This window comes from Psychromarinibacter sp. S121, assembly GCF_049801035.1.
Lineage (GTDB): Bacteria > Pseudomonadota > Alphaproteobacteria > Rhodobacterales > Rhodobacteraceae > Psychromarinibacter.
Genome location: NZ_JBNAGE010000003.1, coordinates 54,617 through 109,894 on the forward strand (window position 1 = coordinate 54,617; position 55,278 = coordinate 109,894).

57 protein-coding genes (2 of these 57 only partly in view) are annotated in these 55,278 nt (G+C 65.6%); 27 read left to right on the forward strand and 30 right to left on the reverse strand.

What is annotated here, in order from left to right; all coding sequences use genetic code 11:
- A protein-coding gene (locus ACP156_RS13980; RefSeq protein ID WP_425051970.1) for a DUF2126 domain-containing protein crosses the window boundary here: on the reverse strand, positions 1–205 show its start. 3,209 nt of this gene lie to the left of the window's left edge; the window shows 205 of its 3,414 coding nt (coding positions 1–205); the start codon lies at positions 203–205; the stop codon falls past the left edge of the window.
- Here ACP156_RS13980 and ACP156_RS13985 point away from each other — a divergent pair.
- The 4 genes from ACP156_RS13985 to ACP156_RS14000 all read left to right on the forward strand — a co-directional run bounded on the left by ACP156_RS13985 (position 186) and on the right by ACP156_RS14000 (position 3,314).
- The gene (locus ACP156_RS13985; RefSeq protein ID WP_425051971.1) at positions 186–407 is read left to right on the forward strand and encodes a hypothetical protein; all 222 of its coding nucleotides are present in this window, start codon (positions 186–188) and stop codon (positions 405–407) included. The two genes, ACP156_RS13980 and ACP156_RS13985, sit on opposite strands and share 20 nt — an antisense overlap.
- A gap of 154 nt (positions 408–561) precedes the next feature.
- Entirely contained in the window at positions 562–1,569 is a 1,008-nt protein-coding gene (locus tag ACP156_RS13990) for an ABC transporter substrate-binding protein (RefSeq protein WP_425051972.1), read from the forward strand.
- Between the two features lie 186 nt (positions 1,570–1,755).
- Positions 1,756–2,553, forward strand: coding sequence for an ABC transporter ATP-binding protein (locus ACP156_RS13995; protein ID WP_425051973.1), 798 nt, complete (start codon positions 1,756–1,758; stop codon positions 2,551–2,553).
- A complete protein-coding gene (locus ACP156_RS14000) occupies positions 2,550–3,314 on the forward strand; it encodes an ABC transporter permease (protein WP_425051974.1) in 765 nt (254 codons plus the stop codon). Before ACP156_RS13995 ends, ACP156_RS14000 begins: the two co-directional genes overlap by 4 nt.
- A gap of 69 nt (positions 3,315–3,383) precedes the next feature.
- Here ACP156_RS14000 and ACP156_RS14005 read toward each other — a convergent pair whose 3' ends face one another.
- Positions 3,384–4,688 carry an FGGY family carbohydrate kinase gene (locus ACP156_RS14005; protein WP_425051975.1) on the reverse strand — a complete coding sequence of 435 codons (1,305 nt, stop codon included), beginning with the start codon at positions 4,686–4,688 and terminating at the stop codon, positions 3,384–3,386.
- 92 nt (positions 4,689–4,780) lie between these two features.
- Between ACP156_RS14005 and ACP156_RS14010 the strand changes: the two genes are divergently transcribed.
- The gene (locus ACP156_RS14010) at positions 4,781–6,223 is read left to right on the forward strand and encodes an aldehyde dehydrogenase family protein (protein WP_425051976.1); all 1,443 of its coding nucleotides are present in this window, start codon (positions 4,781–4,783) and stop codon (positions 6,221–6,223) included.
- A 16-nt stretch (positions 6,224–6,239) separates the two neighbouring features.
- Here the strand turns inward: ACP156_RS14010 and ACP156_RS14015 are convergent, their stop codons facing one another.
- The 8 genes from ACP156_RS14015 to ACP156_RS14050 all read right to left on the reverse strand — a co-directional run bounded on the left by ACP156_RS14015 (position 6,240) and on the right by ACP156_RS14050 (position 13,102).
- Positions 6,240–7,049 carry a division plane positioning ATPase MipZ gene (locus tag ACP156_RS14015; protein WP_425051977.1) on the reverse strand — a complete coding sequence of 270 codons (810 nt, stop codon included), beginning with the start codon at positions 7,047–7,049 and terminating at the stop codon, positions 6,240–6,242.
- Positions 7,050–7,213: 164 nt separating this feature from the next.
- On the reverse strand, positions 7,214–8,875 hold the full coding sequence (locus ACP156_RS14020; protein ID WP_425051978.1) for a hypothetical protein: 1,662 nt from the start codon (positions 8,873–8,875) through the stop codon (positions 7,214–7,216).
- Positions 8,876–9,029: 154 nt separating this feature from the next.
- Positions 9,030–9,251, reverse strand: coding sequence for a 50S ribosomal protein L31 (rpmE, locus tag ACP156_RS14025; RefSeq protein WP_425051979.1), 222 nt, complete (start codon positions 9,249–9,251; stop codon positions 9,030–9,032).
- A gap of 12 nt (positions 9,252–9,263) precedes the next feature.
- Entirely contained in the window at positions 9,264–9,647 is a 384-nt protein-coding gene (gene rplS / locus ACP156_RS14030) for a 50S ribosomal protein L19 (protein WP_425051980.1), read from the reverse strand.
- A 283-nt stretch (positions 9,648–9,930) separates the two neighbouring features.
- On the reverse strand, positions 9,931–10,755 hold the full coding sequence (trmD, locus tag ACP156_RS14035; RefSeq protein WP_425051981.1) for a tRNA (guanosine(37)-N1)-methyltransferase TrmD: 825 nt from the start codon (positions 10,753–10,755) through the stop codon (positions 9,931–9,933).
- Positions 10,756–10,793: 38 nt separating this feature from the next.
- Entirely contained in the window at positions 10,794–10,955 is a 162-nt protein-coding gene (locus tag ACP156_RS14040) for a DUF1328 family protein (protein WP_425051982.1), read from the reverse strand.
- A gap of 102 nt (positions 10,956–11,057) precedes the next feature.
- Positions 11,058–11,795 carry an SDR family NAD(P)-dependent oxidoreductase gene (locus ACP156_RS14045; protein ID WP_425051983.1) on the reverse strand — a complete coding sequence of 246 codons (738 nt, stop codon included), beginning with the start codon at positions 11,793–11,795 and terminating at the stop codon, positions 11,058–11,060.
- Positions 11,792–13,102, reverse strand: a complete 1,311-nt coding sequence (locus ACP156_RS14050; protein WP_425051984.1) for an FAD-binding protein — start codon at positions 13,100–13,102, stop codon at positions 11,792–11,794. Before ACP156_RS14050 ends, ACP156_RS14045 begins: the two co-directional genes overlap by 4 nt.
- Positions 13,103–13,396: 294 nt before the next feature.
- Here ACP156_RS14050 and ACP156_RS14055 point away from each other — a divergent pair, with 294 nt between their 5' ends.
- The 3 genes from ACP156_RS14055 to ACP156_RS14065 all read left to right on the forward strand — a co-directional run bounded on the left by ACP156_RS14055 (position 13,397) and on the right by ACP156_RS14065 (position 14,561).
- Positions 13,397–13,624, forward strand: coding sequence for a hypothetical protein (locus ACP156_RS14055; RefSeq protein ID WP_425051985.1), 228 nt, complete (start codon positions 13,397–13,399; stop codon positions 13,622–13,624).
- Positions 13,625–13,842: 218 nt separating this feature from the next.
- The gene (locus tag ACP156_RS14060) at positions 13,843–14,094 is read left to right on the forward strand and encodes a hypothetical protein (protein ID WP_425051986.1); all 252 of its coding nucleotides are present in this window, start codon (positions 13,843–13,845) and stop codon (positions 14,092–14,094) included.
- Between the two features lie 215 nt (positions 14,095–14,309).
- A complete protein-coding gene (locus ACP156_RS14065) occupies positions 14,310–14,561 on the forward strand; it encodes a hypothetical protein (RefSeq protein ID WP_425051987.1) in 252 nt (83 codons plus the stop codon).
- A gap of 63 nt (positions 14,562–14,624) precedes the next feature.
- On the opposite strand, the gene ACP156_RS14070 is transcribed toward ACP156_RS14065, so the two are convergent.
- From ACP156_RS14070 to tldD, 8 genes are all read right to left on the reverse strand, one after another.
- Positions 14,625–15,251 carry a 3-oxoacid CoA-transferase subunit B gene (locus tag ACP156_RS14070; RefSeq protein ID WP_425051988.1) on the reverse strand — a complete coding sequence of 209 codons (627 nt, stop codon included), beginning with the start codon at positions 15,249–15,251 and terminating at the stop codon, positions 14,625–14,627.
- A 19-nt stretch (positions 15,252–15,270) separates the two neighbouring features.
- Positions 15,271–16,392 (reverse strand): PAS domain-containing protein, encoded by a 1,122-nt coding sequence (locus tag ACP156_RS14075; RefSeq protein WP_425051989.1) that lies wholly within the window; start codon positions 16,390–16,392, stop codon positions 15,271–15,273.
- A gap of 104 nt (positions 16,393–16,496) precedes the next feature.
- The gene (locus ACP156_RS14080) at positions 16,497–17,192 is read right to left on the reverse strand and encodes a CoA transferase subunit A (RefSeq protein ID WP_425051990.1); all 696 of its coding nucleotides are present in this window, start codon (positions 17,190–17,192) and stop codon (positions 16,497–16,499) included.
- A gap of 122 nt (positions 17,193–17,314) precedes the next feature.
- Positions 17,315–17,875 (reverse strand): L,D-transpeptidase, encoded by a 561-nt coding sequence (locus ACP156_RS14085; protein ID WP_425051991.1) that lies wholly within the window; start codon positions 17,873–17,875, stop codon positions 17,315–17,317.
- Positions 17,876–18,040: 165 nt separating this feature from the next.
- Complete coding sequence (gene topA / locus ACP156_RS14090; RefSeq protein WP_425051992.1) at positions 18,041–20,683, reverse strand: type I DNA topoisomerase; 2,643 nt, start codon at positions 20,681–20,683, stop codon at positions 18,041–18,043.
- 289 nt (positions 20,684–20,972) lie between these two features.
- A complete protein-coding gene (gene dprA / locus ACP156_RS14095; RefSeq protein WP_425051993.1) occupies positions 20,973–22,124 on the reverse strand; it encodes a DNA-processing protein DprA in 1,152 nt (383 codons plus the stop codon).
- Between the two features lie 108 nt (positions 22,125–22,232).
- The gene (locus ACP156_RS14100; RefSeq protein ID WP_425051994.1) at positions 22,233–22,736 is read right to left on the reverse strand and encodes a GNAT family N-acetyltransferase; all 504 of its coding nucleotides are present in this window, start codon (positions 22,734–22,736) and stop codon (positions 22,233–22,235) included.
- Positions 22,736–24,157, reverse strand: coding sequence for a metalloprotease TldD (gene tldD / locus ACP156_RS14105; protein WP_425051995.1), 1,422 nt, complete (start codon positions 24,155–24,157; stop codon positions 22,736–22,738). The genes ACP156_RS14100 and tldD overlap by 1 nt, the downstream gene beginning before the upstream one ends.
- Before the next feature lie 184 nt (positions 24,158–24,341).
- Between tldD and coxB the strand changes: the two genes are divergently transcribed.
- The 9 genes from coxB to ACP156_RS14150 all read left to right on the forward strand — a co-directional run bounded on the left by coxB (position 24,342) and on the right by ACP156_RS14150 (position 31,940).
- Complete coding sequence (coxB, locus tag ACP156_RS14110) at positions 24,342–25,217, forward strand: cytochrome c oxidase subunit II (protein WP_425051996.1); 876 nt, start codon at positions 24,342–24,344, stop codon at positions 25,215–25,217.
- Between the two features lie 95 nt (positions 25,218–25,312).
- Positions 25,313–26,245: a heme o synthase gene (gene cyoE, locus ACP156_RS14115; protein ID WP_425051997.1), complete on the forward strand. Its 933-nt coding sequence runs from the start codon at positions 25,313–25,315 to the stop codon at positions 26,243–26,245.
- A gap of 1 nt (position 26,246) precedes the next feature.
- On the forward strand, positions 26,247–26,444 hold the full coding sequence (locus tag ACP156_RS14120) for a hypothetical protein (protein WP_425051998.1): 198 nt from the start codon (positions 26,247–26,249) through the stop codon (positions 26,442–26,444).
- Entirely contained in the window at positions 26,441–27,019 is a 579-nt protein-coding gene (locus ACP156_RS14125) for a cytochrome c oxidase assembly protein (protein ID WP_425051999.1), read from the forward strand. The genes ACP156_RS14120 and ACP156_RS14125 overlap by 4 nt, the downstream gene beginning before the upstream one ends.
- A 27-nt stretch (positions 27,020–27,046) precedes the next feature.
- Positions 27,047–27,847, forward strand: coding sequence for a cytochrome c oxidase subunit 3 (locus tag ACP156_RS14130; RefSeq protein ID WP_425052000.1), 801 nt, complete (start codon positions 27,047–27,049; stop codon positions 27,845–27,847).
- Between the two features lie 180 nt (positions 27,848–28,027).
- Positions 28,028–28,693: an SURF1 family protein gene (locus ACP156_RS14135; RefSeq protein ID WP_425052001.1), complete on the forward strand. Its 666-nt coding sequence runs from the start codon at positions 28,028–28,030 to the stop codon at positions 28,691–28,693.
- A gap of 15 nt (positions 28,694–28,708) precedes the next feature.
- Positions 28,709–30,097: a threonine synthase gene (gene thrC, locus ACP156_RS14140; protein ID WP_425052002.1), complete on the forward strand. Its 1,389-nt coding sequence runs from the start codon at positions 28,709–28,711 to the stop codon at positions 30,095–30,097.
- Positions 30,094–31,356, forward strand: coding sequence for a M16 family metallopeptidase (locus ACP156_RS14145; RefSeq protein WP_425052003.1), 1,263 nt, complete (start codon positions 30,094–30,096; stop codon positions 31,354–31,356). Before thrC ends, ACP156_RS14145 begins: the two co-directional genes overlap by 4 nt.
- Positions 31,356–31,940, forward strand: a complete 585-nt coding sequence (locus ACP156_RS14150) for a GNAT family N-acetyltransferase (RefSeq protein ID WP_425052004.1) — start codon at positions 31,356–31,358, stop codon at positions 31,938–31,940. Before ACP156_RS14145 ends, ACP156_RS14150 begins: the two co-directional genes overlap by 1 nt.
- A 91-nt stretch (positions 31,941–32,031) precedes the next feature.
- Here ACP156_RS14150 and ACP156_RS14155 read toward each other — a convergent pair whose 3' ends face one another.
- Together ACP156_RS14155 and ACP156_RS14160 are read right to left on the reverse strand one after the other, a co-directional pair.
- On the reverse strand, positions 32,032–33,450 hold the full coding sequence (locus ACP156_RS14155; protein WP_425052005.1) for an FAD-binding oxidoreductase: 1,419 nt from the start codon (positions 33,448–33,450) through the stop codon (positions 32,032–32,034).
- Positions 33,451–33,582: 132 nt separating this feature from the next.
- Positions 33,583–34,413 carry an MBL fold metallo-hydrolase gene (locus tag ACP156_RS14160; RefSeq protein ID WP_425052006.1) on the reverse strand — a complete coding sequence of 277 codons (831 nt, stop codon included), beginning with the start codon at positions 34,411–34,413 and terminating at the stop codon, positions 33,583–33,585.
- A 203-nt stretch (positions 34,414–34,616) separates the two neighbouring features.
- Here ACP156_RS14160 and ACP156_RS14165 point away from each other — a divergent pair, with 203 nt between their 5' ends.
- Positions 34,617–35,642: an Atu2307/SP_0267 family LLM class monooxygenase gene (locus ACP156_RS14165; RefSeq protein WP_425052007.1), complete on the forward strand. Its 1,026-nt coding sequence runs from the start codon at positions 34,617–34,619 to the stop codon at positions 35,640–35,642.
- Between the two features lie 14 nt (positions 35,643–35,656).
- On the opposite strand, the gene ACP156_RS14170 is transcribed toward ACP156_RS14165, so the two are convergent.
- Complete coding sequence (locus tag ACP156_RS14170) at positions 35,657–36,196, reverse strand: adenine phosphoribosyltransferase (protein WP_425052008.1); 540 nt, start codon at positions 36,194–36,196, stop codon at positions 35,657–35,659.
- Positions 36,197–36,407: 211 nt separating this feature from the next.
- On the opposite strand from ACP156_RS14170, the gene ACP156_RS14175 reads away from it, so the two are divergent.
- Positions 36,408–36,581, forward strand: a complete 174-nt coding sequence (locus ACP156_RS14175) for a hypothetical protein (RefSeq protein WP_425052009.1) — start codon at positions 36,408–36,410, stop codon at positions 36,579–36,581.
- 44 nt (positions 36,582–36,625) lie between these two features.
- Here ACP156_RS14175 and ACP156_RS14180 read toward each other — a convergent pair whose 3' ends face one another.
- From ACP156_RS14180 to ACP156_RS14190, 3 genes are read right to left on the reverse strand one after another with little or no spacing between them, the layout of a single operon-like run.
- Positions 36,626–37,099 (reverse strand): DUF2269 family protein, encoded by a 474-nt coding sequence (locus ACP156_RS14180; RefSeq protein WP_425052010.1) that lies wholly within the window; start codon positions 37,097–37,099, stop codon positions 36,626–36,628.
- A complete protein-coding gene (locus ACP156_RS14185) occupies positions 37,099–38,355 on the reverse strand; it encodes a DoxX-like family protein (protein WP_425052011.1) in 1,257 nt (418 codons plus the stop codon). The genes ACP156_RS14180 and ACP156_RS14185 overlap by 1 nt, the downstream gene beginning before the upstream one ends.
- Before the next feature lie 7 nt (positions 38,356–38,362).
- The gene (locus ACP156_RS14190; protein WP_425052012.1) at positions 38,363–39,235 is read right to left on the reverse strand and encodes an S-methyl-5'-thioadenosine phosphorylase; all 873 of its coding nucleotides are present in this window, start codon (positions 39,233–39,235) and stop codon (positions 38,363–38,365) included.
- Between the two features lie 422 nt (positions 39,236–39,657).
- Here ACP156_RS14190 and ACP156_RS14195 point away from each other — a divergent pair, with 422 nt between their 5' ends.
- Both ACP156_RS14195 and ACP156_RS14200 read left to right on the forward strand, forming a co-directional pair.
- Positions 39,658–41,199 (forward strand): SulP family inorganic anion transporter, encoded by a 1,542-nt coding sequence (locus ACP156_RS14195; RefSeq protein ID WP_425052838.1) that lies wholly within the window; start codon positions 39,658–39,660, stop codon positions 41,197–41,199.
- A 130-nt stretch (positions 41,200–41,329) separates the two neighbouring features.
- Positions 41,330–42,457, forward strand: coding sequence for an AI-2E family transporter (locus ACP156_RS14200; protein ID WP_425052013.1), 1,128 nt, complete (start codon positions 41,330–41,332; stop codon positions 42,455–42,457).
- 6 nt (positions 42,458–42,463) lie between these two features.
- Here ACP156_RS14200 and ACP156_RS14205 read toward each other — a convergent pair whose 3' ends face one another.
- On the reverse strand, positions 42,464–43,576 hold the full coding sequence (locus ACP156_RS14205; protein ID WP_425052014.1) for an endonuclease/exonuclease/phosphatase family protein: 1,113 nt from the start codon (positions 43,574–43,576) through the stop codon (positions 42,464–42,466).
- Between the two features lie 109 nt (positions 43,577–43,685).
- Positions 43,686–44,288: a flavin reductase family protein gene (locus ACP156_RS14210; protein WP_425052015.1), complete on the reverse strand. Its 603-nt coding sequence runs from the start codon at positions 44,286–44,288 to the stop codon at positions 43,686–43,688.
- Between the two features lie 125 nt (positions 44,289–44,413).
- On the opposite strand from ACP156_RS14210, the gene ACP156_RS14215 reads away from it, so the two are divergent.
- Entirely contained in the window at positions 44,414–44,908 is a 495-nt protein-coding gene (locus tag ACP156_RS14215; protein ID WP_425052016.1) for a GNAT family N-acetyltransferase, read from the forward strand.
- Positions 44,909–45,143: 235 nt separating this feature from the next.
- Positions 45,144–45,617 carry a hypothetical protein gene (locus tag ACP156_RS14220; RefSeq protein WP_425052017.1) on the forward strand — a complete coding sequence of 158 codons (474 nt, stop codon included), beginning with the start codon at positions 45,144–45,146 and terminating at the stop codon, positions 45,615–45,617.
- Positions 45,618–45,682: 65 nt separating this feature from the next.
- Here the strand turns inward: ACP156_RS14220 and ptsP are convergent, their stop codons facing one another.
- Positions 45,683–47,938 carry a phosphoenolpyruvate--protein phosphotransferase gene (gene ptsP / locus ACP156_RS14225; RefSeq protein WP_425052018.1) on the reverse strand — a complete coding sequence of 752 codons (2,256 nt, stop codon included), beginning with the start codon at positions 47,936–47,938 and terminating at the stop codon, positions 45,683–45,685.
- Between the two features lie 215 nt (positions 47,939–48,153).
- Between ptsP and ACP156_RS14230 the strand changes: the two genes are divergently transcribed.
- Positions 48,154–49,257, forward strand: coding sequence for a PDC sensor domain-containing protein (locus ACP156_RS14230; protein ID WP_425052019.1), 1,104 nt, complete (start codon positions 48,154–48,156; stop codon positions 49,255–49,257).
- Positions 49,258–49,325: 68 nt separating this feature from the next.
- Here ACP156_RS14230 and ACP156_RS14235 read toward each other — a convergent pair whose 3' ends face one another.
- A complete protein-coding gene (locus ACP156_RS14235) occupies positions 49,326–50,564 on the reverse strand; it encodes an aspartate kinase (protein WP_425052020.1) in 1,239 nt (412 codons plus the stop codon).
- A 163-nt stretch (positions 50,565–50,727) separates the two neighbouring features.
- On the opposite strand from ACP156_RS14235, the gene ACP156_RS14240 reads away from it, so the two are divergent.
- On the forward strand, positions 50,728–51,684 hold the full coding sequence (locus ACP156_RS14240) for a threonine dehydratase (protein ID WP_425052021.1): 957 nt from the start codon (positions 50,728–50,730) through the stop codon (positions 51,682–51,684).
- Between the two features lie 59 nt (positions 51,685–51,743).
- Here the strand turns inward: ACP156_RS14240 and ACP156_RS14245 are convergent, their stop codons facing one another.
- Positions 51,744–52,400 carry an SDR family NAD(P)-dependent oxidoreductase gene (locus ACP156_RS14245; protein WP_425052022.1) on the reverse strand — a complete coding sequence of 219 codons (657 nt, stop codon included), beginning with the start codon at positions 52,398–52,400 and terminating at the stop codon, positions 51,744–51,746.
- 39 nt (positions 52,401–52,439) lie between these two features.
- On the reverse strand, positions 52,440–52,874 hold the full coding sequence (locus ACP156_RS14250) for a DUF1178 family protein (protein ID WP_425052023.1): 435 nt from the start codon (positions 52,872–52,874) through the stop codon (positions 52,440–52,442).
- 248 nt (positions 52,875–53,122) lie between these two features.
- Between ACP156_RS14250 and ACP156_RS14255 the strand changes: the two genes are divergently transcribed.
- Together ACP156_RS14255 and ACP156_RS14260 are read left to right on the forward strand one after the other, a co-directional pair.
- Positions 53,123–54,280: an acetoin utilization protein AcuC gene (locus ACP156_RS14255; protein WP_425052024.1), complete on the forward strand. Its 1,158-nt coding sequence runs from the start codon at positions 53,123–53,125 to the stop codon at positions 54,278–54,280.
- A gap of 60 nt (positions 54,281–54,340) precedes the next feature.
- Positions 54,341–55,278, forward strand: partial view of a Gfo/Idh/MocA family protein gene (locus tag ACP156_RS14260; RefSeq protein ID WP_425052025.1) — the 5' portion only. It continues 28 nt past the right edge of the window; the window shows 938 of its 966 coding nt (coding positions 1–938); it begins with the start codon at positions 54,341–54,343; its stop codon lies beyond the right edge, outside the window.

Below are 55,278 nucleotides of genomic sequence, written 5' to 3' on the forward strand. Positions count from 1 at the left end.
GAAACACGAAGCGCGCCTGCCAGTTGCCGTAGGCGTCTTGCTGGTGGTTCACGAAATGCCCGCCGGGCGAGACCTTCAGCGAGTGCGACAGGACCGGGGTGCGGCTGTGCGGCGCCGGTCTGAGCCGGATGATCTGGGGGCCGAGCGTAACCGGGCGGTCATATTTGTAATGCGTCAGGTGATAGATGGATGCGGTGATCGCCATGGAGTGGTCGCGCCCTTTCTTCTTCCGCACCGACTTTCCACGTTTTGAAGAGGCGGCACAACAGATTGTGCTGATCCAAGCGGCACTTGGCGTCCCAAGCCCGAAAATTGTGCGCGCCGGACCTTGCGTCATTTTCCGGACGCCCAAGCCGGTCAGCGAGACGCACGAACTTTCGCGTGTCTCGGCGAAGGGCGCGACCTGACTCAAACGCACCTGAAATTTGCTCATTCCCTCCGCATGACGATTATTAATTAAGCACAGGCTTCTGGTGGCGAGATCCGGGGCGGGATTGCTGGACGCCGCCACGTGGTTCGGAAAATTTGCGGCGGGACGATTCACAGAGAGGAGAGGAACTCGTGTTTCATCGTACTATCCTGACCGCCGCCGCGACCGTCGTCGCCATGGCCGGCGGTGCGCTGGGGCAGACCAGCGTGCCCTTCGCGCTCGACTGGAAATTCGAAGGTCCGGCCGCGCCGTATTTCACCGCCATCGACGAAGGCTACTTCGCCGAGGCCGGTCTCGAGGTCGAGATCACCGCTGGCTCGGGTTCGCTTGACGCGATCCCGAAGGTCGCCACCGGCGCATTCCCGATCGGCTTTGCCGACATCAACTCGCTGATCCGGTTCCTCGACCAGAACCCGGGTGCGCCGGTTACCGCCGTCATGATGATCTACGACGCGCCGCCCTTCGCCATCGTCGGCCGCAAGTCGCTGGGCGTCGAGATGCCGAAAGACCTTGAAGGCAAGGTGCTTGGCGCGCCGCCGCCCGATGGCGCATGGGCCCAGTTCCCGATCTTCGCGGCCGAGAACGATCTGGACGTCGACGCGATCACCGTCGAGCCGGTCGGCTTCCCGACCCGCGAGCCGATGCTGGCCGAAGGCAACGTGGCCGCCGTCACCGGCTACAACTTCTCGTCCTTCCTGAACACCAAGCGCCTTGGCGTGCCGGAAGATGACATCAGCGTCATCATGTTCTCGGACTACGGAGTCGACCTCTATGGCAACGCGGTGATCGTGAACACCGACTTCGCCGCCGAGAACCCGGATGTCGTGAAGGCGTTCCTTGTCGCCGTCGGCAAGGGCTGGGCCGATGCCGTGGCCGATCCGGCTGCCGTCATCCCGAGCCTGATGGAGCGTAACCCGGCCGCCGACGCCGAGCTTGAGACCGAGCGCCTTGCGCTGACGATCGACGGCAACGTGCTGACCGACTACGTGATGGAAAACGGCCTTGGCGGGATCGACATGGCGCGTCTGGAAAGCGCGGTCGCGCAGATCGGCACCGTCTACGAGTTCCAGAACGAACCCGACGTGTCGCTGTATTTCACCGATGAGTACCTGCCGGAAGAGCCGGTAATGCTGAAGTGACGCGGGCGGGGGCGTAGCTGCGCCCCCGTTCAACGGAAATGCGGGCGGCGCTGCCTCCCCCTCCCTGACCCTCCCCCGTTCCGGGAGAGGGGACCACGGGTGGAGAGCGGGGCATGCCGTCAGAGGCCCGGGCGCGTGGGGATGCGCGCCCGGAGACCTCGGAGACCTCATCGGGGCGGGCATGACATGACATCTATGATCGAGATCACCGGCGTGAAGCACGCCTACAAGACGGCGGCCGGTCCATTGCCGGTGCTGAACGGGTTGGAACTGTCGGTGGCCGAGGGCGGTTTCGTCGCGGTCGTCGGGCCCTCGGGCTGCGGCAAGTCCACCCTGACGCGGCTGGTGGCCGGGCTGATGAAGCCTGACGAAGGCGTGGTAAAGCTGCACGGCCAGCCGGTGAAGGGCCCGCGCGCGACCGTTGGAATGGCGTTCCAGAATCCGGTGCTACTGGAATGGCGCTCGATCCTTCAGAACGTGATGCTGCCCTTGGAGATCGTGCCGACCAAGACCTCGAAGAAACAGCAGGAAGAGCGCGCGCGCTACCTGCTGTCGCTGGTGGGGCTTGAGGGGTTCGAGGACAAGCGCCCGTCGGAACTGTCGGGCGGGATGCGGCAGCGGGCCAGCTTGTGCCGCGCGCTGGTCCACCAGCCCGAGGTTCTGATCCTTGACGAACCCTTCGGCGCGCTCGACGCCTTCACGCGCGAGGATCTGTGGCAGACGATGCATCAGGTGAAAGCGAAAGAGCCCTTCACCGGCGTCCTGATCACCCACGACCTGCGCGAGTCGATCTTCCTTGCCGATCAGGTCGTCGTGCTGTCGGGCCGCCCGGCGCGCACGCAATACGTGCTGGAGGTGCCGGACACCGGGCCACGGGACCTCGATCATCTGTATACGCCCGAAGCGGCGGAGATGCTGGCGATCCTGCGCCACCAGATTGAAATCGCGCAGGGCCGCGCCCCGGCAGAGGAGTCGGCGGCATGACCCTGTTGCGTCAGATCCTCGTCCCCGTCCTCGCTGTTGTCGTCTTCCTCGGGCTCTGGGAGCTTCTGGTCTGGGCGAATGGCTGGCCGAACTACAAGATGGCTTCTCCGTCCGACCTGCCGCCGGCCTTCGCGCGGTACTGGGAACTGTTCCTCGTGATGGGCTGGCAGACGCTGTGGCGCACCGTGGTGGGCCTGCTGCTGGCCATCGTCGTCGGCGTTCTGCTGGGCATGGTCATGGGCTTCTCGCGCACCATGCGCGAGGCGCTTTATCCCCTGCTGGTCGGCTTCAACGCGATCCCGAAAGCGACCGTGGTGCCCATCGTCGCGCTGATCTTCGTGGGCAAGCACGACTTCAACACGATCCTGATCGCCTTCATGATCTCGTTCTTCCCGATCGCCGTGTCGATCTCGATCGGCCTGTCGACGCTGGAGCCCGAGTACCGAGACATCCTGCGGGCGCTGGGCGCGTCGCAGGCCACGATCTTCTGGAAAATCGCGCTGCCCAAGACGCTGCCGGAATTCTTCGGCGCGCTGAAGGTGGCGGTGACGCTGGCCTTCATCGGGACCAACCTGATGGAGATCGTATCGCCACACGGGCGCGGGCTGGGGGCGTTGTTCGACAGCGGCAAGACGAACTCGGATTATCCGCTGATGTTCGCCGTCCTGATCGCGCTCGCGGCGCTGGGTATCCTGCTGTACTACATCGTGGTGGCGCTGGAGCGGGTCTTCGCGGGCTGGGCCGAGCGGTCGCCGACGTAGGATTTCAGGGGTTGCCGTCGCAGGGGGCTCTGCCCCCCGCGCGCGCGGCGCGCTCCCCCCGGGATATTTTCAGACCGACGAAGAGGCGAGGCGGCGCCATTCGGCGATGTAGCGCTCTGCTCCCTGCAGGGGCGTGACGGGCTGACCGGCTGGCGGCGGCACGTCGTCCGGGCGGAACAGGCATGCGGCGCCGGCGCTGGTGCCGGTGGCAGAGGGGACGGCCGCAACGTTGTGGCCGCAGGCGGCGAGCATCGCCAGCCACGCCGTGTTCCGGGCGAAGGCGCCCTCGACAAAGACCGGCCCCGCGTGGCCGAGGCGCGCGAGTGTGTCCGCCGTTTCGATGGCGAGGGCGAAGCTGGCGGCGGCCGTGCGGTGCGGGCTGGTTTCCGGCGGTTCGGTGAGGTGCCATCGCGGGCCGGGGAGCAGCATGATGCTTTTGGCCAGCGTGTCGGCGAGGTCGGTTGCCGAGGGTGGCGGGCCCGCCATCTCGGCATAGGTGCGCCCGCCGGGGAACATCGCGGCGGGAAGCGGGCGGCCGAGGGCATCGGTATTGATCTGCGCGGTGTCGGGGGCGTTCGCACCGGGCGCCATGGCGACGATCCACGTGCCGGTCGAGACCACCGCGAAGGGCGGCTTTCGGGTGACGAGGTAGGGAAACAGCGAGGCGTCGGAATCGTGGATGCCGCAGAGGACCGGCGTGTCGGCATTCAGGCCGGTCTGGGCAGCGACCCCGGGCAGGATCGGCCCGAGGATCTCGTGACAGTCGCGGACAGGCGGCAGCGTCAGCCCCAGGTAGCCCGCCAACGGGGACGGTCGGTTTGTGCGGCTGTTCCACAGGTCGGTATGCGCGCCGAGACTGGTCGGTTCGCTGCCGGTCACGCCGGTCAGGCGAAAGGCCCAGTATTGCGGCCAGCCGAGGGCGTGGGCGGTGCGGGCCTTCAGGGACGGGTCCTGCGTCAGTTGCCAGTGAAATTGCGCGCCAAGGTTCAGACCCGCATCCAGCCGCGGGCTGCCGGTTTGGTGTTGTGGCGGACGCAGCGCGTCATAGGCGGCAGCGGCGGCCGACGGGATCGGGTCGTCGTAGACCATCACCGGCGCGGCCAGTGATCCGTCCGATGCGACCAGCGCGCCGCAGGCGCCGTGCGCCACCGGTACGATCCCGTGAACGCCGTGTTCCGCCTGCATCCGTGCAAGGCCGTCGAGCAGGAACTGCCACAGCGCTTCGGTGTCGAAATGCGGCCAAGGCGGGCCGGGGCGCACCTTGTTCGGGCGGCTTTCGACGGCGATTTCGGACAGGGTGGCAAGGTCGACCAGCACCAGCTTGGCATTGGTGCGGCCGATGTCGAACACGGCGATGTTGCGGGGCTCCTCCATGCGCGGCACCGTGGCGGGCGGGTGTGGCGGCGTCAACGGCTCTGGCGCGGCGGCGGCGGCTGTCCTAGGACGGACGGCAAAGGGAGGACGGCATGACGGATCTGGGGCGGAACCATATCGCGGGCGAATGGGTCGACGGCGGCGCGGGCACGATCCCGGTCACCGATCCGGCAACGGGCGAGCTTGTGGCGCAGCAGGCGCTGGCCGATGCCGCCGATGTGGACCGCGCGGTCGCGGCGGCGCGCGCCTGTCACGCAAGTGGCGTACTGACAGACATGCGGCCCCTGGAGCGCGGGCGGCTGGTGCAGCGGATGGGCGACGTCTTTCGCGCGAATGCCGACGACATCGCGACGCTTCTGACGCGCGAGCAGGGCAAGCCCCTGTGGGAAGCGCGCGGCGAGGTGGAGAACGCGGCAAAGTATTTCGAGTACTTCGGCAATCAGGCCAGCACGGTCGAGGGGAAGTCTATTCCGCTGGGGGCGGGGTACCTCGATTTCACGCTGATGGAGCCCTATGGCGTGTCGGCCCAGATCATCCCGTGGAACTTTCCGCTGGAGATCGCGGCGCGGTCGATCGCCTGCGGGATCGCGACCGGCAACGCCTGTGTGGTGAAAAGTTCAGAGATGACGCCTCTGTCGTCAGGCTGGTTCGCGCGGGCGGGCGAGGCGGTGGGCCTTCCCAAGGGCGCGCTGAACGTCCTGACGGGTTACGGGCACGAGGCGGGGGCGGCGCTGGCAAGCCACCCCGGCATCGACATGATTGTCTTCACCGGTTCGGTCGCGACGGGGCAGCGCATCGCCTCGGCGGCGGCGCAGTCGCTGATTCCCTGCGTTCTGGAACTGGGCGGAAAGTCGGCGGCGGTCGTGCATCCGGATGCCGACCTCGACGGTTTCCTGACCAGCGTGCGGAAGGGCATCTTCACCAACGCCGGGCAGGTCTGTTCCGCCATGTCCCGGGTGGTCGCCCACGAGGACGTGCATGACGAGATCGCCGACCGGATGGTGGCGCTTGCCACGTCCATGTCGGTCGGGCCGGGGCTGGAGCGGACCGCGTTCGGGGCGAACATGGGGCCGATGGTAAGCGAGGCGCAGCGCGACCGCGCGGTGCGGATGGTCGCCGAGGCCGAGGCGGCAGGAGCGAAGGTCGTCACGGGCGGGCGGCCGTTGAACCGGCCCGGCGCGTTCATGGAGCCGACTGTGCTGACCGGTGTGACACCAGACATGGAGATCGCGCAGGAAGAGGTATTCGGCCCGGTGGTAGCGCTGATACGGTGGCGGGACGAGGACGAAGCGATCCGGATCGCCAACGGCACCAAGTACGGGCTGGTCGCAGGGGTGTTCACCCGCGATCTGGACCGCGCGGCGCGCGCGGCGGGCCGCCTGCGCGCCGGGCAGGTCTTTGTCAACGAATGGTTCGCTGGCGGGGTCGAAACCCCGTTCGGCGGTTATGGCCGGTCAGGCTATGGCCGCGAGAAGGGACGCGAGGCGCTGTGGAATTACGTTCAGACCAAGAACGTGGCGATCCGGGTGTCGTGAGGGCGCGGTTGCGCCCTCAGAAATCGACCTCGACGCCCGGCAGCCGCAGCTCGGTCACTAGGTCGCGCAGTTCCTGACGGGCGGCGACCATCGAGATGTTGAACTGCTTCACGCCGATGTCCTTCAGGTCCAGCAGTGTCAGGCCACGCGGGAACAGCTCGCGGAAGGTCACGCGTTCGGTGAAGCCGGGGGCGATGCGGAAGCCAAGGCGCTTGGACAGCTTCTTCAGCGCCGCGACCATCAGTTCCTTGTTGACCATGCGCTGAGGACCGACGCGGTTGCGCACCACGATCCAGTCGATCGGGGTCAGACCGGCCTGCGCACGAAGTTGCCGCGCCGACCAGACCATTTCCGAATAGACCGAGGGACCCTGAATATCGCGGGTCTCGCCGTCCATCTTCGCCAGCAGATCGAAGTCGAGGAAACTGTCGTTCAGCGGTGTGATCAGCGTGTCGGCCAGCGAGTGCGCCACCTGGCTGAGGCGGGTGTGCGAGCCGGGGCAGTCGATCAGGATGAAATCGCAGATCGGCTCCAGCCCGGCCACCGCCATCGACAGGCGGCGGTCATAGATGTTCTCACCCTCTGCAAGGTCGCGCTTTTCGACGTCGGGCAGATCGCGGAACTCGGGCACGGCAAGGTCCACGTCATGCTTCTGCATGTAGACAAGCCGGTTCTCGAGATAGCGGGTCAGCGTCTTCTGGCGCAGGTCGAGGTCGATGACGCCGATGCTGTGCCCCATCCGCGCAACCGCGGTCGCGACGTGCATCGACACGGTGGACTTGCCTGCACCACCTTTTTCGTTCCCGACGACGATGATATGCGCCACGGCCTGTCCCCTTGTTTGGCCCGTTTCAGAGCCCTTTGCCCGTTTTCAGGCACTATATGTGGTGTGCCGCAGGTTGAAAAGCGCCGGGGATGCCGTTTGGGTGTAAATGCGGTGGATAACCCGGCGAATTGTGCAAGGGGCCGTGGATATCCTTGGCGACGGGGTCAGTCGGCGAAGGCGCAGGCCTTCTCGAGTCCGATCAGGAACATGTCGAGATCCTTCTGACGGGCGTAGGGATAGGTGGCAAGCACATAGTCCCTGTCGAAGCCGGGCTGGATCTTGCGCAGGCGCGCCAGCGACCGCTGCGCCAGTTCCGGTTCGTCGAAATAGCCGAAGGTCGCGACACAGCGCTGAATGCCGCGGGCATAGTCCCGCGCCATCGCGAACAACTGGCGCGCGGCTTCGACCGAGACCTCCCGGTTGCCAAGGAACATCTCGCATGTGGTGATGTCGCCAAGCGCGGCGGCGCGGCCGATATAGCTTGGGTTGAGGCGGAAGATCAGGTGCAGATGTTCCAGCCCTTCTTCCGGAAGGCCCAGCCACTCCGACGCACAGCCGGCGGCATGACGGGCCAGTGCCGCCGAGGGGTTGAGCCGGACCGCTTCAAGGCTGTGGTGCCGCCCCGCGGCGTAGTTCTGATAGCCGAAAATCTGTGTCAGTCCGATATAGCAATGCGCCTCCCACACGTCGGGGTCCTGCCGCACCGCCTGTTCGCTGAGCGCCAGCGCCTTCTCGAAGGCCGCGGCCCGGTCGTCGACCCAGTCCAGCAACCCGGCGCGGAACCAGTAGCGGGAGATGCGGACCATTGCGGGGACGAAATCGGGCGCCAATTGCAGCGCCTGTTCCATCAGTCGGACCTGTTCGAGATTGGCTTCGATGCTGCCGTAGCCCTCGCCGCCAAGCCGGTTCACCTCGTCGGCTTGTGCCAGCAACTGCCATGGTCCGATCGATGCCGGGCGGGTGCGGGCGATCCGCATCGCCTCGGCATGCGAGATCTGCGGTTCGAGCTGCGCGACGATGGCGCGGCTTACCTCTTCCTGAAAGTCGAAGATGTCCTCCAGCGTTCCGCTGAACTGTTGCGACCAGCGCGAACGACCGGTTTCGACCTCGGTCAGCGACACGGAAATCCGCACGCGGCTGCCGGCGCAGCGCAGGGTGCCCGTCACCGCATAGGACGCGCGCACCGACCTGGCGGTCGTCCGCATGTCGACCTCTTTCACCGATTTCCAGCCGATCGCTTCGGGGCCGATGACCGGGAACCACCGCCAGCAACTCAGCGCGTCGCGCAGGTCTTCCGTAAGGCCGGCGGCAATCATCGCGTCGTCCGGGCCGGCTGACAGGGCCTCGAACGGGAAAAGCAGAACTGCGGGGCGCAGGAACAGGTCAGGCCCCGGAACCGGGGCGGGGTCTTCGACTGCGGGTTCGAAGGTCGCGCGGGTGTCGCGCAGCCAATCCTCGAACCCCTCGGATGGCAGGTCGAAGCCTTCCAGAAAATCACCGCCGCCAGTGGCGTCGCAGGCCAGGGCGGAGGGGGTCAGCCAGACCTGCTGGCGGTTCGCGTCCAGCACGCCGTCGGGAAGCACGCGACGCAGCGCCGTCAGTTCCTGCCGCAAGGATCCGCGCGCCTGCTCCTCGCCACGGTCGCTCCACAGCAGGTCGGCAAGAAAGGCACGTTCCGCCCGCATGTCGCGCCGTTGAGACAGCACGGCCAGCAGGGCAAGGCCCCGGCGAGATACGCCGGTCAGGTCTGCGCCGCCGGCATCCGTCACGCGCGGCGCGCCGGCGACGTGCAGGATGATGCGGGGGTGGGCGTGGATTTCGTTCATGTCGCGCGTTGCTTGGGGTCGTTGGCCCCCCGATCCTATGCGCGGCCACGGCGTTGACGCAAAGGAAAGCGGGTCTGCCCGACGATTCCTGCCCCGCGAAAACGAAAAACGCCGCCCCAAGGGGCGGCGTCCTGTACGCGATAACCTTCGAGGCTCAGAAGCCGAGGCCGGCGTACTTGTTCTTGAACTTCGACACGCGGCCGCCGGTGTCCATCAGGCGGGTGCCGCCACCGGTCCAGGCCGGGTGAACCGAGGGATCGACGTCAAGCGAGATAGTGTCGCCTTCCGAACCCCAGGTGCTTTTCATCTGAACCACGGTGCCATCGACCAGTTTGACGTCGATGATGTGGTAGTCGGGATGGGTATCTTTTTTCATCGTCCGGTTTCCTTACGCCTCGGCGCCCTTGGGGGCCTTGTAGTTGGTGACTTCGGCGATACGGGCCGATTTGCCGCGACGCGAGCGCAGGTAGTACAGCTTCGCACGGCGGACCTTGCCGCGGCGGACCACGGTGATCGAGTCGATGTTGGTCGAGTACAGCGGGAACACACGCTCCACCCCTTCGCCGAAGGAAATCTTGCGGACGGTGAACGAGCCCGCGATGCCCGAGCCGTTCTTGCGGCTGATGCAGACGCCTTCGTAGTTCTGCACCCGGGTGCGGGTGCCTTCGGTCACTTTGTAACCGACGCGGATGGTGTCACCGGCCTTGAAATCCGGGATATCCTTGCCGAGCTCAGCGATCTGCTCGGCTTCCAGTTGCGCGATCAGGTCCATCTGATCCACTCCTATATTGCCCCCGGTTTTCCCGGGAAGGTTAATGCCGCCTCAGAGCTCTCGGTCTTCTGTCGGGTCCGCCGCAGCGCCCGCCGGAGATACAGGTCGTCGTTCCTTGGTCTGCCACTCTCGGGGTCCGGCGAGGCGGGGCGAAGAAACCCCCTTGTCCGATCCCGTTCCGGAACAGCAGTAGCACCTGAATCGGGTCGCCCCGTCAGGTCCGGCGTCTTCTAGGCAAAGCAGGGTGGGTTGGCAAGGAAAAAGGCCGCGTTCCCCTGGCGGCCTAGCCCTTGTCCGCCTTGGTCCGCGCCGCATACGCTTCCCACAGGTCGGGGCGCCGCTCTCGCGTGATGGCTTCCGCCTGCTGGCGGCGCCATTTCGCGATCTCGCCATGGTGGCCAGACAGCAAAACCGGCGGGATCTCGTGGCCTTTCCACTCGGCGGGCTTGGTGTATTGCGGATGCTCAAGCAGACCATCCGAGAAACTTTCCTCCTCGGTCGATGCCTCGTTGCCCAGCACGTCCGGAAGCAACCGCACGGTGGCGTCAAGCATGGCCTGCGCGGCAATCTCGCCGCCGGTCAGGACGAAGTCGCCAAGGCTGACTTCCTCGATGCCGTAGTGGTCGATGACGCGTTGATCCAGCCCCTCGAACCGACCGCAGACCATGGTCACGCCACGCGCCTTGGACAGCCGTTTCGCCATCGCCTGATCGAACCGGCGGCCACGCGGAGAAAGATACAGCACCGGCCAATCCTGGGCCGAAGCCGTGCTGCGGCGGGCCGCGAAATCCAGCGCGCGGCCCATGATGTCGGCCCGCAAGACCATGCCAGCGCCGCCTCCCGCCGGAGTGTCGTCGACATTGCGGTGGCGGCCTTCGCCAAAGATCCGAAGGTCGATGGGGTCGATCTGCCAAAGCCCGCGTTCCAGCGCGCGTCCGGTCAGAGAATGACCCAGCACACCGGGGAACGCTTCGGGGAAAAGGGTGATCACCCGCGCCGTCCACGCCCCGGCAAGGTCGGGGCGGTCCGTCATCAGGTCACGGGGCTGGGCGCTTGCGCCGATGGCGAGGCGGCCATGAGATTTCGCGGGTTTGTCGTCCTGGCTCATGGCCGCTCAATAGCGGAAATCGTGGCGGATGCCAGAGGTCAGGCGATTGCGATGACGCCGAACAGGACCAGCAGGAACAGCACCAGAACCACAAGGATCAGAAGTTTCGCGCCGGACAGCGCAAGGCCGGACAGGCGGCCGAAGCCAAGAAGACCGGCCACGGCGGCCACGGCGAGGAGGATGAGAATCCAGGAAAGCATGTGTTGTCGTCCTTCGTTTGGCGCGCGAAATGCGCGGCATTTGAAGCGACAACGCCGGAAACCGGGCGGCTGTTCCTGAACCGCCGCCCGTCGGTGCCCGTGTCAGATGGACAACTTCTTGAAAATCGGCTCGGGGACGGACCGGATGATCAGCATGATGTAGCGCCAGAAGAACGGCGTATAGATCACGTTCTTCTTCTTGCGGACCGCTTTGAGGATGTCGGCGGCGACCTTCTCGGGCGGCGCGACAAGGAACATGCCTTCGATGCCCCACGTCATTGCCGTGTCGACGAACCCGGGCTTCACGGTGACCACGTGGCAGCCCGAGCGGGTCAGCCGGTTGCGCAAGCCCGACAGGTAAGTCGCGAAACCCGCCTTCGCGGCGCCGTAGACATAGTTGCCAAGCCGCCCGCGGTCGCCCGCGACCGAGCCGACGCCGACGACGGTGCCCTTGCCACGCGACTCCATCACGGGGGCCAGCATCGTCAGAAAGCGGGCAGGGCCGGTGAAGCTGTCGATCACGGTGCCGTCGACCAAGGAAGGGTCGGCGTCGATCTGCGCCTGTTCGGGCATCGAGCCCACGAAGACGGCGGCGTTGATCGTGCCTTCCAGCGCCTCGGCGCGGGCGATCAGGGGGCCGAAAGTGCCGGGGTCGCGGGCGTCGAACAGCACCGCTTCGGCAAGCTTCGCGCCGCGCAGACGGGCGTCGTTGGCCATCGCCTCGAGTTCGGCCATGTCGCGGCCGGCAAGGATCACGCTGTCGCCGCGTTCGGCCACGGCCCGTGCCAGCGCGCGCGCCATCGAAGAGGTTGCGCCAAGAAGGATCCAGGTCTCGGTCATGCCGCACTCCGCAAGCTCAGCCGACGCACGAGGTCGGTCTTCAGCACGCCATCGGGGTCGATCTTCGCCACCTCGGCCCGCCATTCCTCAAGTTCCGGATACATCTGCGGAATTCGGTCCGCCGAGCACAAAGCATCCTTCGCGAAATAGATCCGCCCGCCCGCGTCCGCCGTCTGCGCCTCGAGCCGCTGGATAAGCTTGACCGCGTCGGGACGCGCGCGCAGGTCGCAGGCCAGCGTATAACCTTCCATCGGGAAACTCAGGTGTCCCGCGCGGCCCGGCCCGGTGCGTTTGAGCACCGCCAGCGGCGAGGCAAGGCCCGACACCGCGACGCGGCCCAGCATGTCGCGGATCACCTCGACGGCGGTCAGCGGCACAACGCACTGGAACTGGTGGAAGCCGCGCTTGCCGTACAGCCTGTTCCAGTCGTGGATCTTGTCGAGCGGGAAGAAGAAGTTGTCGAGCGGCTTGACCACGGTGCGCCCGCGCTTGGGGACGCGGGCGTAATAGGCGCGGTTGAACATGCGCACCACAGGGGACGACAGGGCGAAGCCCGGCGCGTCCAAGGGCACGGTTTTCGACGGCTTCTTTGGCGGAACGAGGCCGGCGATGGTCTCGCCTTCCTCCAGAATGCCACGGCCAAGCCGGGCGCCGGTGGCGGTCGTGTCGATCCAGCCGACCGTATAGCTGGCGTGACTTTCGTCCAGCAAGGCGCGGAAGGCGTCGAAATCGGGCGCGCGGCGTTCCGTGACGGTCATCACGTCGCCCTTGATCCTGCGCATCCGAAGCTGCGCCGAGGCGATCACTCCTGTCTGCCCAAGCCCGCCTGCGGTGGCGCGGAACAGGGGCGTATCGGGCTTCACGGTCTGCGCCGTCCCGTCCGGAGCGATCAGCGTCAGTTCGGTGACGTGCTGGCAGAAGCTGCCGTCGTGGTGGTGGTTTTTGCCGTGAACGTCATTGCCGATGGCGCCGCCCACGGTGGCAAAGCCGGTGCCGGGCAGGACCATCGGGATCCAGCCCTTGGGGCCCAGCGTATCGACGATCTCGCCCAGTGTGACGCCGGCCTCGACGGTCAGCAGGCCCTGTTCGGCATCGAAAGCAAGGAACTTGTCCAGCCGGGTCATGTCGACGGCGCGTCCGCCGGTGTTCAGGCAGGCGTCGCCGTAGGACCGGCGCATCCCGATCGCGGGGGCGGGTTCCTCGCCCATTAGCGCATCGAGAGCGGCGCGGCGTTCGGGGCGCGCCAGTTGTCCCTCGGCCCGCAGGGCGCGGCCCCAGCCATGATATTCAGCGGTTTTCCAGCGCATGTCTTTCCTTCGTGCGGCCCCTTGCAGCCGGGGCTCTGTCCGTCGCTCGTGCAACGGCATCTAGATACAAACTTGGGCGAAACTATGGACCTGTTTCTACAATGCGAACACTGGAAGCATCGCCGCATGCCGGTCCGGGCGGTCTCTTACGCATTCCTGCGGATGATGTGTGCACATGCGCACCTCGATCACGAATTGGTTCCAGTCATGTGCATTGATGGCGCGACACGCTGCGCCTAAATCGCTCTCACAGACGGCGACACACAGCCGCCAGAACGATCAAGGAGACAGAAAATGAAAACCATCATCGCAGCCGCGTTGGCGCTTACCGTCGCATCGCCGGTCCTGGCCAACGACCAGCTTGCTCGCAGCCTTGGCGTCGAGCCCGGCCAGTACACGCTGGAACAACTCGTCGCAATCAAGGCCGCTCAGGACGAGTCGGGCAACGATGCCCGCGTGAACCTGAAGAACCTTGCCGAGCAATCGACCCGCTCGGTGCAGGTCCCGACCGCGCTTCAGTAATCAAACCCTGACAGGAGGCAAGACAAGGGCGGACAATCACCACGTCCACCCGGCAATTCATGGCATTGGCTCATAACGCTTCTGCAGAATGTGCATCAGTAAACAAAACGTAATCAAAATTACATCTGATGTGCATTGAAGAACCGAAAAGCCTCCATAAATTCCATCCCACAGCGGGCACGACCCGTGAACCTGAACCTGAAAGAAAGAGACTAGACATGAAAACCATCATCGCAGCCGCCCTCGCCCTGACCGCCGCTTCGCCCGTTCTGGCCAACGACCAACTGGCCCGCAGCCTTGGGGTCGAGCCCGGCCAGTACACCCTGGAAGAGCTTGTCGTGCTGAAAGGCGCAGCTTCGGAAGACGGCAACGAAGGCCGTGTGTACCTGAACAACCTGGAAGACGCGTCGCGCTCGACGCAGAACCCGGTCGCGATCGACGCGTTCCGTTCGGCGGCAGAAGCCGACTGATCGACCGCTTCAGGGCGATCAAAAAAGGGGTCCATTACGGACCCCTTTTTCTTTGCCTTCAATTTCCGTCGGTGCATTTGGATCGTTATGTGTGTGCGTCAGTGCACAGCCAGACGTCTAACGTGAGGTAAATGTGCATTGAAGGTCAGAAGGCGCCCCATACATCCCACTCATCAGCGGCAAGAGCCGCCACAGAAATGAAAAGGAAGATCACCATGAAAACCGCAATCGCAGCCGTTCTCGCCCTCGCCGTCGCTGGTCCCGCACTGGCCGACAACGCTCAGCTCGCCAAAAGCCTCGGCGTTCAGCCGGGCGAATACTCGACCGCCGAACTGGTGGTTCTGAAAGGCGCTCAGGGCAAGTCGGGCAACGAAGGCCGCGTCTACCTTGGCAACTTCGATCTCGAGCAGACCGCTCCGGTGAACCAGCAAGCCGTGCGCGAGTTCCTCGTCATCGACGCCGAGTAATCCGCGTCGGCGAAAGAAAAGGGGGCCGGCGGCCCCCTTTCAATACGATAGCCAGAGGCCGCGTCACACGATCGCGGCTTCTGTCTTTTCCATCACTTCGTCAGCGCTGACACCCGGCGCAAGTTCGACGATCTTCAAGCCGCCCTCGACCACGTCCAGCACGCCAAGGTTGGTGATGATCCGGTCCACGACGCCGGTGCCGGTCAGCGGCAGGGTGCATTCCTTGAGAACCTTGGACTCGCCCGCCTTGTTGGTGTGGTCCATGACCACGACCACGCGCTTGACGCCTGCGACCAGATCCATCGCGCCGCCCATGCCCTTGACCAGCTTGCCGGGGATCATCCAGTTCGCAAGGTCGCCGTTCTCGGCCACTTCCATCGCCCCAAGGATCGCCATCGCGATCTTGCCGCCGCGGATCATGCCGAAGCTGGTCGAGCTGTCGAAATAGCTCGTCCGCTCCAGCTCGGTCACCGTCTGCTTGCCGGCATTGATCAGGTCGGCGTCCACCGCGTCTTCGGTGGGGAAGGGACCGATGCCCAGCATGCCGTTCTCGGACTGCAGCGTCACGTCCACGCCGTCCGGGATGTAGTTCGCCACAAGGGTCGGAATCCCGATCCCGAGGTTCACGTACATGCCGTCTTCAAGCTCTTGCGCGGCGCGCTCGGCCATCTGGTTTCTGTCCCAGGCCATCCCTGCTGTCTCCTCGGTCCTATAGGGTCTCGATCGGAATCTTCAGGCGGATTGTCGTGCCTTTATCGCCGGATGTCACGTCCCGTTCGGCCTCGAGTTCCATCATTAGGCCCAGCACCACCCGACCGCCGACCGACTTGGTGGTCGGCCATTCGACGCCATCGGTGAATCCGGTTCCGTTGTCCGTCACCGTAACCTCGATCGCGGTCGAGCCAAGCGGGATCATCGAGACGTTCAGCACGCCCTCTGTCCGCCCCTCGAACGCGTGCTGCAGCGCATTCGTCATGATTTCGGACAGCAGCAGGCCGATCTTTGCGGCGACCTCGGAACTGCAGGTCGCATCCTCGATCTGCGAGTTCACGCGGACGCCCGCGCGCCCGTCGAGATGCGCCGTCGTGCTGACTAGCCGCGACAGATACGACCCCAGCGACACGTTGCCGGTGCGGCGCGAGACCGTGGGCTCGCTCAGTTCCTCGTACAGCAACAGCAACGACTCGACACGTCGCGCCAGCGATTGCGTCGGCGCGGGGTCGGGCGCGGTGCGGCCCTGCAGCCGGATCATGCTGACGATCATCGCAAGGTGGTTCTTCACCCGGTGCTTCAGTTCGCGAAGCGCCTGCTGCGTGACATTGGCCGAGTTGCGCGCCTCGTTGTCGCTCAGCGCCTTCTGGATCCCCAGAAAATGGCTCAGCTTGCCCTCGGTGTCGTACACCGGGGTCAGCAGCAGGCGGTTGAGGAACTGCACACCGTCGGCGCGGTAGTTCACGATGTCGACCGTCGTCTCGGTTTCGGTCTTCAGGGCATCGCGGATGCGCTGGATGTCATCCTCGTCCGTTTCGCCACCCTGCAGGAAACGACAGTTGCGACCGATGGCCGAACTCGCGCCGAAACCCGTCACCCGCTCGAACGCGCGATTGACGTAGACAATGGGATTGTCCGGCAGATTGGGGTCCGTAAGGACCATTGAAATCGGAGATTCGGCGAGTATGCGAAACGCTTCGCTATCCGGAAGAGTGTTTAGAATAGGTTCCTTGTCCATCGGCACTGCTGTGTCATGATCCTGTCCAAAGTGATATCGCCCGTCAGCCATTTCCGCTTTTCCAGCCTTGTTTTCAAGGCTGTCGACGCTGCAAAGCGGCATCTATTTCAAAAATGTGAGGGGTCGTAACATTTCCCGCGCCTTGCGTGAGACGCGGGAAGCCGGTTCGGCGAAAGACCGCCGCCCCGGGGGCGGCGATCCGCGCGTCAGGCGGCGCGTGTGGTCCGCTGTTCGATGCGTTTCTCGAACTCGCCCTGCACGATCCGGTGTACATAGACACCCGGCAGGTGGATCGAGTCCGGGTCAAGCGAGCCGCGGGGCACGATTTCCTCGACCTCCACGACGCAGACCTTGCCGCACATCGCCGCCGGCGGGTTGAAGTTGCGGGCGGTCTTGCGGAACACGAGGTTGCCGGTGTCGTCCGCTTTCCACGCCTTCACGATGGACAGGTCCGCGACGATAGCCTTCTCAAGAATGTAGGTCTCGCCGTCGAAGTCCTTGTGTTCCTTGCCCTCGGCGATCTGGGTGCCCACACCGGTCTTGGTGTAGAAGCCGGGAATGCCGACGCCGCCAGCGCGCATACGCTCGGCCAGCGTGCCTTGCGGGTTGAACTCCAGCTCAAGCTCGCCCGACAGGTACTGGCGCATGAACTCGGCATTCTCGCCCACGTAAGAGGACATCATCTTCTTGATCTGCTTGGTCTGAAGCATCAGCCCCAGGCCGAAATCGTCGACACCGCAGTTGTTCGACGCGACCGTCAGGTCCTTGACCCCGCTGTCGCGGATCGCCGCGATCAGGTTTTCCGGGATGCCGCACAGGCCGAAGCCCCCCGCAGCGATCAGCATGCCATCCGTCAGCAGCCCGTCGAGCGCCTCTGCAGCCGATCCATACACCTTCTTCATGAACACTTCCCCTCCGCACGGTGGTCGCCTTGGTTTTGGCGTGGCCCGTGCCGAGAGTCAACGAAGGCGGCCCCTTGCGGGCGCCGCCTTCGGAAATCTGCCTTCGGGACAGTCGGTTGCGATCAGATAAGCCGCACTTGAGTGCCGACCTCGGCCTTGCCGAACAGGTCGACGATCATCTCGTTGTACAGGCCAATGCAGCCGTCGGACGACGGACGTCCGATCTTGCGCGTGTCATGCGTGCCGTGGATCAGGTAGGCGGGCCAGCTGAGGTACAGAGCATGCGAGCCCAGCGGGTTGTCCGGCGCGCCGCCGGCGACCGGTTTCCAGTCGGGGAAGCGTTCCATCTGGCTGGCGGTCGGGGTCCAGCTGGGCCCCACCTTCTTGCGCACGATCTCGGTATAGCCGCGCTTGGTCAGTTCGTCGGTCTTCGGCACGGACGTCGGGTAGACGTTATAGGTCTCGCCGTCACCGGACCAGAAGTGCAGCGTACGGTTCACCGTGTCGCACACGATGCAGCCCTTGCCGAGTTCATCGAAATGGTCGCGCCAGTCCTGCGCCTGCCAGCTGGAGGCGTTGCGCGTCGCTGTCAGCACGTCCTGTGCGCGGGCGATGGCCGGCAGCATCAGGGCGGCGGCTGCGCCGGCGATCACCTGCCGGCGGCTGAAGTGTCTGTCCTGCATGGATCAATCCTGCGGTTGAGAGTCGAGTTCCGGGCGTCTGTAGACTTACCTGCGCCCCATGCGCCGGTCTTTCCACTCACGAATGCTTGATATTGAATATCAGGGCCGCAAAGTCACACTTCGGCGCGCCGGCGGGCGTCTGTTTGCTCGCCGGCGCGTCGAATGTCAGTCTTTGTCGGTCTCTGATGCCGAAGTCTTGGCCGCCGGTTTCTTCGCAGCGGTTTTCTTCGCGGTCGTTTTCTTGGCCGTGCTCTTCTTCGCAACGGCCTTCTTCTTGGCCGGGGCTTTCTTGCCAGCCTTCGCGGCGCGTTCCGCGATCAGTTCGACCGCCTGCTCCATGGTCAGCTGTTCGGGCTCGATCGTGTCGGGGATCGTCGCGTTGATCTTCTCCCACTTCACGTAGGGCCCGTATTTGCCCTTGTAGATTGCCACCGGGCCACCCGCATCCGGGTGGTCGCCCAACTCGCGCACCGGCGCCGCCGCCCGGCCGCGCCCGCCGCGCGAGGCGACCTTTTCGGCTAGAAGCTGCACCGCGCGGTTCATGCCGACGGTCCAGACCTCTTCGATCTCTTCGAGGTTGGCGTTGGTGCCGCCCCGGTCCGACGTCGACTCGGCGTGTTTGATGTAGGGACCGTAGCGGCCGATGTTGGCCCAGACGTTCACGCCATCCTCGGGGTGTTGCCCGATAAGACGCGGCAGCACCAGCAGCCGCACCGCCTGTTCCAGCGTCACATCTTCCGGCGGCCACTCTTTCGGCACCGACTGGCGCGGCGGCTTCGGCTGTTCCTTGGTCGCTGCGCCGCGCTGCACGAAGGGGCCGAAACGGCCCTTGAACACGCGGATCTCGTCGCCCTCGTCCTCGCCCAGAAGCTTGCCCTCGGGCGGGATCGCGCTGGCCTCGGCCTCGGCATCCGGCGGGCCGAACGGACGGGTGTAGCGGCAGTCGGGATAGTTCGAACAGCCGATGAACGCGCCGCCCGAGCGTGCGGTGCGCATCGACAGCCGGCCATTGCCGCAGTTCGGGCAGACACGCGGGTCCGAACCGTCCTCGGTCGGCGGATAGAGATGCGGCGCCAAGACCTCGTCGATCTTGTCCAGCACCTCCGAGATCCGAAGCTCTGAGGTTTCGTCGATATGGGCTTTGAAGTCGCGCCAGAACTTGTCCAGCACATCCTTCCACTCGCGCTCGCCGCTGGTGATGTCGTCCAGCTCGCCTTCCAGCTCGGCGGTGAAGTCGTAGCCAACGTATTTGCGGAAGTAGTTGATCAGGAAGATCGTGACCAGCCGCCCCTTGTCCTCGGGGATCAGCCGGTTCTTGTCCTTCCGCACATAGCCGCGGTCCTGAATGGTCGTGACGATCGAGGCATAGGTCGACGGCCGCCCGATCCCCAGCTCTTCCATCTTCTTGACCAGCGTCGCCTCGGTATAGCGGGGCGGCGGCTGGGTGAAGTGCTGCTCGGGGGTGATGGTCTTCTTGTCGGCCTTCTCGCCCTGGGTGATCTGCGGCAGGCGCTTGTCGTCATCGTCCACGACGGCGTCGTCGCGGCCTTCTTCGTAGACCTTCAGGAACCCGTCGAACAGAACGACCTGCCCGGTGGCGCGCAGCTCCACCTGTCCGTCGGCGCTGGCGACGTCGACGGTGGTCCGCTCCATCCGCGCGGCTTCCATCTGGCTGGCGATCGTCCGCTTCCAGATCAGGTCGTACAGCTTGCGCTGATCCGCGTCGGATACCTTCAACGCGTCGGGCGCCAGCGTCATCTCGGTGGGGCGGATGCACTCGTGCGCTTCCTGCGCGTTCTTCGCCTTGTTCTTGTACATGCGGGGGCTCGACGGCACGTACTCGGCGCCATAGCGATCCTTGATCGCGTCGCGCGCGGCATGCACCGCCTCGGGTGCCATGTCGATGCCGTCGGTCCGCATGTAGGTGATGTACCCGGCCTCATACAGCCGCTGCGCCGTGCTCATCGTCTGGCGCGCGCCGAAGCCGAACTTGCGGCTGGCTTCCTGCTGCAGGGTCGAGGTCATGAAGGGCGCGGACGGGTTGCGGCTGGCGGGTTTCGCCTCGACCGACTTCACCGTCAGGTCGCGGCTGGTGATCGCCTGCACGGCCAGTTCGGCCTGCGTCGAATTCTCGATGTCGTAGCGGTCCAGCTTCTTGCCGGCGAGAACCGTCAGACGCGCCTCGTATTCCTGGCCGCGCGGCGTCGACAGCAACGCCTTCACCGACCAGTATTCGCGGGCGCGGAACGCCTCGATCTCCATCTCGCGCTCGACGATCAGGCGCAGGCAGACCGATTGCACCCGGCCCGCGGATTTCGCGCCGGGCAGCTTACGCCACAGGACGGGGCTCAGGTTGAAGCCCACCAGATAGTCCAGCGCGCGGCGGGCAAGATAGGCCTCGACCAGATCCTCGTCGACCTTGCGCGGGTTTTTCATCGCCTCGGTGACGGCGTTCTTGGTGATCGCGTTGAACACCACGCGGCTCACCTCGGTGTCCGCCTTGATCGCCTTGCGCTTGCGCAGGGTCTCTTCAAGGTGCCAGCTGATCGCCTCCCCCTCGCGGTCGGGGTCGGTCGCAAGGATCAGCGTCGGGTCGTCCTTCAGTGCGTCGGCGATCGCCTTCACATGCTTTTTCGAGTCGCTCGCGACTTCCCAAAGCATCTCGAATCCATGGTCGGGATCGACCGAGCCGTCCTTCGGAGGCAGGTCGCGCACGTGCCCGTAAGAGGCGAGAACCGTGAAGTCGTTGCCCAGATACTTGTTGATCGTCTTGGCCTTGGCCGGAGATTCGACAACGACGACTGGCATGGAAACCCCTTCGATTCAGCAATGACTGCCCATGGCGGCGGACCATGTGGCTTCTGCGCGGGGAATGTCAATGTGGCGTTCCCGACGCCGACCGGCCCGCAATTGGCGACTTTGCGGCGGCTATTCAACCCCCGTCGCGACGTCGGGCCGACTCTGCGGGCGGTTGTGCGACACGGCCGATACCCAGTGGCCCCCATGCAGCACCGGCAAAGGGCGCCCTGCTTCTTCTCTTTCCAAATACCTCGGGGGAGTCGCGCACAGCGCGACGGGGGCAGCGCCCCCTGGGGCGTCACGTGCGCGCCAGCAGACCGCCGGGCCGGCGCTCGATCCGGCCCTCCAGTTCCAGTGTCACCAGTTCCGCGCCGATTTCGCCGGCGGGGGCCTTCAGATCGCGGATCAGCTGGTCCTCGGCCACGGGGCTGGGCCCCAGCCGGTCAAGGATCTGGCCGTGCAAGGCCGCAATTTCCGCCAGCGGCCTGTGCGGCGGATCGCGGCGGGGCGCGGGGGCGGCGTCGGGGATTTTCGCCGGTCGTGGTTCCGTGTCCGCCACGGGCGTCAGCGCCTCGACCACGTCGGCGGCCCCGCGCACCAGCGTCGCCCCGTCGCGGATCAGCATGTTGCAGCCGGCGGCGCGCCCGTCGAACGGGTGGCCCGGCACCGCCATCACCTCGCGCCCCTGGTCCAGCGCGCTGCGGGCGGTGATCAGGCTGCCGGACTTTGCCGCCGCCTCTACCACCACCACAGCCTGCGCGAGGCCCGAGATGATGCGGTTGCGCGCCGGGAAATGCCGCGCCTGCGGCTGCATGCCCATCGGCTGTTCGGACACACGAAGCCCGCGTTCGCCGATCTCCTGCGCCAGCACCGCGTTTTCCGCCGGGTAGATGACATCGACGCCGCCCGCCTGCACCGCGACGGTGCCGCCGCCTAGCGAAGCGAGGTGCGCCGCGGTGTCGACGCCGCGCGCCAAGCCCGACACGACCGCGAATCCCGCGGCGGTCAGCCCTTCGGCCAGGTTCTTGGCCATGCGGGTGCCAAGGCTGGAGGAATTCCGCGCGCCGACCAGCGCGATCAACCGGCGGTCAAGAAGGGAAATGTCGCCCAGGCACCACAGCACCGGCGGCGCATCGGGAAGTTCGGCCAGCAGCGCGGGATAGGCGGCATCGCCGAAAGCAACCGGAACCGCCCCGGCCAGCCGGCCGAGCCGCAGTTCTTCTTGCGCAACCTCGACAGGGCAAGGGGCGTAACGGTCAACGCCGGCGGCGCGGGCGACCTCGGGCAGGGCGTCCAGCGCGTCGGCCGCGGTGCCGCGTTCCGAGATAAGTCTGTGGAAGGTGGTTGGCCCGACACGTCGGGAGCGCAAGAGGCGGAACCAGGTGACCCAATCATCCTCGCTTCGGGGTGGGGTGAGGGGGTGGGGTGAAGGGAGTAATTCCTCGGCCATTCCGGTTCCGCCAACTTGCAGGACCAGTTATGTCGCCAGAGTGGTTAAAGAGTCGTAAATCGAACCATTGATGAGGCGAAATTTCGCCAAGATCTTGGTTCGATTGAACTAAAATGTGTGCTTCGGCGCCGGTCCGGTGCCAAGTTGCTTGTGGCAAATCACCGAAACCCAGCTGCCTTGGTATTCGGGCACGCTGTCGGTCTCTTCGCGCGTTACCGAATAACCCTGCCTCGCATAGAATCGCGCGGCCCGTTCGTTGCCCTTCACATAGTCGAGCTCGGCGCGTTCGACGCCTGCCTTCGCCATCGCCGCCTCTGCCGCTGTCATCAGGCGCGCGGCAAGGCCCGTCCCGCGCGCGGTGCGGGACAGAAACAGGTATTGGATCAGATCATCCTTCCAGTGGATGAAACCGCCGATGTCCCCGCCGATCTTGCCGATCCCACCGACCATCAGATGAGGAGGAAGCGTATGCAACCGGCGCAGGAACGCGTCCGGCTGCATCTTCGCGGTCATCTCGTCGGGAACCCGCCCCGCGTGGGCGTCGTGCCAGCCCTCGTGCCAGACCCGGGCGACAGCTGCATGGTCGGCCGGGGTCATGGCGCGCAGGAACATCAGGCGGCCGAGCCGCCCACCGTCAGCCCGCCGATCAGAAGCGTCGGCTGGCCCACGCCCACGGGCACCCACTGGCCCGCCTTCCCGCAGTTGCCGATGCCGGGGTCCAGCGCCATGTCGTTGCCGATGGCGCGGATTTGCTGCAACGAGGTCGGCCCGTCGCCGATCAGCGTCGCGCCCTTCACCGGCGCGCCGATCTTGCCGTTCTTCACGCGGTAAGCCTCGGTGCAGGAGAACACGAACTTGCCGTTGGTGATGTCGACCTGACCGCCGCCGAATCCCACGGCATAGATACCGTCCTTCAATTCGGCCACGATCTCTTCGGGCTTCGCGTCGCCGCCCAGCATGTAGGTGTTCGTCATCCGGGGCATCGGGATGTGCGCATAGCTTTCCCGCCGTCCATTGCCGGTGGGCTTCACGCCCATCAGCCGCGCGTTCTGGCGGTCCTGCATGTAGCCGACAAGGATGCCGTCCTCGATCAGGACGTTCTTGCCCGACGGCGTGCCCTCGTCATCCACCGTCAGCGAACCGCGGCGGTCGGGGATGGTGCCATCGTCCAGCACGGTGACGCCCGGAGCCGCGACGCGCTGGCCCATCAGCCCGGCGAAGGCCGAGGTCTTCTTGCGATTGAAGTCGCCTTCCAGCCCGTGCCCGACGGCCTCGTGCAGCAGGACACCCGGCCACCCGGCGCCAAGCGCCACATCCATCACGCCGGCGGGCGCGGGTTCGGCGGACAGGTTCACCAGCGCCACCCGCAGCGCCTCGCGCGCGGCGGCTTCCCAGTTGGCGCGGTCGACCAGCCCGGTCAGACCCACGCGACCGCCGCCGCCATGACTGCCGGATTCGCGGCGGCCGTTCTCTTCGACGATGACCGACACGTTCAGCCGCGCCATCGGGCGCACGTCGCGAACCAGCGTGCCTTCGGGCCGCAGAATTTCGACTTCCTGCAACGAGGCGGCCAGCGCGGCGGTCACCTGTACCACGCGCTTGTCCAGCCCGCGGGCGAAGGCGTCGATTTCGCGAAGAGTGTCGATCTTCACCGGGAAGGCGAAGTCGTCCATCGGGTTGTGGTCGCCGTACAGCTTCACATTCGTGTGTTGCGGCGCCTCTGCCAGCGTGCCGCCGCCATCGCCCACGGCAAGCCGCGCCGTCTCGACCGCGCGCTTCAACGCATTTTCCGAGATTTCGCTGGAATGCGCATAGCCCGCCGTCTCGCCGCGCACCGCGCGCAAACCGAAGCCTTCGGTCGCGTCATAGCTGGCAGAGCGCACCCGACCGTCGTCGAAAACAATGGATTCAGACCGCCGTCGTTCCAGAAACAGTTCGCCGTCGTCCGCGCCGGACACCGCCGCGCGCAGGTGCGACAGGGCGTTTTCCTCGTCCAAGGCGGTCTCGAACGGGCGAAACGGAACGTCGGTCATTAGTCAGAATCCTCGGGTTAGGAATTGATCCATGTCAAAAAGCGGCCTAATGCCGCAACACGGATGCTTGAGAGCGTCCCCCTAATATGGTTTCAAACCGCCGAGACACAACGGGGATTCCCTGCGCCTGCGCGGGACCCGTCAGCCGCGGCGGCACGAGCCGCCCAGCCGTATGGGAGAGCACATGCGTTTGAACAAGATCATCGCGGGCGCCGGGTCCGCATTCGCTGCCATCCTCGCGACCGGGGCCGCCTGGGCGCAGGACGGTCTTGAAGGACTCGAGTCCATCGGCAAGCCGGTCCCGAACGGAACCGGGTTCCAGCCCGCGGCGACCGAACTGGCCAGCGACCTTCAGTGGCTGGATGGCATGATCCTTGCGATCATCACCGCGATCGTCATCTTCGTGATGCTGCTGATGCTGATCATCGCGCTGCGCTTCAACCAGAAGGCCAACAAAGAGCCGGCGACCTTCACCCACAACTCGCCGCTCGAAGTGACGTGGACCCTCGTCCCGATCCTGATCCTTGTGTTCATCGGTGCCTTCTCGCTGCCGACGCTCTTCAAGCAGCAGGAAATCCCCGAGGCGGATCTCGTCATCAAGGTCACCGGGCACCAGTGGTACTGGACCTACGAATACATCGAAGAAGGAATCGCGTTCGACAGCTTCATGCTGGGCGAGGACGAACTGGCCGACTACGGCTATGCGCCGGACGAGTGGAAGCTGGCGACCGACACCGCCGTGGTGATCCCGACCGGGACGACCGTGGTGATGCAGGTGACCGCGGACGACGTGATCCATTCGTGGACCATCCCCGCCTTCGGCGTGAAGCAGGACGCCGTTCCGGGCCGCCTTGCCGAGCTGTGGTTCGAGGTCGAGCCGGGCATGGAAGGCGTCTACTTCGGCCAGTGTTCGGAACTGTGCGGCAAGGACCATGCGTACATGCCGATCACCGTGAAGGCGGTCACGCCGGAAGAATACGCCACCTGGCTGGAAGGTCCGGCGCAGGACTACGCCGAGAACCCGGCGCCCCGCGCCGTCGAGGTGGCCGCGGCCGAGTGATCGCCGCCTGAACGACGCGAGGTGCGCCGGACGCGCGCCTCGCGGAAGGTTATGCAGGGTGCGTTCGAGACGCACCTTTCGTCAAAGGGAAGCGCATGAGCGATACCCATGTCAGCGATTTCGACCGCGAAGCGGGCTTCGGCGACTACTTCGCCCTTCTGAAGCCCCGCGTGATGTCGCTGGTGATCTTCACCGCGCTGGTGGGCCTAGTGGCCGCGCCGGTTTCCGTACACCCGGTCGTCGCGCTGTCGTCGATCCTGTTCATCGCCATCGGGGCAGGGGCCTCGGGCGCGCTGAACATGTGGTGGGACGCCGATATCGACGCCGTGATGAAGCGCACCGTGAAACGCCCCGTGCCGTCGGGCCGCGTCCACGCGGACGAGGCGCTGGCGATCGGCGTCGCGCTGTCGGGCCTGTCGGTGGTGATGCTTGCGCTGGCCGCCAACATTCTGGCCGGCGCGCTGCTGGCCTTCACCATCTTCTTCTACGCCGTGATCTACACGATGATCCTGAAGCGCTGGACGCCGCAGAATATCGTGATCGGCGGCGCTGCCGGCGCCTTCCCTCCGATGATCGGCTGGGCCGTCGCGACCGGCGGCATCTCGGTCGAGTCGGTGCTGATGTTCGCGCTGACCTTCATGTGGACGCCGCCCCACTTCTGGGCGCTGGCGCTGTTCATGAAGGGCGACTACGACAAGGCCAACGTGCCGATGCTGACCGTCACCCACGGCCGCCGCGTCACCCGCAATCATGTGCTGGGCTACACGCTGGCGCTGGTGCCGGTCGCGATGGGCATCGGCTTCACCTCGATCGGCGGTTACGTCTATCTTGCGGTGGCAACCGTGCTGAACGTGCTGTTCCTCAAGGGAGCCTTCGACGTTTGGCGCCGTGACGAGGCCGCGGCGGAAGCCGACGGTTACAAGGTCGAAAAGGCCCTGTTCCGCCTGTCGCTGTCCTATCTCTTCCTGCATTTCGCGGCGATCCTCGTCGAGGCGACGCTGCGGTCCTTCGGGCTGGGAGGCTGGTAACATGGCGATCCGCGCGGAACACGAGATTCACAAACGCCGCTTCTCGCGCAACCTTGGTGTGGGGCTGGCTTTGGCGGCCTTCGTCGGCCTGATCTTCGCGCTGAGCGTGGTCAAGGTGCAGACCGGCGGCCTGCTGGAAGGGTATGACCACCAGCCGCGCACCTCGATGCTACCCCCGACAGAGGAGAGCAGCGAATGAAGCTTCAAGGAACCCAGAAGACCGCCGCCATCACCGTTGGTACCGTCCTTGTGATGGGCGCGCTGGCCTGGGCGTCGGTGCCGTTCTACAACTGGTTCTGCCGTGTCACCGGGTTCGGCGGCACCACCGGCGTCTCGACCGCCGGCGCGGATCACGTGCTGGACGAGACCATCAAGATCCGCTTCGACGGATCGCTCGACAAGAACATGCCGTGGACCTTCAAGCCGGTCGAACGCGAGATCGAACTGAAGATCGGCGAGACCGGGCTTGCCTTCTACGAAGCCTACAACCCGACCGACCGCCCCGTGGCCGGTCAGGCAAGCTACAACGTGACGCCTTACGAGGCGGGCGGTTTCTTCACCAAGATCGACTGCTTCTGCTTCACCGAACAGGTGCTGCAGCCGGGCGAGCGGGTGCAGATGCCGGTGACGTTCTACGTGGACCCCGAGATCGTGGAAGACCGCGACGCCAAGTATGTCCACACGATCACGTTGTCCTACACCTTCTACGAAATCGACCTGCCCGAGGCCCACGCCGCGCTGGCGACCGAGGGCGACACGGTCTACAACGAATAAAGTCGCGCAAGACGAGGGAACGCTGCAATGGCGCACGAAAAGAACCACGACTACCACATCCTGCCCCCGTCGATCTGGCCCTTCGCCGGGTCGGTCTCGGCCTTCGTCATGCTGTACGGCGCGGTCCGCTACTTCCACGAAGCCGGCCCCTGGGTGATGCTCATCGGCCTCGTCGGCGTGCTTTACACCATGTTCGGCTGGTGGTCCGAGGTTGTGGCGGAAAGCAAGGCGGGGGATCACACCCCGGTCGTCGCCATCGGCCTGCGCTATGGCTTCATCATGTTCATCATGTCCGAGGTCATGTTCTTCGCGGCATGGTTCTGGTCGTTCTTCAAACACGCGATGTACCCAGGCGGCCCCGAGACCCCGGTCGAGTACCAAGTCTGGCCGCCCGCCAACATCGAGACGTTCGACCCGTGGCACCTGCCGCTGATCAACACGCTGATCCTGCTGTGTTCGGGCGCCGCCTGTACCTGGGCGCACCACGCTCTGGCGCACGAGAACAACCGCAAGGACCTTGTTAACGGCCTGATCCTGTCGGTCCTGCTGGGCATCCTGTTCACGATCTTCCAGGTCTACGAATACAGCCACGCGGCCTTCGGCTTCTCGGGCAACATCTACGGCGCCAACTTCTTCATGGCGACGGGCTTCCACGGCTTCCACGTCGTGATCGGCACGATCTTCCTGTTCGTCTGCCTGATGCGCGCGCTGGCCGGCCACTTCACGCCCGAAAAGCACGTCGGTTTCGAGGCCGCCGCTTGGTACTGGCACTTTGTCGACGTGGTCTGGCTGTTCCTGTTCATGTCGATCTACATCTGGGGCAGCTGATCTGCCTCGCGGGTCGTGCCTGCGGCACCGGCCCGGAGGAAGGAATGACAAGGGCGCGGGTCCAACCTGCGCCCTTTGTCTTTTCCGGCGGCGCTTTTCCGATGCCGTGTCCCAAACGCAGCCGCACTATGTTGCCGCACCGTCTGGCATCCCTCCGCGCGAGGGACTAGGACACGGGTCATGAAGAAGTTCCTCGCCCCGCTCCTGATCGGCGTCATCGGATGCGCCATCCTCCTGTCGCTGGGGGTCTGGCAGGTGAAGCGGCTTGCGTGGAAAGAGACGATGCTCTCCCGGATCGAGCAGCAGATCGTCGGCGACCCGGTCCCCCTGTTCGCGGGCCCGCTGGAAGAATATCAGGCGGTCGAGGCCACCGGCACCATCACCGGCGAAGAGGCCCACGTGCTGACCGCGGTGAAGAACATCGGCGCGGTCTTCCGCATCGTCTCGGTCTTCGAGACCGAGGGCAGGCGCATCCTTCTGGATCGCGGCTACGTGCCCGAGACCGAGAAGACGGCAGACCGCCCGCCCGTCGAAGATGTGCGCATCATCGGCAACTTCCGGACGGTCCAGGAAAGCGACCGCTTTACGCCCGAACCGGACCGCGACACGAACTTCTGGTTCGCCCGCGACGTGCCCAAACTGGCCGAGGCGCTGGACGCCGAACCGATCCTTGTCGTCCTGCGCGAAAGCGACGAACAAGATCCCCCTGTCACACCGTGGCCCGTCGGCACCGAAGGCATCCCAAACGACCATCTGAACTACGCGATCACGTGGTTTATGATGGCGGCGGCCTGGGCGGGGATGACAGGCCTGTGGCTGTGGCGTATCAACCGTCGGACCGACTGATTCAGAGGGCGACCAATGCGTTACATCTCCACCCGCGGCCAGGCACCCGTCCTGAGTTTCGAAGAGGCGATGCTGACCGGGCTGGCCCGTGACGGCGGGCTCTACCTGCCCGAGGACATCCCGCAGATGTCGGCGGACGACATCGCCGCGCTGGCCGGGCTGTCCTACGAACAGATCGCGTTTCGCGTGATGAAGCCGTTCATCGGCGACAGCTTCACCGACGAGGAATTCAAAGGCATCATCGAACGCGCCTACGCGGGCTTCGGTCATGCCGCCCGCGCGCCGCTTGTGCAGCTTGGCCCGAACCACTTCCTGCTGGAACTCTTCCACGGGCCGACGCTGGCCTTCAAGGACTTCGCGATGCAGCTGATCGGCCAGCTGTTTCAGGCCGCTCTGGGCCGCCGCGGCGACCGCGTGACCATCGTTGGCGCAACCTCGGGCGATACCGGCTCGGCCGCGATCGAGGCGTTCCGGGGTCTCGACAACGTCGACGTCTTCATCCTGTTCCCCGAGGGCCGCGTGTCCGAGGTGCAACGCCGCCAGATGACCACGCCGTCCGAGGCGAACGTGCACGCACTGGCCGTGAAGGGCGACTTCGACGACTGTCAGGCCGCGCTGAAGGATATGTTCAACGACTTCGACTTCCGCGACGAGGTGAAACTGGCAGGCGTCAACTCGATCAACTGGGCCCGCGTGCTGGCGCAGGTCGTGTACTATTTCTCGTCCGCCGTGTCGCTGGGCGCGCCGCACCGCAAGGTCAGCTTCACCGTGCCCACCGGCAACTTCGGCGACATCTTCGCGGGCTACGTGGCCAAGCGCATGGGGCTGCCGATCGAACATCTGGTGATCGCGACCAACCAGAACGACATTCTGCACCGCACCATGGAGTCCGGCGCGCATGTGAAAGAGGGCGTCACGCCCTCGATCAGCCCGTCGATGGACATTCAGGTCTCGTCGAACTTCGAACGCGCGCTGTACTACGCCTACGGGCAGGACGGCGCCGCCGTCGCGCACGAGATGGAGGCGTTGAAATCCGAGGGCGGCTTCACCGTCAGTCAGGGCGCGCTGGAATTCCTGCGCGAAACGTTCCTGTCGGGCCGCGCGTCGGAACAGGAAACCTCGGCCACCATCCGCGCGGCTTTCGCGGCGACGGGAGAGACACTGTGCCCGCACAGCGCAGTCGGTGTGAAGGTTGCCGAAGAGAACCTCGGCGTGACGCCGATGATTACGCTGGCCACCGCGCACCCCGCGAAGTTCCCCGACGCGGTCGAGGCCGCCGCCGGAACACGGCCGCCCCTTCCCAAGCGCATGTCGGACCTATATGACCGTTCGGAACGGTTCAGCGTCGTCGACAACGACCTTGGCGCCATCGAGAACCTGATTAGGGAGCGCATCGCCACGTGACCGTAAAGATCCATACCCTGTCGAACGGCTTTCGGGTCGTGACCGAACGGATGCCCTCGATGAAATCCGTGTCGCTGGGGATATGGGTGATGGCCGGCGGGCGCCACGAGCGCCCCGAGCAGAACGGGATCGCGCATTTCCTCGAGCACATGGCGTTCAAGGGCACGAAGTCCCGCAGCGCGCTTCAGATCGCGGAAGAGATCGAAGACGTCGGCGGCTATATCAACGCCTACACCAGCCGCGAGATGACGGCCTATTACGCCCGCGTGCTGGAAGACGACGTCCGGCTGGCGCTGGATGTGATCTCGGACATCGTGCTGAACCCGGTGTTCGAAGACAACGAGATCGAGGTCGAGCGCGGCGTGATCCTGCAGGAGATCGGGCAGGTGCTGGACACCCCCGACGACGTGATCTTCGACTGGCTGCAGGAAGTGGCCTATCCCGATCAGGCGCTGGGCCGCACTATTCTTGGCCCGTCCGAGCGCGTGCGCGGCTTTTCCCGCGACGACCTGAAATCCTTCGTGGCCGAACACTACGGTCCCGAGAAGATGATCCTCGCCGCCGCCGGCGCCGTCGACCATGACGAGATCGCCGCAGAGGCCGAGAAACTGTTCGGACATCTGCCGCGCACTGCGCCTGACCGGATGGAGCCAGGCCGCTTCCTTGGCGGCGAACGGCTGGAGGTGCGCCCGCTGGAGCAGGTGCATTTCGCGCTGGCCTTCGAGACGCCCGGCTACCGCGATGACGAGATCTACACCGCGCAGATCTATTCCACCGCTCTGGGCGGCGGGATGTCCTCGCGCCTGTTCCAGGAAGCGCGCGAGCGGCGCGGGCTGTGCTACACCATCTTCGCGCAGACCGGCGCCTATGCGGACACCGGCCTGACGACGATCTACGCCGGCACCGCCGCCGAGCAGATCGGCGATCTTGCCGGTCTGACCATCGACGAACTGAAGCGCGCCGCCGACGACATGACCGACGCCGAGATCGCGCGCGCCCGCGCCCAGATGAAGGCGGGTCTGCTGATGGGGCTGGAAAGCCCCTCGGCCCGCGCCGAACGGCTGGCGCGGCTGGTGTCGATCTGGGGCCGCGTACCCAGCCTCGACGAGGTGGTGGCGAAGATCGACGCGGTCGGCACCGACCGGGTGACGGCCTTCGCGGAGAAGGTGGCCGGCGACGCCCGCGCGGCGCTGACCATGTATGGCCCCGTCGACCACGCCCCGCGCATCGCCGAGCTGCGGGAGCGTCTCGCTGCCTGATGCTGAACCGACGTCGCAAGCTGCGCCTTGTCACTGACCGGATGTTCCTGCGTGCGCCGCAGCACGCTGACTTCCGGGGCTGGACGGCGCTGCGGCAAGCCTCCGCAGATTTCCTCAAACCGTGGGAGCCGACCTGGTCCGCGGACCATCTGACCCGCAAGGCCTTCACCAACCGTGTCTACTGGGCGCAGCGGTCCATCGTCGGCGGCACCGCCGTGCCGCTGTTCCTGTTCCGCCGCGAAGGCGAGGTGCTCCTGGGCGCGATCACGCTGGACAACATCCGCCGCGGCCCGGCGCAGTCCGGTACGCTGGGCTACTGGATCGGCGAGCCCTTCGCGCGGCAGGGCTACATGGGCGAGGCGATCGAGGCGATGGTTCACCACGGGTTCAACGAACTCGACCTCAGCCGCATCGAGGCCGCCTGCCTGCCCGAGAACGCCGCCTCGCGCGGGGTGCTCGAAAAGTCCGGTTTCAAATACGAAGGCGTCGCGCAAAGCTACCTTCAGATCAACGGCCGCTGGCGCAATCACGTGCTGTACTCGAACCTGCGACGCGACCGGCGGGGCAAGACCGACGTCGGCTAGCGGGCAACCCGCGCCCTGCTTCTTTGGTCCGCAAATATCCCGGGGAGCGCGAGGGGCAGCGCCCCTCGTTCCCGTAGCCTCGTATCGCGTTTCAGCCGGGCAGCGGCAGCACCGCGCCGGGATTCATGATCCCCAGCGGGTCCAGCGCATCCTTTATCGCCCGCATCGCGGCCAGCTTCGCCGGATCGCCATAGCGCTGCAGGTCCTCCGCCTTCAGCCGCCCGATCCCGTGTTCCGCACTGATCGAGCCATCGAAGCTGTCGACAAGATCATGGACCGCGCGCTGAACACGGCCTTTCTCGGCGATGCGTTCGTCACGGCTTTGGCCCTTGGGCGGATAGACGTTGTAGTGCAGGTTGCCGTCGCCCAGATGCCCGAAGCAGTTGATGCGATAGTCGCCAAGCTTCGCCAGAACCCCCGGCGCCGTGCGAATGAACTCGGGGATGCGCGAGATCGGCAGCGAAATGTCGTGCGACGAGATCGCGCCGATCAGCTTGTTCGCTTCCGGGATCGCCTCGCGCATGCGCCAGAACTCGGCGCGCTGCTGCTCTGATTGGGCGATCAGCCCGTCCGACACCAATTCGCGCTCGTGGGCCTCGACGAACAGCGTCTCAAGCGTCTCGGCCGGGTCGCGCCCGGCGTCCAGCCCAAGGTCGATCAGCACCATCCAATCCGGCGGCTCGGGGAAGGGCAGGCGCACTTCGGGGATGGTTTCCGACAGAAATGTCGGCCCCATCCCCGAGATCAGTTCGAACGCGTTGATGCCGGACCCTGCGACGTCGCCAGCCAGCGCCAGCAGATCCAGCGCCGCATCAGGGTCGCGCACCACCATCACCGCGGTGCCGGTCTCGGCGGGACGCGGGAACAGGCGCAGCGCGGCGGCGGTGATCACGCCCAGCGTGCCCTCGGCCCCGATCAGCAGGTTGCGCAGGTCATAGCCGGTGTTGTCCTTCCGCAGCCGTTTCAGGCCATGCCAGATCGACCCGTCAGGCAGCACCGCCTCCAGCCCAAGGCACAACTCGCGGGCATTGCCATAGCGCAGGACGTTCACACCGCCCGCGTTGGTGCCCAGAAGCCCGCCCATCCGGGCAGAGCCCTCGGCGCCCAACGACAGGGGGAACAGCCGGTCGGCCGCCTCGGCGGCGGCCTGCACGTCGACAAGGATCGCGCCCGCCTCTGCGACCAGCACGTTCTCGGCCGGATACGTGGCGCGGATCTTCGTCATGCGCTCCAGCGACAGGACCAAAGGCGCCGGGCCGTCCGGCATCACCTGCCCGGTGACTAGCCCGGTGCCGCCGCCATAAGGAATCACCGGCACACGCGCCTCGGCGGCGGCGCGGATCGTCTCGGCCACCTCCTCGGTCGAGCCGGGGGCTACCACAAGGCCGATCTCGCCGGGCTTGCCGCCCCGCGGGGTCTCGGCATAGCGGGCTGTGTCGTCCTTGAACGCCGCCTGCGGCAGGCGGCTGCGAAGGGTCTCGGCGAAGGCGTCGGTCACGGAATTCAGCATGGGTTCGGTGAACCATGACGCCGGGTCGGGCGCAAGTCCGCGCGCTATCGCGACGGCAGGTCTGGCGAAGGTGGTGACGGCTGTCTCTCGATTGCCTGCGCGTCCACGTGCAGGACAGGCAGCCGCACCGCCCTATTCCTCGAACACCGGCAGGAACTGTGGTTCCAGCACCATGACCGTGGGCCGGGATGGCAGGTCGCGCAGCGACACCACGTATTCCGAGCCGCCCGCGTACTGGATGTCGAACGCCTCGGACATGCGGGCGAGGAAGGCGTCCAGCGCGCCGCGGCCGAACCAGTGCATCGGGATAACAACCGAGCTTTTGAGCCGCTCCATGATGCGCACCGCCACGTCGACGGGAATCGTCATGCCGCCATCCACGGCGATCATGACCACGTCCAACCGGCCGATGGCGGCGTATTGCTCGTCAGAGGGTTCGTGGTGCAGGTGGCCCATGTGACCGATGCACAGCCCCTCGACTTCGAAAATGAAGATCGAGTTGCCGTCGTTCTCGCGCCCCGAGAAACCGGAACGGATGTCGGTCGACACATTGCGGATCAGCACGTCGTCCAGAACGAGGTGATGATCCGCCGGGCCCGGCCCCTCGGCGTTCCAGCCCCTCAGCACGTTCGGGATGCGGTCGTCCGGGTTCGCGGTCCAGTGCGAGGAATGCGCGTGGTTCATCGTCACCACGTCCGGCACGAAATCCTGACTGCCGATATAGCCGTTGTAGTCGGTGATGCCGGTGAACCCGCCGGGTGTCTGGATCAGGAACATCGAGTGATCGATATAACTGATCCGCACCGAGAACTCCGGGATCGGATCGCTGTAGGCCGCCTTGTGGATGTACTCCAGCCCCGGCGCGGCGTCCGCGATGGCGATGCAGTGGGACATGCGGCGCTCTTGCGCTCCGGCAGCGGTCGCGACAGCCAGCGCGAGACCGGCGAGGGCGTAACGGATCATGGCGGGCTCCCTGTTCTTTCCCCAACGATACCTCGCACCCCGGCTTCCCCCTAGCGCCGCATGTGCCGGGGCCGATCACAGCCGCGTCAGGTGCCGCCTTTCCGTGCAGCGCGCGCACAGGGCTTGTGCGGGTGGGTGGCACAGGGGCCCCTGTCGGCGAGCGCGACGCTGGCCTAGGTAAAGGGCAAGCAAAGGAGACGATCATGGAAGTCGGGCTTTATACATTCGGCGATGTCGGCACGGACCCTGTAACCGGGACGCGCATCGACGCGCCCGAGCGGCTGCGCAACCTTGTCGAAGAGATCGAACTCGCCGATCAGGTCGGGCTGGATGTCTTCGGTCTGGGCGAGCATCACCGCCCGAACTACGCCGTGTCGTCCCCGGCTGTCGCGCTGGCCGGTGCAGCGAGGACGACGAAGTCGATCCGGCTCAGCTCGGCCGTGTCGGTGCTTAGCTCTGACGATCCGGTGCGGGTCTATCAGCAGTTCGCCACGCTCGACGGCCTGTCGGGCGGTCGCGCCGAGCTGATGGTTGGCCGCGGGTCGTTCATCGAAAGCTTCCCGCTGTTCGGCTATGACCTCGACGACTACAACGCGCTGTTCGACGAGAAGCTGGCGATGCTGCTTCAGATCGACCACGAGCCGTCGCTGAAATGGCCGGGGACAGAGTTCACGCAGGCCGTGGGCGGCGCGGGGGTCTATCCGCGTCCTCAGAACGGAAATCTGCCGATCTGGATCGCCGCCGGCGGGACGCCGCAGTCGATGGTCCGCGCCGGTGCGCTGGGCCTGCCGCTTGCGCTGGCCATCATCGGAGGCGAGCCGCGCCGCTTCAAACCGCTCGCCGACCTTTACCGCCGCGCGGCGGCGGAAGCGGGCCACGCGGACAAGGCGCGGGTGTCGCTAAACGTGCATGGCTATGTGGGCGAGAACGGCAAGGCTGCCGCCGACCTGTTCTTCCCGGCGCAGAAGCAGGTGATGGACCAGATCGGACGCGAACGCGGCTGGGGTCCGCAAAGCCGGGAGCAGTTCGACGCCGGGATGGGTCCGGAAGGCGCGATGTTCGTCGGCGACCCGTCCGAGGTGTCGGACAAGATCCTTGGTCTCAAGGACGATCTGGGCTTTGACCGCGTCTCGATCCAGATGGCGATCGGCGTGATCGACCACAAAGAGATGCTGAAGGCGATCGAAGTTCTGGGCACCAAGGTGGCGCCGTTGCTGCGGGCGGGCTAGGCCGCCCGTCCGGCTCAGAGACCCTCGAACGCGCAGAGGCTGTGGACCTCCATCCCCATCTTCGCCAGCTTGTCGCGCCCGCCCAGTTCCGGCAGGTCGATGATAAAGGCGCAGCCAACGATCTTGGCGCCCAGCCGTTCCAGCAGCTTGATCCCGGCCTCGGCGGTGCCGCCGGTGGCCAGCAGGTCATCGACCACCAGCACGGTCTCTCCCGCCGTGACGGCGTCGTCGTGGATCTCGACGATCGCCTCGCCGTATTCCAGCTTGTAGTCCTGACTGATCGTGGTGCCCGGCAGCTTGCCCTTCTTGCGGATCGGCACGAAGCCGGTGCCAAGCTGGTGCGCGATGGCGCCGCCGATGATGAAGCCGCGCGCTTCCAGCCCCACAACCTTGTCGATCCGCTGACCGGCGTAGGGGTGCAGCATCTGGTCGATCGCCATGCGGAACCCGCGCGGGTCGGCGAACAACGTCGTCACGTCCCGGAACATGATCCCCTCGTGCGGGAAGTCGACGATGGTGCGGATGTAGTCTTTGACGGATTTCGTAGCGATCATGAGGTGGCCCTTCCGGCTGGCGTCGGGGCCGATTATGTCGCCGATCACCCCGCGCGTTGCAAGCGCCGTCCGGCGCGCGCTCTGCGGCCCGTCCGAACTAAGTAGCGTTTTTCCCGTTCCTTTTCCCGATCCGTGGGGCTAGGGTGCGTAAAGCGGTTGTATGTCTGTTGTATATACAACTCGACAAGTCGAAGAACTGGAGCGACGACGCGTGAGCAAGAAGGCCGACAAGAAAACCGGCAAGAAGGACAGCCAGCTGATCCTGCGGCTCGACAAGGAAGAGCGCGACGCGTTCGTGAAGCTTTGCAAACAGCAAGACACCAGCGCCGCGCGCGAGATCCGGCGCTTCATCCGCGAGTACCTCGGCGAACACGCGGAAGGCTGACCCATACGCCTCCCTACATCAGCAGGGAGGGGCCATTCCGCGCCTCACCACAGCGCCGGCTTCGCCACCATCATCCAGAACACCCCCACCAGCGCCCCGAAGGCGGGCCACCCCAGCGCGAACCACAGACGGTACAGCCGCCGCGCCTCGTCCGGCAGCGGCTCGCCGTTGTCCATCGCGTCGCGCGCAAGGTCGCGGATGCGGATCTGCAGGCGTACCACGGGCGCCCAGCAGACGAAGGCCAAAGCATAGGCCGCATAGGTCACGATCAGCCAAGACGCGTCCCAGCCCCAGCCGCCCAAGAAGACCAGCGCCAGACCCGTGGCCGGCTGAACGATCCCCGCCGGCGTGGTGAAGATCCAGTCCGCGACCACCACGCCCGAGGCCACCGAGTGCACGGTCTCGACCCGCCCGGTGCGCATCGCCCAGACCATCTGGAACGCGGTGCCGATCCCGGTGCCGAACAGTACGGTTGATGACAGGATGTGCAGCCACTTCAGGACAAGGTACCAGTCCATCAGCGCTCTTCCTCCAGCACACGGTGGATGAGGATCAGCAAAAGGATCGGCAGGTTCTTGAGCAGCGCTCCGAACGGATCGAGCCACAGCGACGGGTCGAGAACCGACAAAGCGACCGTATAGCCCGCGACCATGGCGACCTGCACCCAAGCCAGCAGCCGCAACCGCCACGCGGCCAACAGCGCTGCGGCAATGCCAAGATCCACCAGTCCGCCCAAACGCCCCAGCGCCAGCGCGGCCATGTCGGGCAGGTCGGTATCGACCGAGCCGAGGACCGTGGCTGAAGGCAGAAACAAGCCCAACAGCCCCGACACCAGCCACATCAGCGCCAGTACCAGCCGCACTGTGGGCTTCAGAAGAAACAGCCGGGCGTGCCACAGGTCCTGCGTGCCCGCGGGCCGCGCGGCAAGGAACTCCGAAACGCCGCGCGTGCGTCCTTCCGGGGGCGGAGTGCTTTCGATCCCATGCGCGAGTTGATCCACCGCCACCGCAGAGATGGGGCCGAGCTTCAAGAGCGACCCGATCCGTCCGAACCCGCGCGCCAGCGGCAGGGGCATGCGCAGCACCGGCACCGGCGGCTGCCCCATCCAGCCACGAAGTCGCGTGGTGAGCTCTGCCAGCGACAGGCTTTCGGCCCCGCCGACCTCGACGGTGCCATCCGGCGGGCCGCTCAGCGTTTGCACCACAAGCCCGGCCAGATCGGCGGCATGCATGGGGTTCACGCGCTGGGTGCCGTCGCCGACCACTGGAGTGACAAAGGGCATCGCCGCCATCGCGCGCAGCAGCGAGGTGCCCCCATACGAGGTCTCTCCCATCACCAGCCCGGGCCGCAGGATCGTGGACGGGCAGGGCGCCTGGTCCAGCAGGGCCTCGCCCGCGCGGCGCCAGCGTCCGAAGGGCGTGTCGGCCTCGATCCCGATGGCCGAGATCAGCACGATCTGCGCGTCCTTGTGCAACGCGGTGTGGATCGCGCGTGGCGCAAGGACATGCACCGCCTCGAATGCCGCTTCGGAGGCGTCCAGCAAACCGGCGGCGTTCACCACGCCTACGGCCTCGGCAAGATGCGGTTGCCAGAAGGCCGTATCGTGCGTGGCGGTGTCGGTCAGGTCGGCGCGCAGAACTTCGTACCCCTGCGCCGCCAGCGCCGAGGTGCGGCGGGCCACACAAAGCGGCGCATAGCCCGCATCCCGCAGGGCGGCGGCGATATGGCGGCCGATGAACCCGTCGGCGCCCAGAAGCAGAACGCGGCCGCCCATCGCGGGGTCAGAGCACCCGGCCGGCCACCGCGTCGAGCTTCGACAGAAGCGCCGGGTCGCGTTTATCCGGCGCGGTCATCAGCGCGAATTCCAGCGCGCGGTCGCAGCCATGCGGGCAGGCCTCGCGCTCCGCGCCCAGCAGGCCGGGCAGCTTCGCGACAAGATTGCGGGCTTTCTCGGCGTTGCCGGTCAGGGTGGCGATGATGTCGGTGATGTCGACGGCGCCGTGATCGGGATGCCAGCTGTCATAGTCGGTGATCATCGCGACCGAGGCGTAGCAAAGCTCGGCCTCGCGGGCGAGTTTCGCCTCGGGCATGTTGGTCATCCCGATCACGTCGCAGCCCCACGCCTCGCGGTACATCTTCGATTCCGCCATGGACGAGAACTGCGGGCCCTCCATCGCAAGATAGGTGCCGCCGTCGTGCACGGTGATGCCAAGATCCTTGGCCGCCGCGACGCAGGCCGCCGACAGGCGCGGGCAGGTCGGATGGGCGACGCTGACGTGGGCGACGCAGCCGGTGCCGAAGAACGACTTCTCGCGGGCGAAGGTGCGGTCGACGAACTGGTCCACGACGACGAAATCACCCGGCGCCATTTCCTCGCGGAACGAGCCGCAGGCCGACACGCTGATCACATCGGTCACGCCGATCCGCTTCAACGCGTCGATATTGGCGCGATAGGGGACGGTCGAGGGCGAATGCACGTGGCCACGCCCGTGGCGCGGCAGGAAGGCCATCTTCACCCCGTCCAGCGAACCGGTCAGGATCTCGTCCGAGGGATCGCCCCACGGGCTGTCCACCGTCTGCCATTCCGCGCCTTCCAGCCCGGCGATCTCGTAGACCCCCGATCCGCCGATGATCCCGATGACCGTGTCCGCCATTCCGCTGCTCCTGTTGCTGACTTCCGATTGATACGCACCCAGTGCCGCGGTTGCAAAGGTGGACTGCCCTGTTGCCGCAAGGTGCCGCTTTGCGCCCGCCGACAGGGCCAATGCGCCCGACCGCCCTTGGCACCGCGATGCCCATGATCTAGGACATCCGCGACCTGCCCGAACGGCACCCAGCCGTGTCAGTTTGGGCGTCCCGCGTGTCGTGACGTCGTTCCGCATGCCGGTTCCCGCGAAGAAATCGCGTGAAACCCGGCGGTCAAAGCGGTATTGCTGCGATGCAGAAAATTCCTGGCCGGGCGCCCTCCCGGCCATTTCGTTTTGAAGGAGACGGGATGAGCAGAGCCCTGCAAAGCATCCTTGGCCTGACCGGACGCGTGTCGTCGGGGTCGGGCACCAAGCTTGACGCCGCCCAGATGAAGACCGAGGTCCTGTCGGGTCTGACAGTTGCCCTTGCGCTGGTGCCCGAGGCGGTGGCTTTCGCCTTCGTCGCCGGGGTGCACCCGCTGGTCGGCCTGTACGCGGCCTTCATCGTGGGCCTGATCACCGCCTGTTTCGGCGGCCGGCCGGGGATGATCTCGGGCGCGACCGGCGCGCTGGCGGTGGTGATGGTGTCGCTGGTGGCGCAGCACGGGGTCGAATACCTGTTCGCCACCGTGGTGCTGATGGGCATACTGCAGGTGATCGCGGGCATCATGCGCTGGGGCAAGTTCATCCGGCTGGTGCCGACCCCGGTGATGCTGGGCTTCGTGAACGGCCTCGCCATCGTGATCTTCCTTGCCCAGTTGACGCAGTTCCAGATCCCCGGCACCGCCGAGGCGTCGGGCCACGGCATGTCGGGCGGCCAGTGGCTGTCAGGCTTCCAGCTGTACCTGATGCTGGCGCTGGTGGCGCTGACCATGGCAGTGATCTGGCTGCTGCCCAAGGTGACCAACATCATCCCCGCACCGCTGGCGGGCATCGCCATCACGGCGGGCATCGTGATCATCTTCGGTCTCGACAGCCCGCGCGTGGGCGACATGGCCTCGATCGAGGGGAGCTTGCCGCCGTTTCACATCCCGATGGTGCCGCTGAACTGGGAAACCTTCGAGATCATCGTACCCTACGCGGTGATCCTTGCCGCCATCGGCCTGATCGAAAGCCTGCTGACGCTGAACCTCGTGTCCGAGATCACGGGCGAGCGCGGTGGCGCCAGCCAGGAATGCGTGGCGCAGGGCGCGTCGAACATCGTCACGGGGTTCTTCGGCGGCATGGGCGGTTGCGCCATGATCGGCCAGTCGATGATCAACGTGAAGTCGGGCGGCCGCACCCGCGTGTCGGGCATCACCGCCGCGTTGTTCCTGCTGTGCTTCATCCTGTTCGCCGCACCGCTGATCGAGCAGATCCCGCTGGCCGCACTGGTGGGCGTGATGTTCATGGTCGTGATCGGCACCTTCGCATGGAACTCGCTGAAGATCCTGTGGAAGGTGCCGTTTGTGGACGCCTTCGTCATCGTGCTGGTGACCGGCGTTACCGTCGCCTATGACCTTGCCACCGCCGTTGTGGTGGGCGTGATCGTCTCGGCTCTGGCCTATTCGTGGAAGAACGCCACCCGCATTCACGCGGTGGCCTACACCACGCCGGAAGGCGCCAAGGTCTATCAGGTGCAGGGGCCGCTGTTCTTCGGCTCTGCCGCCGGTTTCGCCGAGATGTTCAACGTCGAGGAAGATCCGGGCCGGGTGGTCATCGACTTCCAGAACAGTCGCGTCGCGGACCAGTCCGCGCTGACCGCGATCGAGTCGCTGGCCCTGAAATACGAGGCTGCCGGCAAACGGCTGGAACTGCGCCACCTGAGCCGCGACTGCCACCGCCTGCTGACGCGCGCGGGTCAGCTGATGGTCGACAGCGACGACGACCCCGACTACGGCGTCGCCGTGGATTACGGCGTGCGCACCGGCCAGCTGGGCGCGGGCCACTGAAACGACGGGGCGTGCGCAAGAGGGTGCGCGCCCCAACACCCCGCGCCGGTTTGGTCGCGGATCGCGCGGAAAGCGCCTGACGCCGGGGAAGGAAGATTGACACGGATGCCGATTGCCGCATTCGTTAGTCATGACCGACAAGATCACGCCGACCCCGGCGCCACCGCCGTCGCGCCAGCGCAGCCGCGAACTGGTCGAAACGACCCTGCCAATTCTCGCGCTGTTGCTGTTGCTGCTGCTCGGTTTCACCACCGTTCAGCCGTTCCTGCCCGCCATCCTATGGGGCATCTTCCTGAGCGTGTCGCTGCGGCCAGTCTACGAACGTCTCACACGGACGCTTGGTGGCAGGCGCGGCAGGGCGAGCATCGTGCTGGGCCTGATCCTGACCGTACTTCTGGTGTTGCCGATCCTCGGGCTGTCGCGGTCGGTGATCGCCTTCATCCCCGATGCGCTGATCTGGTTTTCGGAACAGGGCACCGACCTGATCGGCGCGGAAGAAGGTGAAATCGGTGTCGAGCTAAACCCGATCACCGGTGAGATCACTTCGATCTGGGACACGATCATCCGTGACCTTCAGTTCATCCGCAGCCATTTCGGCGAAGAGCTGAAGCCAGCCGCGTTCTGGCTGATCCGGGAGGGGCGGTTCATTGGCGTTTTCGTGATGGAGTTCGCGCTGGGCGTCCTGCTGGCGATCATCCTGCTGCACCGCGCCGCGCCCCTGTCACGCGCGGCGGCCGCGCTACTTTACCGCGTCGGCGGAGCGTTCGGGCTGGAACTGGCGGATCAGGCGGTGGTCACCATCCGCTCTACCGTCCTTGGGGTGCTGGGCTCGGCGGCGGCGCAGGCAGCAGTCGCGTCGGTTGCGTATTTCATCGTTGGCGTGCCGCACTGGCCGATCCTCGCGCTGCTGACGCTGATGCTTGGCCTCATTCAGGTCGGTCCGATCCTGGTCTGGCTGCCCATCGCGTTCTGGCTTTGGTCGAACGAGGCCATCGGCATGGCGATCTTCATGTGTGTCTGGGGGCTTCTGGTGGTCGGTCTGACCGACAACGTGGTGAAGTCCTTCGTCGTCTCGCGCGGCGCGCACCTTCCGGCGATCCTTGCCCTGTTCGGAGCGATCGGCGGGATGCTGACATGGGGCGTGGTGGGCATTTTCCTTGGCCCCGTGATCCTTGCCGTTTGCTATCAGCTGGTCACCAAGTGGATGGAAAGCGAGGATGACCCGCCACCCGAGGCTGAAGCGTCCTTGCAGGACTAGCGGCGCTCAGGCCACGTCGATCTCTTCCGGCATCGGGTTCCAGTCGAACCGCGCACGCACCAGCCCGTGATCGCTGGCGCCCTCGCTGTCCTCGAAGGACTCGCGGTTCAGGTGGTCGTTGTAATTCTCCATATCCCGGAACGACCAGCGACGTTTGCGGGAATGGTCGTAGAACTCTTCGCTGACAAGGATGTGGTCTAGGCTCTCGCGTTTGTCCTTGTAGACGTGGGTGTAATAGACGTGCCGAAGGGATCGGTACTGCTGCAGGCGTTCCACTGAATACAGGCCTTTGTCCGCGCTGTGCCCGGCGGTCGACTTCTCGACCAGTCGATATGTGGGCTGGGCCGAGATCAGCTCGGTCGACACCGACAGCGAGTCGTCGTTGAGGTCGCCCAGCACGACGGTGGGCGAGATCTGGTCTTCGTCCTCGGCCATCATCACGCCATCCAGCATCGCCCTAAGCGCCCCGGCCTCGATGATCCGCCGCACATGCGCCAAGGCGGATTTGGCGATATTCGGATAGGTTTGCAGGATCTGCGGCATGGGGGCCGCGAAAGACACCCGTGCCGGGCCCTTCGACTTCAGATGCGCCACGAAGACGGTCACCGGCGGCGGCTTGGGCGAGGTGCCCTCGGACTGGATCTCCGCCTTCAGGACGGGGCGCGAGAACCGGTTGATGGTGATCGTGATCTCTTCCGAGGCGCCATCGGTTTCCTTCACCCCGTCATAGACGTAGCCCGCCGGAAATTCGGCAACCCAGTCGGCGCCGGGAAGAAGCTGTGCGTTGCCGTGTCGATCCTTCCGCACCGCCAGCGCCACCTGCGGCTGCCCGATGCCCGGCGCATCGCGGGCCACGATGTCATAGTCGGTCTCAAGCCCGGCTGCCGCAAAGGCCTCGGTCAGGGCGGCGGCGGACCAGAGTTCTTGAAAAGCGATCACCTCGGCATCCAGCTTGGCAATCTGCGCGCCCGTCCACGCGATCTTGCGGGCATAGGCCGCGCGGCCCTCGGCATCGTCGGGAAAGGGTGGGCTGTTGGTCGAATAGGTCAGCCCGCCGGGCACCTGAAGGTTCAGAAGGTTGAACGTCGCGAAGCTGAGATCCCGCATGTTGCGTGCCATCGGAAGTGCTCCCTGCATGTGGCCGGTGGCCGCAGGGTATCATGTGGCGGGCGCCGGACTTATGCGGGAATCCCGGTATGGCGGCGGCCCAAAAGGGCCGATTCCCGGCTTAATCGTCCGGACGTTTCAGGCTGAACAACTCGGTGATCTTCGCATAGTCGCGATATCCCAGACGGGTCAGCGGCTGGTAGCGGGTGATGTCGAAGGTGCCGTCGACAAGACAGTCATCGCGCATGTGGACGCCTGTGACTTCGCCCAGAACCAGCCAGTTCGCCTCGCCCTCCAGCTTCACGATCTGGGTCATCCGGCATTCGAGGTTCGCCGGCGCGGCGGCGACGCGCGGGCAGTCGATCGTCTCGCACTCGACTTTTTCCAGACCCGCCGCCGCGAACTCGTCCTCGCCCGCAGGCAGCGCCGCCGAGGTGGCGTTCATCGCGTCCCGCATCGCGTATTCCACGATGTTCACGCAGAACACGCCGGTTTCACGGATCTGCGCCACGCTGTCCTTCGTGTCGCCCCGGTCGGACTTGGCCGAGGTCGAGGCGAACATCACCTGCGGCGGCACGTAGGCCACCGCGTTGAAGAAAGAGTAGGGGGCAAGGTTGTCGCCCGTCCCGCCACGGGTCGAGATCCAGCCGATGGGGCGGGGGGTGACGATGGCGTTGAACGGGTTGTGCGGCAGGCCGTGGCCATCTTCGGGGCGGTAGAACATAGGGGGCTCCGCTGGGGTATTCGTTGCTGCGTTGCCCCCCCTTAGCCCGCGTGCTAGGCCGCATTCCAGCCGAAAACAGGATGGCCGCCACGGCGGACCGCCGGAACCGCCGAGGACAGGGGCGCTTGTACCGCACAGCCCAGGAACAGCCCAACGACTGGTGGGAGGTCGAGGAACTCTTCAACCTGTGCTTCGCGCCGGGTCGCGAGATGCTGTCCTCGTACCGCCTGCGCGATGACGTTGCGCCGGTGCCCGAGCTGTGTCGCGTGGCGCGCGACGAGTACGACGCGCTTGCCGCCGCCATCCGGTATTGGCCGGTGCGCGTGGGTGGGGCGGAAACCCTGCTTCTGGGGCCGGTGGCGACCCACCCGATCCATCAGGGCGAAGGTCTGGCGGCGCTGATCATCCAGGAAAGCCTTGCCCTCGCCCGTGACGCCGGGTGGAGCCGCGTGCTGCTGGTGGGTGACGAGCCCTATTACGGACGCTTCGGTTTCTCGCGCCGCGATGGCGTCGAGATGCCTCCGCCGACCAACCCGGCGCGGATTTTGGGGCTGTCTTTGTCCGAAGACGACGCGTGGACCGGGGTCGCCGGGCACGTGACCCGGTGGGTCGACGACTGATTTCAGGCGGTTCCGGGCTTCGTTTCTGTGCTTCGGTACAATTTCTGTATCGTGAAAGCCCAGCGTTTGTTGACTTTGTCGCACGCCTAGCGCGCAACACCGCATCGTCCAACCGCAAGTGATCACAATGGTTTTATGAGATTCCGGTGACCTTTTCCGGGGGTCGCGGCGTTGGTGGTCCAGAAGGCGGCGCAACCCTGTCGCCAGTGTAAAAAGTATGAAAGGAGCGCTTACAATGAAACGCTTTCTTATGACTTCGGCCCTCGTCCTGACCACCGCCACCGGCGCGGCATTCGCCCAGGCGAACGACCCGGACACGATGCAGCTGCGCGCTTCTGTTGGCCAGTGGATCGGCGGCTCGACCTATAACGTCGACGTCGACAGCCTGACCGACGAGCAGATCGCCGCCATGTATGGTGCGATCACCAGCTCGGAAGACCAGAGCGAGCAGGACGCGGCCATCCGCGCCGTTCTGAATGACAACAACGTCATGATGGAAGAACGCCCGGCCAACATCATGGTCGGCGACGTCGAGACGCCGCGCAACCAGCTGTACACCTCGGTCGAGATGGCGCTGGTCGGCACCGAATACGAAGGCATGGCTTACACCCTGACCGACGAAGAGCTGGCGGCCGTTTACGGCACCATCAACAGCTCGGACAGCGAAAGCCAGCTGAGCACCCAGCTGAGCTCGTACTTCGATAACTGATAGGCACTGCCTGTAGTTAAGAAGGGGGTCGCCACTCTGGCGGCCCCTTTTTCGTGGCCAGTGCGCTAGGACCCGTTCCGGCCCTGCGTCGCCAGCCAATCCATCACCGATTGACGCACCGACTGCACGCCGCTTTCCCGCGCGGTCGAGATCACGTCGCGCACCTCGGTCAGGTCGACGCGTCGCAGCAGGCTTTTGACGGGGCCGATGGACGCGGGACGCATCGACAGTTTCTTCAGCCCCATCGCCGCGAAACACAGCGCCTCGACCGGGCGGCCCGCATCCTCACCGCAGAAGCTGACATCGGTCCCGGCCTCGTCGCAGCGTTCCACGATGCGTTCTATCAGCGACAGGAAGCTGCTGTTCAGCGTGTCATAGCGCCGTCGCACTCTTTCGTTCTCTCGGTCGGCGGCGAAGAAGAACTGTTTCAGGTCATTGCCGCCGATCGAGATGAAATCCGCCATCTCGTAAAATTGCCGCGGCGCGTAGGCGAGGCTGGGCGTCTCGAGCATCGTGCCGATCTCCACCCGTTCGGGCAGAACGTGGCCAAGCGCATATTCGCGTTCCAGTTCGCGGTACACGTGATCGCGCCCGGCGCGGAATTCGTCGAACTGGGCGACCATCGGGAACATGATCGTCAAAGGCCGCCCTTTCGCGGCACGGATCAGCGCCTGAAGCTGCATCCGCATCACGCCCGGCTTGTCCAGGCCGACCCGGATCGCGCGCCACCCCAGCGCGGGGTTCGGCTCGTCCGAGGCTTTCATGTAGGGCAGCACCTTGTCCGATCCGATGTCGAGCGTGCGGAACTGCACCCGCCGCCCGTTCGCGGCATCCAGCACGCGGGCATAGATGTTCACCAGCTCGCCGCGCTTTGGCATCCGGTTGCGGATCAGGAACTGAAGCTCGGTGCGGAACAGCCCCACACCTTCGGCGCCAGAACTTTCCATGGACGGCAGGTCAGCCATCAGGCCGGCGTTCATGTACAACTCGACGTGCTGGCCGTCCTTCGTCACCGCCGGCACGTCCCGCAACGAGACATAGCGTTTCTGCGCCTCGGCCATCATCGCCATCTTGTCGCGGAAGGCGCTGACCACGCTTTCCTCGGGACGCAGGTGAACCACGCCCTGATCGCCATCGACCATGATCGGATCGCCGTTCAACGCCTCTGCGATGATGTTCTTTGCATGGATCACCAGCGGGATCGCCCACGCCCGCGCCACGATCGCCGCGTGACTGCCGACCGAGCCCTCTTCCAGCACGATGGCCTTCAGCGTGCGCCCGTATTCCAGCAGTTCCGCAGGTCCGATGTTGCGGGCGACAAGCACCGGGTCGGCAGGCATCTCGGCCCCGGTTTCCTTGCCCTGACCGGACAGGATGCGCAGCAGTCGGTTCGACAGGTCGTCCAGATCGTGCAGCCGCTCGCGCAGGTAGGCGTCGGGCACCTGCTCCATCCGGGTACGGGCCTGCGACTGTTCCTTCTCCACCGCCGCTTCGGCGGACAGGCCGCGGTCGATGTCGGCCTCGATCCGGCGCATCCAAGACCGGGAGTTGGCGAACATCTTGTAGGCTTCCAGAACCTCGCGCTGGTCCTTGTCGCCGGGTTCCAGCCGGTTCAGCATTTCGTCCACCGACAGGCGCAGCGTGTCGATGGCGACCTGCAGGCGCGCCTTCTCGACCTCGGGATCGTCGGCCACGGGGTTGGCGACCACGACACGCGGTTCATGCAGCCAGACATGACCCTCGGCGGTGCCCTCTTGCCCGGTGGTGCCCTGGTACATGACCGCCTGCTGGTGCAGCGCGCGCAATGCCGCGCCCTCACCGACGAAGGCGCCCAGTTCGGCCATCTCGGCCAGCACCATCGCGACCACTTCCAGCGCGTAGACCTCGTCGTCGGAGTATCGGCGCGCCTCTTTCGACTGGACGACCAGAACGCCCAACGTCTCGCCCAGACGCTGAACGGGCAGGCCGAGGAAGCTGGAAAAGACCTCTTCCCCGGTTTCTGGCATATAGCGGAAGCCGCGCGTCGCAGGCGCGTTCTCGGTGTTCAGCGGACGCCCGGTGCCCGCGACGCGGCCCACAAGACCTTCGCCGATCCGCATTCGCGTCTTGTGCACGGCTTCGGGCTTCAAACCCTGCGTGGCGCACAGTTCCAGCGTCTCGGAATCGCGGAACAGATAGACCGAGCACACATCGGTCCGCATGCTGTCTGCGATCAGATGGGTAATCTTGTCCAGCCGCGCCTGACCCGCACCCTCTTCGGCAAGCGTGTCGCGCAGCCGGCCAAGCAGTTTCCGGCTTTCAGATTCGGTTCCGTCGGCCATGCCGTTGATTCTGTCCCGCCAATCCCGTGCGTGTTCCGCGCTGCCACCCTAAACGCAGAATTGCGCCAGCGAAACGATCATTCTCCGGGCAGAGCCCCGCAACCGCGCCTGCCCGAAACGGCGGCACAGTTGTTTCGCGGCTGTCATGTCCTTAAACCTGTTGGAAAAAGTTAACGCACAATCGCGACGTAAAACAGGGACAGGAGACGGCAGTCATGCCGCGCAGACTGATTTTGATCGTGGGCCTTGTCGGCCTTCAGGCGCTCGCGCTTATTGTGGTTCTGGGCATCACCTACTGGGCCTCGCAGGACGTGCTCTTGCGATTTGCCGAGAACCTGACCGCCCGCATCGCACGCGACGCGACAGCCTATACCGAGGATTTTCTGGACCCGGCAGACGATGCCGCGCAACTGTCGCAGCGCCTGCTGGAAGCGGGCGTCGTCGCGCCGGATGACCGCGAGACGCTCAGCCGCTACCTGTTCGACCTGTTAAAGACGCGGGACAACTTCGACGGTGCCTACTTCGGCTTCGCCAACGGCGATTTCGTGTATGTAAGCCGGGATGCAAGCGAGCCGCGCGCCGCCTTCAGGCTCAAGACCATAACGGCCGCGCCTGATCGCGAAGTTGCCCTGTCGTGGCATACCGAGCGTTTCCGGCAGGTGTCGGGCCGGGAAGAGCCCGAGGACGACTATGACCCGCGCGACCGCCCATGGTATCGGGCCGCGCTGGATGCCGACGACGTGTCGTGGACGCCGCCCTATATCTTCTTCTCGTCGCAGCGTCCCGGTGTCACCGTATCGATGCCGGTCGACGACCCCTTGACGGGGGGCGTGCTGGGGGCGGTGGGCGTCGACATCGGGATCGAGTCGTTGTCGACCTTCCTCGAAGGGCTCGAGATCAGCCCGAACGGTTCCGCCGCGATCGTGTCGGACAGCGGCGATATCGTCGCCCACTCGGAAGAGGACTTCGTGGCCGAGGCCGGCGCCGACGGAACCGTCCGGTTCAACACGGTCGAGGGGGCGGCCGACCCGCTGCTGACCCGCGCCGCGGCGTCAATCCCCGGCGGGTTGGATGGGTTGTTCGCGGGCGAAATCCGGGTGTCCCATTTCCGCGCGAATGGCGAGGCATGGCTGGCCGCCGTTCAGCGTCTGCGGCTTGAGCGGACGCCTTGGACGGTGGTCACGTGGCTGCCCGAGTCAGACATTCTCGAACCGCTTCACCAAGTCCGATCGACCGCGCTATGGGTGGCGCTGGCGGCGCTGGTCGCGACGGCATTGCTGGGCCTGCTGTACGGCAGGGTCCTGATGCGCCGCGACTGAAACGCCTTCCGCCAAAAGGAAAACGCCCCTCGCGGGGCGTTTTCGGGTTCGGCCGGAAAGGCATCGCCTCAGGCGGATTTCTCCAGCTCGAACGTGTCGTGCAGCGCCTGCACCGCCAGTTCCATGTACTTGCGGTCGATGAGGACCGAGATCTTGATCTCCGAGGTCGTGATGACCTTGATGTTGATCCCCTCGTCCTTCAGGGCGTTGAACATCTTCGCCGCAACGCCCGCGTGCGAGCGCATGCCGATCCCGACGACCGACACTTTGGCGACGTTGATGTCGGCCACAAGGTCGTGGAAGTTGATGTCGCCCGCTTCCTTGGCCTTGTTCATTGCCGCCTCGGCCCGCGCCACCTGATTGGTGGGGCACGAGAAGGTCATGTCGGTGCGGCCTTCCTCGGCGATGTTCTGGACGATCATGTCCACGTTCACGCCCGCATCCGCCAGCGGCCCGAAGATCGCGGCGGCGATCCCGGGACGGTCCGCCACCGAGATCAGGGTCATTTTCGCTTCGTCGCGGCTATAGGCGACACCGGCAACCACATTGCTTTCCACGATATCCTCCTCGTCGCACACGAGAGTCCCGGCGCTTTCGTCCATCTCGCCAAAGCTGGACAGCACCCTGAGTTTCACCTTGTAGCGCATCGCCAGCTCGACCGAGCGGGTTTGCAGCACCTTCGCGCCGAGGCTGGCGAGTTCCAGCATCTCCTCGAAGGCGATGCGGTCCAGTTTGCGCGCCTTGTCCGAAATCCGCGGGTCGGTGGTATAGACACCGTCCACGTCGGTGTAGATGTCGCAGCGCTCGGCGCCGAACGCTGCGGCAAAGGCCACCGCCGTCGTGTCGCTGCCGCCGCGGCCAAGCGTGGTGATCCGGCCCTCGGGGCTGATGCCCTGAAACCCCGCGACCACCGCGACCTTCATGCCTTCGCCGAACTTCGCCATGATGTTCTCGGGCGGGATCTCTTCGATCCGGGCGGCGGAGTGGGCGCTGGTCGTCTTCAGCGGCACCTGCCAGCCCTGCCAACTGCGCGCGGGGATATCCATCTCTTGCAGCGTCAGAGCCATCAGACCGGCGGTCACGTTCTCGCCCGAGGACACGACAGCATCGTACTCGCGAGCGTCGAACAGCGGCGAGGTCTCTTCGACGAAACCCACCAGCTTGTTGGTTTCCCCGGACATCGCCGAGACGATGACGATCACGTCATAGCCGTTCGCGACCTCGACGCCGACGCGCTTGGCGGCGCGGCGGATGCGGTCCAGCGTGGCGACAGAGGTGCCGCCGAATTTCATAACAAGGATCGGCATAAGGGGCCATTTCCCATCTTCAGGTCGCGGGTGTCATATGCGCGGCGGCAGGGACAGGCAAGGGCGCACTGGCCGGCCCTGGCGGGCATTCGGGCCGGATCGACGCCGCGTCTGGCAATCCCGCGCCGGATGCGGTTGTTTCAGGTCCAAGAAGGAGATCCCGATGCACCTGACCGAGGACGATCTGAAGCGAGCGGCCGATCTGGTCTACACCCAGATGCCGCCGACCCCGCAATATGCTTGGCCACAACTGAAGGCCCGGCTTGGATGCGACGTCTGGGTCAAGCATGAGAACCACACGCCCACCGGCGCGTTCAAGGTCCGTGGCGGCATCACCTTCATCGATTGGCTGCGACGCACCCATCCCGACGTGCCCGGCATCTGCACCGCCACACGCGGCAACCATGGCCAAAGTCAGGCGCGCGCCGCAACGGCTGCCGGGCTGCAGGCGCTGGTCTATGTGCCGCATGGAAACTCGGTCGAGAAGAACGCCTCGATGCGCGCCTTCGGGGCGGAACTCGTCGAGCATGGCCACGACTTCGACACCGCCCGGGTCGAAGCGTTCCGCGTCGCGGAAGAGCAGGGGCTGGCCATCGTGCCGCCTTACCATGACGAACTCGTGCGCGGCGTCGCCACCTATGCCTACGAACTGTTCACCGCCGCGCCCGATCTCGACACGGTTTACGTGCCCATCGGCTGTGGGTCGGGGATCTGCGGCACCATCCTCGCCCGCGACGCGCTGGGCCTGAAGACCGAGATCGTCGCCGTGGTGGCCGAGGGCGCGCCCTGCGCCCGCCTGTCTGTCGAGGCCGGGCGACTGGTCGAGACGAATTCCGCCGACACCATGGCTGACGGTATGGCGGTACGGGTGCCGGTGCAGGCGGCGTTCGACGTCTATTCCAAGGGCGCCGCGCGGTTCGTCACCGTGACGGACGCCGAGATCATGGACGCAATGCGGGTGCTGTACGAGGACACGCACAACCTTGCCGAAGGCTCTGGCGCGGCTGCACTGGCCGCGCTGATGCAGGAGAAGGACGCGATGGCGGGCAAGAAGGCAGGGGTTATCCTGTCCGGCGGGAATATCGACGCCGGCGTGTTCGCGGGGGTGCTGGCGGGCTAGGCCGCCGCCCGCGATGGCGGCTCTGCGCGGTCCTGCCGTCTAGGCCCGCAAGCCTCGCATCAATAGGGATGCTCTCGCCCGTCCCATGTCAGGAAACGGCCTGTCGTCTCGACGCAGAGTTCCTCGAACCGCGCGCGAAGCCCGGCGGCGCTTTCGGCTTCCGAGATGTCGGCGCCGGTGCCGCCCATGTCGGTGCGGACCCAGCCCGGGTGATAGATGCCGACAGCGATGCCTTCGGGCTTCAACTCGGTCGACAGGTTGCGCCCGAGGTTCAGCGCCGCGGCTTTCGATGCGCGGTAGATCAGCGACCCGCCCGGCGCGCGGACATGGCTGGCCATCTGGCTGGAGATGATCGCGATCCGCCCCGCTTCGGAGAGGCGCAGCGAGGGAAGCAAAGCCTGCACCGTCAGAAACACGCCGGTCACGTTCGCCGCGAAGCTGTCGGCCCACATCGCCGCCGGGTAGCCCGCGTTCAAAGACTGTCCCTTGTCCAGATAGACGCCCGCATTGCACACCAGCAGGTCCAGCGGCTTGCCCTGCATCCGCTCGGCCACGACCCGGTGCGCCGCGGGGTCGGTGACGTCAAGCGTCAGCCAGTTGCCTTCGGGCGGGGTCGCGCCGCGGCTGGTCCCGATCACGTCGGTGCCGTCGGCAAGGTAGCTGTCGAAAAGAGCGCGGCCAATGCCGCGGTTCGCGCCTGTAATGAGTGTTGTCATGGCCGTGACCCTAGCGGCGCGGCCATCAGGCGCAAGGGATCAGTTGGACTTGCGGGTGGGGCGGAAGGGCAGGGGCGCGACCGGCACGCCGTCCTCGATCAGGCGCTTGGCTTCTTCGGGCTTCGCCTCGCCATAGATCGACCGGTGCGGGATCTCGCCCTCGTGCATCTTGCGCGCTTCCGACGCGAACCCCATGCCCACATAGTCCGACGTCTTCTCGACGTGTTTGCGAAGTTCGGTAAGCTTCGTTTCCATCTCGGACGCGGGTGCGCTCAGGCTTTCTTCCTTGGGCTTGGCGGTCTTCTTCCGCGCGGTCTGGACGCCCGGCGCCATCAGCACCTTGCGCACCTCGGTCGAGCCACATTCCGGGCAGGCCACCATCCCGCCCGCGCACAGCTTGTCGAACGCCTCGGCGCTGGCGAACCAGCTTTCGAACCCGTGGTCTTCGTTGCATTTCAGCGCGTAGCGGATCATTTCCGGTCCCGGAGTGATGTCGATATTATGTAGATATTCGACGCCGGGCGGAATGCAAGCTGCGGCGGTGCGTCAGGGTTTCCGCGCGGGTCACCTGTCGGTTGCCGTCGGCCACGCATGGACCCGTGCCGTTTCAGGATAGACAACGGCGCCGCGCGACCAATCTTAAGCGCAGAAGGTCCGCCACGCGGACAGCGAAACGAGGAAGCGCCGTCCAATGATCCGGCCCTATGACACAACGGGCAGATATGCTGACGAGTGAACCAATCGCCGACGCCGGCCCCCGGTTCATCGGCGCCGAGATCTATCGTACGTCCAGCTATGGCGGCTGGCATCCGCTGAGGGTGCCGCGCGTGTCGACGGTGATGGACATGTCCCGCGCGATGGGCTGGCTGCCGCGCGACCGCTTCGTCACCAGTCCGCGCGCCAAACCCGCCGCTTTGGCCGCGTGGCACAGTCCCGGCTATCTTGACGCGCTGGTGCGGGCAGAGGCGGAACAGCGCGTCACCGACGAGACCCGCGACCGGCATGGGCTGGGTACAACCTCGAACCCCGTGTTCCCCGAGATGTACCGCCGCCCCGCGACGGCGGCGGGCGGGTCGATCCTTGCCGGCGAACTGCTGGCGGGCGGCGGCGTGATCTACAATCCCGCGGGCGGCACCCACCACGGCATGCCCGACCGGGCGAACGGCTTCTGCTATCTGAACGACCCGGTGCTGGCGATCCTGTCGATGCGGGCGCGCGGCGTGCGCCGGGTGGCCTATGTGGACATCGACGCGCATCACCCCGACGGGGTGGAAGCCGCCTTCGCCAACGATCCCGACACCCTGATGATCTCGGTCCACGAGGAACGCCGCTGGCCCTTCACCGGAGGGCTAGAGGATCAGGGTGGCGGGCAGGTCTTTAATCTGCCGGTCCCGCGCGGGTTCAACGACTCCGAGATGCGGGCCGTGCTGCAAGCGCTGATCCTGCCCGCCGTCGCCGCTTTTCGTCCCGATGCGGTGGTCCTGCAATGCGGATCGGACGCGCTGGAGGAAGACCCGCTGTCCCGCCTCGCGCTGTCGAACAACGCACATTGGGAGGTGGTGGCGGCGCTAAGGCCGCTTACCCCGCGCTATCTTGTGCTGGGCGGGGGCGGCTACAACCCATGGTCGGTGGGCCGGTGCTGGACCGGGGTATGGGGCACACTGACCCGACAAGAGATCCCGGACCGCCTGCCGGTCGAGGCGGAAGAAGTCATGCGGGCGATCCATTGGACGGGCAACAGCCGGGCCCGCAACCCTTCTCCCTTGCTGTTCGAAACCCTGCGGGATGCCCCGCGCGAAGGCCCTGTCGGCGCCGAACTGCGCGCCCGGCTCGACGAGCTGGAAGCAAGGGTGAGGGCAATGGCGCGCGTCTGGGTCTGACCTTTCGGCCCGGCGATGGTTGCGCTACCGTCCGGCCAAATCTTTCATGGGAGTGATGATATGGCCGATCCGATCCGTTGGGGCGTTCTGGGCGCCGCGAATTTCGCGAAGAACCACATGGCGCCGGCGATCCACGCCGCAAGCGGGGCAAAGCTGTCGGCGCTGGCGACCTCGTCTCCGGACAAGGCCGAAGGCTTCAAGGCGTTCTGCCCCGACCTGAAGGTCCACGGCAGCTATGGCGACCTGCTCGCCGACCCCGAGATCGACGCGGTCTATGTCCCGCTGCCGAACCACCTGCACGTGGAATGGACGGTGAAGGCGCTGGAAGCGGGCAAGCACGTCCTGACGGAAAAGCCGATCAGCATGGCCGAGGCAGAGTTCGACACCCTGATCGCCGCGCGGGACAAGGCGGGGCTGTTGGCGGCAGAGGCCTACATGATCGTGCACCACCCCCAGTGGCAGCGCGCGAAAGAGCTGTATGAAAGCGGCGCCATCGGCAAGCTGGTGCTGGTCGACGGCGTGTTCTCGTACGACAACCGCGCCGACCCCGGCAACATCCGCAACAAGCCCGAAACCGGTGGCGGATCATTGCCCGACATCGGCGTCTATACTTTCGGCTCGGCCCGGTTCGTCACCGGCGAAGAACCCGAGACGGTGCAGTCGACCATCCGGCGCGAGAACGGTGTGGACGTCTTTGCTCATGTCACCGCCGACTTCCCATCCTTCCGCTATTCCTCGATCACCTCGATGCGGATGTTCCCGCGCCAAGAGATGACGTTCCACGGCGAGGCGGGCGTGATGAAGGTAACCTGCCCGTTCAACGCCAATGTCTTCGGACTTGCGCAGGTGACGGTGGAGCGCGAAGGCATGCAGGTCACGACCGAACGCTGGCCCGGCGTGAACCACTACGTCCTGCAGGTCGAGAACTTTGGCCGCGCCGTGCGCGGCGAGGCGGCCTATCCGTGCCCGCTGGAGTTCAGTCGCGGCACCCAGCGGAT

Bases quoted from the DNA above. Each gene is read 5' to 3' on its own strand.
- ACP156_RS13985 (WP_425051971.1), top strand. From the start codon at position 186: ATGGATGCGGTGATCGCCATGGAGTGGTCGCGCCCTTTCTTCTTCCGC.
- ACP156_RS13995 (WP_425051973.1), top strand. From the start codon at position 1,756: ATGACATCTATGATCGAGATCACCGGCGTGAAGCACGCCTACAAGACG.
- ACP156_RS14000 (WP_425051974.1), top strand. From the start codon at position 2,550: ATGACCCTGTTGCGTCAGATCCTCGTCCCCGTCCTCGCTGTTGTCGTC.
- ACP156_RS14005 (WP_425051975.1), bottom strand. From the start codon at position 4,688: ATGGAGGAGCCCCGCAACATCGCCGTGTTCGACATCGGCCGCACCAAT.
- ACP156_RS14010 (WP_425051976.1), top strand. From the start codon at position 4,781: ATGACGGATCTGGGGCGGAACCATATCGCGGGCGAATGGGTCGACGGC.
- ACP156_RS14020 (WP_425051978.1), bottom strand. From the start codon at position 8,875: ATGAACGAAATCCACGCCCACCCCCGCATCATCCTGCACGTCGCCGGC.
- rpmE (WP_425051979.1), bottom strand. From the start codon at position 9,251: ATGAAAAAAGATACCCATCCCGACTACCACATCATCGACGTCAAACTG.
- rplS (WP_425051980.1), bottom strand. From the start codon at position 9,647: ATGGACCTGATCGCGCAACTGGAAGCCGAGCAGATCGCTGAGCTCGGC.
- trmD (WP_425051981.1), bottom strand. From the start codon at position 10,755: ATGAGCCAGGACGACAAACCCGCGAAATCTCATGGCCGCCTCGCCATC.
- ACP156_RS14040 (WP_425051982.1), bottom strand. From the start codon at position 10,955: ATGCTTTCCTGGATTCTCATCCTCCTCGCCGTGGCCGCCGTGGCCGGT.
- ACP156_RS14045 (WP_425051983.1), bottom strand. From the start codon at position 11,795: ATGACCGAGACCTGGATCCTTCTTGGCGCAACCTCTTCGATGGCGCGC.
- ACP156_RS14050 (WP_425051984.1), bottom strand. From the start codon at position 13,102: ATGCGCTGGAAAACCGCTGAATATCATGGCTGGGGCCGCGCCCTGCGG.
- ACP156_RS14055 (WP_425051985.1), top strand. From the start codon at position 13,397: ATGAAAACCATCATCGCAGCCGCGTTGGCGCTTACCGTCGCATCGCCG.
- ACP156_RS14060 (WP_425051986.1), top strand. From the start codon at position 13,843: ATGAAAACCATCATCGCAGCCGCCCTCGCCCTGACCGCCGCTTCGCCC.
- ACP156_RS14065 (WP_425051987.1), top strand. From the start codon at position 14,310: ATGAAAACCGCAATCGCAGCCGTTCTCGCCCTCGCCGTCGCTGGTCCC.
- ACP156_RS14070 (WP_425051988.1), bottom strand. From the start codon at position 15,251: ATGGCCTGGGACAGAAACCAGATGGCCGAGCGCGCCGCGCAAGAGCTT.
- ACP156_RS14075 (WP_425051989.1), bottom strand. From the start codon at position 16,392: ATGCCGCTTTGCAGCGTCGACAGCCTTGAAAACAAGGCTGGAAAAGCG.
- ACP156_RS14080 (WP_425051990.1), bottom strand. From the start codon at position 17,192: ATGAAGAAGGTGTATGGATCGGCTGCAGAGGCGCTCGACGGGCTGCTG.
- ACP156_RS14085 (WP_425051991.1), bottom strand. From the start codon at position 17,875: ATGCAGGACAGACACTTCAGCCGCCGGCAGGTGATCGCCGGCGCAGCC.
- topA (WP_425051992.1), bottom strand. From the start codon at position 20,683: ATGCCAGTCGTCGTTGTCGAATCTCCGGCCAAGGCCAAGACGATCAAC.
- dprA (WP_425051993.1), bottom strand. From the start codon at position 22,124: ATGGCCGAGGAATTACTCCCTTCACCCCACCCCCTCACCCCACCCCGA.
- ACP156_RS14100 (WP_425051994.1), bottom strand. From the start codon at position 22,736: ATGTTCCTGCGCGCCATGACCCCGGCCGACCATGCAGCTGTCGCCCGG.
- tldD (WP_425051995.1), bottom strand. From the start codon at position 24,157: ATGACCGACGTTCCGTTTCGCCCGTTCGAGACCGCCTTGGACGAGGAA.
- coxB (WP_425051996.1), top strand. From the start codon at position 24,342: ATGCGTTTGAACAAGATCATCGCGGGCGCCGGGTCCGCATTCGCTGCC.
- cyoE (WP_425051997.1), top strand. From the start codon at position 25,313: ATGAGCGATACCCATGTCAGCGATTTCGACCGCGAAGCGGGCTTCGGC.
- ACP156_RS14120 (WP_425051998.1), top strand. From the start codon at position 26,247: ATGGCGATCCGCGCGGAACACGAGATTCACAAACGCCGCTTCTCGCGC.
- ACP156_RS14125 (WP_425051999.1), top strand. From the start codon at position 26,441: ATGAAGCTTCAAGGAACCCAGAAGACCGCCGCCATCACCGTTGGTACC.
- ACP156_RS14130 (WP_425052000.1), top strand. From the start codon at position 27,047: ATGGCGCACGAAAAGAACCACGACTACCACATCCTGCCCCCGTCGATC.
- ACP156_RS14135 (WP_425052001.1), top strand. From the start codon at position 28,028: ATGAAGAAGTTCCTCGCCCCGCTCCTGATCGGCGTCATCGGATGCGCC.
- thrC (WP_425052002.1), top strand. From the start codon at position 28,709: ATGCGTTACATCTCCACCCGCGGCCAGGCACCCGTCCTGAGTTTCGAA.
- ACP156_RS14150 (WP_425052004.1), top strand. From the start codon at position 31,356: ATGCTGAACCGACGTCGCAAGCTGCGCCTTGTCACTGACCGGATGTTC.
- ACP156_RS14155 (WP_425052005.1), bottom strand. From the start codon at position 33,450: ATGCTGAATTCCGTGACCGACGCCTTCGCCGAGACCCTTCGCAGCCGC.
- ACP156_RS14160 (WP_425052006.1), bottom strand. From the start codon at position 34,413: ATGATCCGTTACGCCCTCGCCGGTCTCGCGCTGGCTGTCGCGACCGCT.
- ACP156_RS14165 (WP_425052007.1), top strand. From the start codon at position 34,617: ATGGAAGTCGGGCTTTATACATTCGGCGATGTCGGCACGGACCCTGTA.
- ACP156_RS14170 (WP_425052008.1), bottom strand. From the start codon at position 36,196: ATGATCGCTACGAAATCCGTCAAAGACTACATCCGCACCATCGTCGAC.
- ACP156_RS14180 (WP_425052010.1), bottom strand. From the start codon at position 37,099: ATGGACTGGTACCTTGTCCTGAAGTGGCTGCACATCCTGTCATCAACC.
- ACP156_RS14185 (WP_425052011.1), bottom strand. From the start codon at position 38,355: ATGGGCGGCCGCGTTCTGCTTCTGGGCGCCGACGGGTTCATCGGCCGC.
- ACP156_RS14190 (WP_425052012.1), bottom strand. From the start codon at position 39,235: ATGGCGGACACGGTCATCGGGATCATCGGCGGATCGGGGGTCTACGAG.
- ACP156_RS14195 (WP_425052838.1), top strand. From the start codon at position 39,658: ATGAAGACCGAGGTCCTGTCGGGTCTGACAGTTGCCCTTGCGCTGGTG.
- ACP156_RS14200 (WP_425052013.1), top strand. From the start codon at position 41,330: ATGACCGACAAGATCACGCCGACCCCGGCGCCACCGCCGTCGCGCCAG.
- ACP156_RS14205 (WP_425052014.1), bottom strand. From the start codon at position 43,576: ATGGCACGCAACATGCGGGATCTCAGCTTCGCGACGTTCAACCTTCTG.
- ACP156_RS14210 (WP_425052015.1), bottom strand. From the start codon at position 44,288: ATGTTCTACCGCCCCGAAGATGGCCACGGCCTGCCGCACAACCCGTTC.
- ACP156_RS14220 (WP_425052017.1), top strand. From the start codon at position 45,144: ATGAAACGCTTTCTTATGACTTCGGCCCTCGTCCTGACCACCGCCACC.
- ptsP (WP_425052018.1), bottom strand. From the start codon at position 47,938: ATGGCCGACGGAACCGAATCTGAAAGCCGGAAACTGCTTGGCCGGCTG.
- ACP156_RS14230 (WP_425052019.1), top strand. From the start codon at position 48,154: ATGCCGCGCAGACTGATTTTGATCGTGGGCCTTGTCGGCCTTCAGGCG.
- ACP156_RS14235 (WP_425052020.1), bottom strand. From the start codon at position 50,564: ATGCCGATCCTTGTTATGAAATTCGGCGGCACCTCTGTCGCCACGCTG.
- ACP156_RS14240 (WP_425052021.1), top strand. From the start codon at position 50,728: ATGCACCTGACCGAGGACGATCTGAAGCGAGCGGCCGATCTGGTCTAC.
- ACP156_RS14245 (WP_425052022.1), bottom strand. From the start codon at position 52,400: ATGACAACACTCATTACAGGCGCGAACCGCGGCATTGGCCGCGCTCTT.
- ACP156_RS14250 (WP_425052023.1), bottom strand. From the start codon at position 52,874: ATGATCCGCTACGCGCTGAAATGCAACGAAGACCACGGGTTCGAAAGC.
- ACP156_RS14255 (WP_425052024.1), top strand. From the start codon at position 53,123: ATGCTGACGAGTGAACCAATCGCCGACGCCGGCCCCCGGTTCATCGGC.